The following is a 57671-nucleotide window of genomic DNA, read 5'->3' on the forward strand; positions in this document are numbered from 1 at the left end:
GGTGACCTTGCTGTCGGTTACTGTCGGAACCTGCAATGCGTTCCTGTTTGAACGTGCGCAGTTTCCGGGAAAAAATCTGCTTTATGTGGTGGCGTTGTCGCCCTTGGTTATTCCCGGGGTCATATTGGGCATATCGATTCTGGTCTTTTCCAATGCCATTGCAAACGGAATTGAAGAAGCGATTGGATGGGATCTTGATTTCCTGCGACCGGGGCTGTTTCTGGTGATTATCGGACAATTTGCCTTTATCACTACGATAACGACGCTGGTGATTTCTGCGCGTCTTCGCAAATTTGACATCAGCCTGGAAGAAGCCGCACTTAATCTTGGTGCAACACGACAGGCAGCTCTTTGGACGGTTACCATCCCATTCCTGAAACCGGCATTGATCGGGGCGGGGATCGTTGCATTCCTGATGTCGTTTGAAAATTTCAACACAACACTGATGCTAGTCGGATCTGATGCGCCGTTGACCATTGCCATGTTTGACCGCCTCAAACAGGGATCAACACCGGTTCTGAACGCGCTGTCCCTGCTGCTTATGGTGGTTTCTGGCGGCTTGGCATTGCTTTCCGTTTTTGTTCAGCGTGACAGGAATTCCACCTGAGATTACAGCGTCAAGATGCAGCGATCCATGTTCGCAAATGAACATTGAACGGGTATCCTTTGGGTACCCGTTTTGCATATGCAAATGGAGTTGTTGCAATGCGTTGTTGCAAGTGCATGACTTTGTAATATTTGTGAAAGTGCCGAAAAATCTGGGGAAATGTTAAATGTGCGCATGTGAAAGACATTAATGCCATTCATCAGGATTGAAAGCCTTTGCAAGCTGTTCGATTTATGAGATGTTCATATGAACATTTGAAGGGGTCGAATACACAATAAAAATCAAAAACTGACAGTTTTTAAGGTCATTTCGCGCATCAAAAGTAAATTTCCGAAAACTGTCACTTGAGGAAACGTCCCCCTCGAATGAAAACGAATGCGTTGTGTCGACCGATCAACAGGCGGTTGGCGCGAACGAGTTTTTATTTGGGAGATAGAAGATCATGTTTCGCAAAACCCTGATGGCAGCAGCAGCTGTGTTCGCACTGGGCGGCACAGCGAATGCTGCGACCGAGATCACCTGGTGGCATGCCATGGACGGCGCACTGGGCGATGTCGTCAATCAGATCACTGCCGACTTCAACGCCAGCCAAGACGAATATCAACTGGTTGCTGTGAACAAAGGCGGTTACGAAGACACGATGACGGCCGGTATTGCTGCTTTCCGCGCGAAAAACCAGCCGAACATCATCCAGATCTTCGATGCCGGTGCTGCAACCATCATTAACGCCAAAGGCGCTGTTAAACCGGTTCAGGACCTTATGCAGTCAAATGGTGTCAAGTTTGACATCAATGATTACATCCCGGGGGTTCGCTACTTCTATGCCGATTCCGACGGCAAGATGATTGGCATGCCGTTCAACAGCTCGACCCCGCTGCTTTATTTCAACAAAGATGCGTTGGCCAAAGCCGGTGTTGAGGTGCCGAAAACCTGGCAGGAATTCGAAGAAATCGCACCGAAGCTGAAAGAAGCCGGTTTCGAAGGCCTTGCCGAGTCACACAGCCCGTGGATCTTCTTTGAAAACTTCATGTCGCGTCACAACCTTCAGATGGCAACCGCCAACAATGGTTATGATAGCACGGATGTTGAACTTCTATACAACAATGACGCGCTCAAAGATCACTGGAAGCACGTCAAAGAATGGAAAGATGCCGGTTATTTCGGTTACTATGGCCGCGCATGGGGCGCCAACCAGGACGCCTTCCTGCAGCAGAAAGCCGCAATGTGGCTCGGTTCTTCCGGCTCGTTCGGTGGTCTGAAAAAATCTGCACAGTTTGAATTTGGCACTTCGACCCTTCCATATTGGGAAGGCGTTGGTGACGCGCCGAAATCGACCTTCATCGGTGGTGCCTCGCTGTTCGCATTCTCTGGCCACAGTGCAGAAGAAGATGCCGGCGTTGCCAAATTCTTCGAGTTCCTGACCAAACCGGAAACCCAGTTCTACTGGCACAAAGAAACCGGTTATGTTCCGATCACCACCGCGGCCTACGAACTTGCCAAGAAAGAAGGCTACTATAACGAAAGCCCGGACGCCGAAGTCGGCATTCAGCAGCTTTCCGAAGAAGGTGGAGAGTGGACCAAAGGTTATCGCCTTGGTTTCTACGTTCAGATCCGTGAAGTCATCTATCGCGAAGTCGACAAGATGATGAATGGTGAAGCAACCATCGATCAAGCTTTTGTTACGATCGAGGAAGAAGGCAATGCGCTTCTGAAACGCTTCCACGATACCTATTCGAACTAAGCATTATCTCGCTGACAGGGCGGCTTTTACCGGCCGCCCTGTTTTTCGATTCCTGGACCGGTCTTGGGGTTGCGTCAGCAATGAAACGCGTACAATTCGGGCACAGCCCGGTGCCATACTTTTTTGTGGCACCACAAATTCTGATTATTGCGATATTTTTCCTGTGGCCTGCCGCACAGGCAGTTTATCAGTCTTTCCTGCTTGAGGACGCCTTTGGCATGTCCTCGCAATTTGTTTGGTTCCGAAATTTTGAGGATGTGCTTTCGAGCAGCAGCTGGCTGAAGTCAGCCATTTTCACAGCTGTCTTTTCCTTCCTTGTGGCATTCATTTCCATCGCGATTTCGCTGTTTCTTGCCGTTCGGGCCGATGAAGTGATCCGTGGAGCCAAATCATATAAAACGCTTTTGATGTGGGGATATGCCGTTGCGCCGCCTGTGGCTGGCTTGCTGGGCAATATGTTGTTCAACCCGTTGATGGGAGATCTATACAAGCTGTTCAACAGCTTCGGGTTTGAGTTCAATCACATCCAGAACGCCAATGATGCGGCATTTGTCGTGACACTGATTGCCGTGTGGAAACAGGTCAGTGTGAATTTCATTTTCTTCCTGTCAGGTTTGCAGGGAATTCCAAAATCGGTAACTGAAGCCGCCACGCTGGATTGCAAAAGTGCGGAACGTCGTTTCTGGACGATTACCTTCCCTCTGCTGGCGCCAACCACATTCTTCCTGATGGTGATCAACCTGACCTATGCGTTCTTTGAAACGTTCGGGATCATCGATGTTTCGACCAAGGGATCACCGGGTGGTGCGACAGCAACCCTTGTTTACAAGGTTTATGTCGACGGTTTCCTTGGAGCGGATATGGGCGGTAGTTCGGCGCAATCCGTGCTGCTGATGATCATGGTCAGCGTGCTGACTGTGTTCCAGTTCCGATTTATCGAACGCAAAGTGCATTATTAGGGGGACGCGTCATGTATCAGTCAAAATGGCGTTCTATTACCAATCATGTGATCCTTATTCTTGGATCGCTCTTTATGATCCTGCCGGTATGGATTGCGTTCGTTTCATCGACCCATACGCGTGAATTTCTGTTTCAGAACGGCTTGCAGTTCTGGTTTGGCGGACATTTCCTTGAAAATTATGGCGCGATCCTGTTTGACACGGCAGCAACAAAAGGCCGTGTTACGGCGCTTGAAATGCTGTTTAACAGCATGGTTCTTGGACTTGGCTTTGCGATTGGCAAAGTCATCATTTCAATGATGGCGGCATATGCGATCGTCTATTTCCGCTTCCGGCTCGCGGTGCCGATATTCTGGGTCATTTTCTCGACCCTTTTGCTGCCTCTTGAAGTGCGAATTGTGCCATCCTACGAGGTGGTATCAAGCCTTGGGCTACTCAATACCTATACCGGCTTGATCCTACCGCTGATTGCGTCGGCAACAGGTACGTTTTTCTTCCGTCAGTTTTTCAGATCTGTTCCGGATGAGCTTTTGGAAGCCGCGCGTCTGGATGGGGCAGGGCCGCTTCGTTTCTTCATCGATATCCTGGTGCCGCTTTCGGTCACCATGATTGCTGCGATCTTTATCATCATGTTTGTGGTTGGCTGGAACCAGTATCTTTGGCCGTTGCTGATGACTACTGATGATCAGCTTTACACCATCGTGATCGGGATCAAGCAGGTTTATAATTCGCTTTATGAAGGCGGCCAGATTCCGCAGTTCCCCAAGGCATTTGCACTGACAATCATGGCAACCATCCCGCCGGTACTGGTGGTGGTGATTTTCCAGCGAATGTTCGTAAAAGGTCTGGTCGAAACCGAAAAATAGGCTCGATCAACCATTTGATATCAGTGATTTAAAGATACACAGATCCGCATACAGGATACGAAAATGGCAACTGTTACCCTTAATCGGGCTGAAAAAACCTATGACAACGGCTTCAAGGCTTTGCATGGTATCGATCTTCATATTGGTGACGGGGAATTCACCGTTCTGGTCGGCCCGTCGGGCTGTGGCAAATCAACACTTCTGCGAATGATCGCGGGCCTTGAAAGCATTACAGGTGGCGAGATCAAAATCGATGACCGGGTTGTCAACAATGTTGCGCCGGCTGATCGTGACATCGCGATGGTGTTTCAGAACTATGCGCTTTATCCGCATATGACCAACTATGCCAACATGGCGTATGGTCTTAAAAATCGCGGATACAGCAAGGTGGAAATCGACACCCGCGTTCGAGATGCCGCCAAGATTCTGCAGCTTGACGATTATCTGGAACGCAAACCGCAGCAGCTCTCGGGCGGGCAACGCCAGCGTGTGGCAATGGGGCGTGCAATTGTGCGCGAACCAAAGGTTTTTCTGTTTGATGAGCCGCTGTCGAACCTTGATGCAAAGCTTCGTGTCGATATGAGGCTTGAGATCAAGAACCTTCAGCAACGTCTTGGAATTACGTCAGTTTATGTGACGCATGATCAGGTCGAAGCCATGACACTGGCAGATCGCCTGATTGTCATGAATGCCGGCGTTGCCGAACAAATTGGTACGCCGATTGAAATATATGAAAAACCGGCCAGCCTCTTTGTCGCAAGCTTCATCGGATCGCCGTCAATGAACTTCCTGAACGGGACGGTTTCGGATGACAAAAGCCACGTCGTTATCGGCGATGGCAGCAAGATCGATCTTGATCATCAGATCGAGGCCGGTCGAGAACTGGTGGTCGGGGTCCGTCCAGAACACTTTACCCTGACTGTCGATGGCAGTGGTGCATTGAAGGCCAGGGTTCGAATGATTGAATCGCTTGGTGCGGAAACGCTGGTCTATCTTGAATTCGGTGAAAAGAATGAAAGTGTGACGTTGCGCATGCAGGGCACGCATCAGTTTGCCAAAGGACAGGAACTGGCACTTTCGACCACAACCGATCAGGTACATCTGTTTGACAGGGACAGTGGCAAGCGTCTCTGATCTTGATTTGATCTCTGGTTCGTCGCAAGCCGGTCTGCAGCGGCCCCGGTGCGTCTATCGTGCCGGGGCTGTTTTTTAGACGGAGGGAATGCGTAACCGGGTTAATTTTGTCCTTGTTTCGATACAGCCAAGCAGGTAGTTCCTTGGCCATACAACGCAGGAGCATCATGTGAACGCCGAACAGAAACAGGTTCTTTATCAGGAAGCTGAAAAAGAACTGATCAGCATCACCGAGGGTGAAACCAACGTCACCGCGCTGATGGCGACAATCAGCTGTATTCTTGCACAAAAGTTCGACTATTATTTCTGGACTGGCTTTTATATCGTTGATCCAGCGAAAGAAAATGAACTGGTCGTCGGGCCTTATCAGGGGACTTTGGGGTGCCTGCGCATTCCGTTTGGTCGCGGTGTTTGCGGCACAGCTGCTGCGACGCTCAAAACCCAGGTTGTTGAAGATGTTCACGCTTTTCCGGGGCATATCGCCTGTGACAGCCGGTCGAACTCCGAGATTGTCGTGCCGGTGCTGAATGCGCAAGGACAGTTGATTGCGGTGCTCGACGTCGATAGTGTCGAGGCTGGTTCGTTCGACGATACTGATCGCATCGCACTTGAAACTTTAATGCAGCGCATTTTTGCGCAATGATAACTCACCAGTTTCGTTCATACGAAACGGCGGACAACACAAACTTTGGAAGATAACCCATGGCTGGCAGTGTCAATAAAGTCATTCTCGTCGGGAACCTCGGCCGCGATCCTGAAATTCGTTTCACCCAGGCTGGCAAAAAGATTGCCAATTTCAGCATTGCGACCTCGGAACAGTGGCGAGACCGCCAGTCGGGCGAGCGTCGCGAGCGCACCGAATGGCATCGCATCGTCGTTTTCAACGAAGGTTTGGCCGATGTGGTTGAACGCTTTGTGAAAAAAGGCAGCAAGCTTTATATCGAAGGCCAGCTTCGCACCCGCAAATGGCAGGGGCAGGACGGCAAGGACAATTACACCACTGAAATCGTGCTTGAAGGATTCAACTCGAACCTGACCATGCTCGACAACCGCGGCGAAGGCGGCGGCATGGGTGGCGGCGGCGCAAGCTCTGGCGGCAGCTATGGATCGGACAATGGTGGCGGTTATGGCGGCGGATCGGATGCCGGTTGGGGCAATGGTAGCTCGTCGGGCGGCGGTTCTGCGCCTGCCGGAGCACCGGACCTTGATGACGAAATTCCGTTCTAAGACGCGGTTGGTTGCAAGACTTGTTGATGCCCTCGGGAACTTGCTTTTCCGGGGGCATTTTTGTTCATGCCAGAAGAGTGCATCTGAATAAGCCACCCAGCCGATCTTCCGGTTCCCAGCCTCGCATCTGTGAAAAGTAGCATTCCCATGACATCGAATGGCAAGTTGACCCTTGATTTCATAAAGCAGCAGGCAGAAGAAGAACAGCTAATGCCGACGAACTTCAAGCAGGTGAAGCTGACAAAGAAGTTTCTGTTGCCGCACATCCGGAAATTGCAAGACGACTTGCTACGTCTGAGATTGCAGTTTGATCGTGAGTTTGATCAGGCCCGGCACCCGAAAAAAGGCGAATATCCCCAAGGATACTGCTATGAAATCACCAAAGGCGTCAAAGAGCTTTTGGAGCATGAGTTGCAGGCGCCACAGACCGTGGGGATTGGCGCGTTACGAGATTTTTGTCTGAATGGTGGAATAGCCAAACGTGTTTGGGGCAATCTTCGACACGAATATTTTCAGAATGCTTTCCAGTTCGGCGATCTTTACGTCGATGTTTCCAATGATACAGTGACGATCACCAAGCCAAAGGTGGAAATCCTTCCGCTGGCCAAGGCCCGATTCTATTCGATCTCGGACTATGACACCTATGCCGGGCTCGCTGAGAAATACTGGAAGGGTAATATCTATCCAAACCGGCTTTTGCCTGAATTGGCCGTTATGTTCCCGATCTTCTTTGTTTCGGCGGACGGGAAGCCCGAAGCGCATGCGAATTACCAGACGATCCTGTATCGCAATATGCAACTCGATTTCGCGTTAGCGGAGAGGTTCCTGACCAAGGGCAGGTTTCAAGATCGGGTATTGCCTGAAAACCATGCCAAACGTCTGATATCCGAGTTCGGCGGTCTTGAAATGCCGGTATCAAATGATGACCTTAAAAGACACTTCGCCGCCGCCCGGCAAAGCGAATTACGGCTGGATGCTGTTCGTTGTCAATTGCTGCTTGATCAGGCGCGAGCAATTTGAAATTGTTGTAACTTCAAACATATAATGTGTTCGTTTGAACATTTGCGCGGTATTCAAATCCGGGAATATAAATTTGGTCGGACCGATCTTTGGTAACCCGGACATGGGTAGAAACTACATCGTGCAGGACTGTGTCTATGCCGTCATCCTCAACGATGCCGGTGAGGTTGCGGTTGCGCGCACTCCCAAAGGCGTTGTTCTCATCGGGGGCGGGGTCGAGCGTGGCGAAAGTGAGCGTGATGCCTTGCATCGCGAAGCATATGAAGAATCCGGTTACAGGATAGATATTCGCAATCGTCTTGGAATTGCTTCACAATATGTCAGCAATTTTACCAAAGGCCGGTTTCGGCTCAAGCGCGGTGTGTTCTTCCTGTGCGAGTTCACCGAACGACTTGGGCCGCCGGTTGAACCGGATCATGAACTGATCTGGCTTGCCTATGATGATGCGCATCAAAAATTGATCCGGCCATTTCATCGTTGGGCGCTTGAAGTAGGGTTTGCGGGAGAGCAGGCATCGCCTTAACCGCAACACTTTTTATATTTCTTGCCCGAACCACAAGGGCAGGGATCATTGCGGCCAATGTTGACGGAGTTAAGAACAGTTTTTAGGTTTCGTTGTTCGGGAAATTTACCATCTATATAAAGCCAGTTCCCGTTGCGGCGTTCAAATCGGGATATTTCGTGCAAGACATGATCGGTACCCCTATCGCGAAACCGGGCAACGAATTCGACAATACCATTCTGATCAAGAATGCCGCCTTTATCCGTCGCAATTATTTCCAGTCCAGTCCATTCGCATCTGTCCGACCTGATCTGATCCTGATCAAATCCTGATGCCTTTTCCGGAGCCAGTGTTGCCAGAAGGTAATCCGCGTCTCGGCAAACAAATGCGCTGTAACGAGCACGCATCAATTGTTCGGCAGTTGAGGCTTTTCGCTTTCCAGCCAGGATTGCCCCGCAGCAATTGTCGAAACTTTCGCCTTTTCCACAAGGGCAGGGGCCTATGGCTGCAGGTTTATGCATCGCACATCGCAACTGTCCATTGGTCACATAAATCATTTTCGCTCAAACGCATTGTTAATGTCGTGTCATACCAGCCCCAACAGGAGCGGGTATCGACCAGTCCCATTACCACATTTTATGGGGTGCCTTAAAACGCTGCAAAAAACAATCAGTATGCCTTCTTTTTGCCGTATATCGATTTTAGCGTGAAGATATTGGTATTGATAATTCCCGACTGCGTTTATCGGGTAAATTATGTAAAATACTGATATTGAAAGTTAAATATAGCTGAAATCCAGTCAGGTTTATCTTGACGAATTTAGTCGGATTTAGGTATATTAACTTTTGCGGGTGGGGGCCCAATGGCACCGCCGGATGATGTTCCGGCCTAATGGCGGACATGTAAATTGTCGATTTGCTTCGAGGAAGGAAGAGACACGATGAATATACGTTATCTTTGCGTCTGCTGTCCTCTCCCATAGGGCCTATGGGATGAAATTGCGACCGGACGAAACCATTTCCCCAAATGAATGCCGGTCGTCCACGTGATTTAAGTCACAACTGACAGTGTTTGCGCGTCATCTAAAGTCTGTTTGAATTCGTAGGAAGAATTGTCAGGCGTGGTGCGTAAACCTCTCTGGAGGACATGATATGAGCACGATTAAATTACCTGCAGTACCGCAGGACGACGGTTTCTCCGGTTACCTGAGACAGGTCTGGAAGTTTCCGATGCTCAGCGTAGACGAAGAATATATGCTTGCACGCCGCTATCACGAGCATGATGACACGGATGCAGCTCACAAGCTGGTCACAAGTCACTTGCGTCTTGTCGCAAAAATTGCGTTCGGCTATCGGGGCTATGGCCTTCCAATGGCTGATCTGGTGGCCGAGGGCAATACCGGCTTGATGCGGGCTGTTCAAAAATTCGATCCGGAACGTGGTTTCCGTCTGTCGACCTATGCAATGTGGTGGATCAAGGCGGCAGTGACCGAATATATCCTTCACAGCTGGTCGATGGTGAAACTTGGCACCATGGCAGCGCAGAAAAAGCTGTTTTTCAGCCTGCGTAAAGCCAAAAAGCAGCTTAACATCTATGACAATGGCGAACTGTCACCCGAACAGGCAGATGCCGTTGCCGAGAAGCTTGGCGTGACCGGTAAAGAAGCGCTTGAAATGAACCGTCGCCTTGCAGCGCGTGATTTCTCGCTTAACACACCAATGCCGAAAGACGAAGGCATGGAGTATCTTGATACTCTGTCGTCGGATGCACCAAGCCCGGAAAGCATCGTTGCAGATGCCGAGGAGCGTGTTTTACATAACGACATGCTGAAAAGCGCGATGGGTGAGTTGCCAGAGCGTGAGCGTGAGATTATCGAAGCCCGTTTCCTGAGTGATGATCCGATTACGCTTGAAAAACTTGGCGAACGCTTTGGCGTAAGTCGCGAACGTGTTCGTCAGCTTGAGGCGCGCGCATTCAAAAAAATTCAGGAATCTGTTCTGACGCAGCATGCTGCAGCGTGATCAGATTTCCACTAATCGATCAAAAGGCGGCATCTTCTGATGTCGCCTTTTTGTTTTCGTGGGGGGTGAATTTACCGACGTAAAGCGCGCGAGCGGGTAATGATGTCTTTGGTTTTGTCCCAAAGCCTGTAGTCATCAAGCTGCACGAAAGGCACCCAGCGGGCATCGGCAGCATCGCCGCCAGTCTTTAAATCGGTTTCTTGTGCTTCGGCGACGAAGTCGATCAGGGTATAGTGATATTGAACCTGCCCATTGCCATCTGGCGTGATCAGGTCGACTGTATCAATCAGAACCGGGGTTGATACGATGATACCGGCTTCCTCCAGGACTTCCCGCCGAACCGCATCACGCAATGTTTCACCAAGCTCCTGTGCGCCGCCGGGAATGCTCCAACTGCCTTTACTTGGCGCCTTGCCCCGTTTGATCAGTAAAACATTTTCGTCATTCCAAATAACAGCACCAACTCCGATGATCGGTCTGGCAAGGTAATCTCGCTTATCGTCGATATCAGACATCATCCTCATCTTCTATGTCTTCATCCGGATCAGGAACGTCATGGGCGACTTTTCCTGTCATTTCCCGCGCCCTTATGGCAGGTCGGCCAAGAAACTGATCTTCGGATTCCGGACGCAAAGACATCACGAAATCGACTGCTGGTGCGTCACCCAGGGCAAATTGCCGTGCAGTCTCATAATCGGGCGCTGTTACCTTCGCTGTGCGGATACCGACAGAGCCATTATCATCGTATATGTATTCAACAATCCAGACCTGCAAAACAACTCCTTTTCAATGGCGGTTGATGTCGCCTGTTTTGTTTGGTTGCGCCACAAACTTGAATGCTGCTATCACTCTATAAATGGGAGTTTCCCAGCTTAATAGTCGCAGCATTGCCATACTGTTAATGACAAATGGTGAATGCAAATATGTATTACAGGTCAAAAGATGTAATGCGACGTCTCTTCACAGGTGATCAATGACCGCCAATCACGATAACCAACATGATTCGGATAGCGAAAACGCCGGACATGCCCTTCCCAGTCCGGGCTTTTTTGCCCGTGTGCGTGCTTATTTTCTGACAGGTGTTCTCGTCAGTGCGCCACTTGTTATAACATTTGGTCTGGCATGGTGGTTTATAGAATTCGTCGACAGTAAGGTCATGCCGCTGATTCCGGGGCATTACAACCCGGTCTATTACCTGCCCGAAGGTTATCAGGAATACGGTATCCCGGGATTTGGTTTGTTGGTGATCCTGATTTTCATTACGGTTGTCGGCTGGTTCACCACCAACTTTGCCGGACGCGCGCTGATCAAGCTTTATGAACGTATTCTGGCGCGTATTCCTGCGGTTCGCAGCATTTATGGCGCGGTCAAACAGATACTTGAAACGGTGCTGGCCAATCAGTCCAATGCATTCCGTCAGGCTGTTTTGCTGGAATATCCGCGCCGCGGCATGTGGGCTATTGGCTTTATTACCGGCGAGACAAAGGGTGAAGTGCAGAACCTGACGGAAGATACAGTTATCAATATCTTTTTGCCAACCACACCAAACCCGACATCGGGGTTCCTTTTGTTCGTGCCACGCCGGGATATCGTGATCCTTGATATGACGGTCGAAGAGGCGATCAAAATGGTTATGTCAGGCGGGATTGTCACACCAACTGATCGTCGCAGTGCTGAACTTCAGGCCAAGCCGCGTGTTTCCGCAAAGACATACGAAGACGTCGATGTTTTGCGTGAAAAAGAAAACATACCGGTTCTGGTTTCCAAACATCCCGAACCGGGGAACGAGAATACCGATGACAAAAGCCGCGAGGATGCGTGAAGCGGTTTAATGGAAAACAAAAAACAAGGGCGCCGCAATTTGCAAGCGCCCTTGTTTTTTAGCCGGACCGGAAATAGCGAACGGCTTCGTCGCGCTCGAAAAGATACAGCAACAACCGCAATGCTTCGCCGCGCGGTTTTTGCAGATCGGGATCAAGTTCGACAATCAGTCGGGCATCATCACGTGCAATTGCAAGCAAATCCCCATGCATCTCGAGACTGGCTAGGCGATAGGCTTGCAAACCGCTTTGCCGGGTGCCCAATACTTCGCCAGCGCCTCTCAAACGAAGATCTTCTTCGGCAATGATAAAACCGTCTTCGGTTTCGCGCATGATTTTCAGACGAGCTTTTGAAATTTCGCCTAATGGTGAACCGTAAAGCAGCAGACAGGTTGATGCCGCGTCTCCACGTCCGATTCGTCCGCGTAGCTGATGCAACTGTGCCAACCCAAAGCGTTCAGCATGTTCTATGACCATGATTGTCGCTTCCGGGACGTTGACACCAACCTCAATCACGGTGGTTGCGACAAGAATTGACAGATCACCGTGGGCGAAGCGTTCCATCACGGCGTCCTTGTCCTTGGCTTTCATTTTGCCGTGGACAAGCCCGACACGACTTTCGCCAAAAAGTTCGACCAGAATGCGATAACGTTCTTCTGCTGCCTGCAGGTCAAGGATTTCGGAATCCTCGACCAATGGGCATACCCAGTAAATCTTGGTTCCGGTGCGCATGGCACGCCCGATGCCTGATATCACGTCATCCGCTTTGTCAGCGGGCAGGACACGTGTATCAACGGGCTTTCTTCCTGGTGGTTTTTCATCCAATCGCGATACTTCCATATCCCCAAAGGCCGTTAGGGTCAGGGTTCTGGGGATCGGTGTTGCCGTCATGACCAGTACGTCGACAGCCTGTCCTTTGCCAGCCAGCATCAAACGTTGATGGACGCCAAATCGATGTTGTTCATCGACAACGGCGAAAGCCAGATCGCGGAATTTCACTTCTTCCTGAAACAGTGCATGCGTACCAACGGCAATCTGAAAAGTGCCATCTGCAAAACCTTCGAGCGCAGCTTTACGACTTTTGCCTTTATCACGACCCGTCAGGATTGCGCAGGTCACACCGATCTTTTCAAGAAGCGGGGTGATCGTTTCAAAATGCTGACGGGCAAGAATTTCAGTCGGCGCCATCAAAGCAGCCTGACTGCCTGTTTCGATTGCATTCAGCATGGCCATCAGGGCGACAACCGTTTTTCCAGAGCCAACATCCCCCTGAAGCAGGCGTAGCATGCGTCCGTTGCCACCCATGTCTTCGTAAATGTCTTTCAGTGCGCGTTGCTGCGCACCTGTCATGGCAAAGGGAAGTTCTGCTTCAAGTGCCTTGCGCAAACGGCCATCACCATTTGTTGCTCGTCCGCCCAGCTTCCGCATCTTTGCTCGAATAAGCGCAAGGGCAAGCTGGTTTGCCAGCAGTTCATCATAGGCAAGTCGTTTGCGGGCAGGGTGGTCAGGTGACAGGTCGCCATCATTTTCAGGGTTATGAACCTGATGCAGGGCGGACTTCAGATCAGGCCATTTGTGCCGCGCCTGTAGGGCGGGGTCATGCCATTCCGGGAGCTCCGGTACCATCGCAAGAGCCGCACGAGTTGATTTGGTAAGAGTTTTACCCGTGACACCAGCTGACATCGGGTACACAGGCTCCACGGTTTGAATTTCATCACGCTCGGCCTCGGTACCAATTCGGTCAGGATGGGTGATCTGGTATTCACCGCGATAATGATCAATTTTGCCCGAGATGATACGCTTTTCACCAACCGGCAGAACTTCGTTCAGATATTTGGCCCTGGCATTGAAAAATGCCAAAACCAGAGGGCCACTTTGAGTTTTGCAAATGACCCGATACGGGCGGCGCCGATTTGGCGGGGCATCATGGCGTTCGATCCAGACATCCAGCGTAACAATCGATCCATCAATTGTTTCTGTTAGAGGCGGAGAAAAACGTCGATCAATCAGCCCCGATGGCAGATGCCACAGCAAATCGACCACATGTTCGCCGCCGATCAACCGCGCAAGCAAAGGCTTCAGGCGCGGGCCAATGCCAGGCAAGCTGTCGACTTCAGCAAAAAGCGGGAACAATATTTCCGGGCGCATGACGGTTTTCGTTGTGTTTTCGGGTAAGAACGTTAATAGAACAAATCGGTTTAGGTGCTGGGTATACAACAAAATTATCGTGCGACAATCGACAAGTCACGAGCCAATGCAAATTGGATGGATGACAGCATGGACCAATTGGCGAATTTACCGTACAAACCATGCCACAAAAGACAAACTGTGCCTTTGGTTTTATGCCGATGCACAGTGACCAGAAAAGACAGGAGATCGAACGTGAGTATCGACAGCAAAGAACTTGAAGTCCGACGCAAGAAATTGCTGTTTCGCGGCGGCCATCGCGGGACCAAGGAAAACGATATCCTGATCGGTCGTTTCATGGAGGCGCACCTTGCCACCCTGTCAGAAGAACAGCTCGAACGTTTTGAAATCCTGATGAATGATGTTCCCGATGCCGATTTCTTTAAGTGGGCAACGGGCAAAGAGCAGGCACCGGAGGAATATGATACCGACGTGCTGCACATGATTCAGGAACTTAGCAACGCCAGATAAAACATTGAATAAATTAAAAGAAATCATTTCAACAAAAGGTCGCAAGCGGCTGTGTGGTGTTCCCGAGGGTGCCGACGCTTTATTGTTGCGCGAATTGCTGGATGCATCGGCAAACGACGCCACAATCCTGCATATCGTGCGCGATGACAAACGCATGGCCCAGCTTGCCGAGGCACTTGCTTTCTTTGCGGGCGAGGTCGAAGTCTTGACCCTTCCGGCATGGGATTGCTTGCCTTACGACCGGGTTTCACCGATTGCCGAAGTTACGGCACGCAGGGTTGAAACATTGACGACACTGGCTGAGGATATCAAACCGGCCAGCGGGCAGGGACGTATCGTTCTGGCAACAGCAGCGGCGGTCATGCAACGCGTCCCGCGGGTAGATGTTATGCGCGATGGCAAACTGACCTTTAAATCAGGACAGGAGCATTCCCGCGCCGATCTGACCGGCTATTTTGATCGGATGGGCTATAATCGTGCCGAACAGGTTATGGAGCCCGGTGATTACGCGGTTCGTGGTGATATTGTTGATATCTTTGCGCCGGGCATGAAAGAGCCTGTGCGACTTGACTTCTTTGGTGACGAGATCGAAAGCATTCGCCGGTTTGACGTTGAAACCCAGCGCACTGTCGGACGGATCAACGAAATCGCCCTTCTGCCCGTTGGCGAAGTGTTTCTGGATCACGAAAGCATTTCCCGGTTCCGCAGCGGATATCGCGAACTTTTTGGCGTCGTATCGCAAACTGATCCACTTTATGAATCGATCAGTAACGGCTTGAAATATGGTGGCATGGAGCATTGGCTGCCGTTGTTCCACGACGGTATGGACACTGTATTTGCCTATCTTCCGGGTGTAATGGTCAGCCTTGATCATCAATATGGCGAGGTCATCGAAAACCGCCTTGAGATGATTGACGATTATTATCAGGCACGCCTGAATATAAAGGGCGGCGGGCTTTCGGAGGACAATGTTTATAAACCTGTGCCGCCCGAGCGGCTTTACCTTGATCAGGCCGAATTTGACCGGATGCTGAATGATCGCACGGTTCTAGAACTTTCACCTTACTACGAAGAAGAAAGTGCTGAGCGTGCCGTTTTTGACATGGGGGCGCGTCCCGGGCGCGACTTTGGTGATGTTCGGGCACGGGCCGATACCAATCTTTATGATGAATTGCGTGATTTCATCGTCGCCCAACGTGGAAAGAATCAACAGGTTGTTATCGCAGCTTATTCCGATGGATCACGTGACCGTATGGTTTCGGTTCTGCGCGAACATGGAGTTGCAAAGGTTGTTACGGCAGAATGCTGGGAAGATGTTACTGACGATCTGACGCCAGAACAGCTTGCTGTTGTTATTCTCGATCTTGAACACGGGTTCCGCCGTGACGGTCTTTGGATACTTTCGGAACAGGATATTCTGGGCGATCGTATGAGCCGTCCAGGCGGACGACGTCGCAAGGCTGAAAACTTCCTGCGTGAAGCATCCGAGATTTCAGAGGGGGACCTTGTCGTCCATCTTGACCACGGGATCGGTCGTTATCTTGGTCTTCGGACCGTTACGGCGGGTGGTGCGCCTCACGATTGTCTGGAACTGGAATATGATGGCGGTGACAAGCTTTTTGTTCCGGTTGAGAATATCGAAGTTCTATCGCGCTATGGCTCGGACGAGGGGCTGTCGATCCTTGATAAACTTGGCGGCGTTGCCTGGCAGGCCCGCAAGGCCAAATTGCGCGAGCGCATTCGCGATATGGCAGGCAAGCTGATAAAGGTTGCCGCCGAACGCCATCTGCGCAAAGGGGCGGCCTTGACCGCCCCCGAGGGAAGTTATGACGAATTCTGTGCAAGCTTCCCGTTTGCTGAAACCGAAGATCAGGCACGTGCCATTCGCGATACGCTTGACGATCTGGCCGCAGGAAAGCCGATGGATCGTCTTGTATGCGGGGACGTTGGCTTTGGCAAAACAGAGGTCGCATTGCGCGCAGCCTTTGCCGCCGTAATGTCGGGCAAACAGGTTGCGATTGTTGCACCGACCACATTGCTATGCCGTCAGCATTACCTGACCTTCAAGCAGCGCTTTGACGGGCTTCCGGTGCGGGTAGAGCAACTGTCGCGTCTGGTGACCGGCAAGAATGCCAAGCTGGTCAAGGACAACCTTGAAAGCGGGCATGTAGACATCGTGTGTGGGACACACGCGCTTTTGGGTAACGGTGTAAAGTTCAAAGATCTTGGGCTTCTGATCATCGATGAAGAGCAGCATTTCGGCGTCAAGCATAAGGAACGCCTGAAAGAGCTTAAAACCGATGTCCATGTGCTGACATTAACAGCGACGCCGATCCCACGCACATTGCAGCTTGCCCTGACCGGGGTAAAAGAACTTTCGATTATTGCAACCCCGCCGGTCGACCGTCTTGCTGTTCGGACTTATATCACGCCATATGATCCGGTTGTTGTGCGCGAAGCGATATTGCGTGAACGTCATCGTGGCGGGCAAATCTTCTATGTCTGCCCACGGGTCAATGAACTTGGGCGGGTTGCCAAGGAACTAGAAACACTTGTGCCTGAAATCAAGTTTGACGTTGCACATGGCCAGATGGGGCCTCGTGACCTTGAACAGGTGATGACCGATTTCACTGATCGCAAATTTGATCTGTTGCTTGCGACCAATATTATCGAGTCCGGAATCGATGTTCCGAACGCCAATACCATGATCATACATCGCGCCGACATGTTTGGTTTGGCGCAGCTTTATCAGTTGCGCGGGCGTATCGGTCGATCAAAACAGCGCGCTTATGCCTATCTGACATTGCCAAATGGCAAGAAGCTTACAGCAACTGCATTAAAGCGACTTGAAGTCATGCAGACGCTTGACAGTCTTGGTGCCGGTTTCAATCTTGCCAGCCATGACCTTGATATTCGCGGAGCAGGAAACCTGCTTGGCGAGGAACAATCAGGCCATATCAAGGAAGTCGGGATCGAACTTTATCAGCAGATGATCGAAGAAGCCGTGGCCGAGGCCAAGGGTGAGATAGAGGCCGATGACGCGGCATCATTCGTTCCGCAGATCAATGTCGGAATGCCGGTGCTGATACCGGATCGTTATGTGCCTGACCTTGGCGTACGACTTGGCCTGTATCGACGGATTTCGGAACTGCGTCCCCGCGAGGAAGTTGACCAATTTGCCGCCGAGATGATTGACCGCTTTGGCAAGCTGCCAAAAGAGGTCGAAAACCTTTTGGACGTGGTCACGATCAAACAATGGTGCCGTACATCCAATGTTGAAAAACTTGATGCCGGCCCCAAAGGGGCGCTTATCACGCTTCGGAATAATGAATTCCCGAACCCGGCCGGTCTGGTTGGTTTTATCCAGCAACAGGTTGGCGTGGCCCGTTTGCGCCCGGATCACAAGATCGTTTATGCTGCGGGGTGGGATGGTCCGACAGATCGATTGGAAGGTTTAAAGCGCCTGATGCGTCGCTTGGCCGACATTGCTGCAAAAGCATAACGAAAAAGGCAGGTACCCGTTCAGGACCTGCCTTTTTTATTCCCAGACGGAATACATGTCAGATGGGTGTTTCTTCCTGACGCGCCAGACGGATCATGCGTTGCAGGATTTCCGGTTCCTGCGCGCCCGAAAGAGCATGGCGGCCATTAAACAGGAAGCATGGGACCCCGGTTACGCCCATTTGATGGGCAACCCGGTTTTCCTGCGATACGAATTCGCGATCCATGTCACCCCCAAGGTAATCAAGGATTTCGTTTCTGTCTTCACCATGGGTGACGGCAATCTCAACCAGAACATCAAGATCACCAATGTCGCGTCCATCAAGGAAGTAAGCCGTAAACAGGTCTTCAACCAGATCATTCCCGACAGCAGGGCGTTCGGCGCAAACTTTATAGATCAGGCGATGGGAATCTGTTGAATCCGGCGTCAGACGAATGGCATCGAAATTGAAATCGATCCCGACAGCCGCACCCGCAGCCTCAATCGCCTTGTAAACCCGAGTTGCACTTTCAGTGCCGCCAAATTTGGCCGACAGATATAATTTCCGGTCTATCCCGCCCGTTGGCATATCGGGGTTCAAAAGGAATGGACGCCAGGTAATTGGCATATGGTCAAGTTTTTCCCGGACAAGCGCCTTTTCCAAACGTTTCTTGCCGATGTAACACCATGGACACACGGTATCGATTATCGCCTCGATACGGATCGGCGCCATCGGTGCTTTGCTATGACCGGGTTGCCAGTTCATGTTTTATCCATTCAGGAACGAAGTACCCGCGGCCAGCGGCGCGATGCCAAGGTGATCCGCAACGGTTTGGCCAATATCGGCAAAACTGTCACGCATGCCAATCGGCCCGGGTTGAATGGCTGGACCGAATGCCAGAATCGGCACGAATTCGCGTGTGTGATCATTGCCGCGCCAAGTTGGATCGCAGCCATGATCCGCGGTGATGATGACAAGGTCGCCCGGCTTTAAAATCGCGCGCAGTTCGGGAATGCGGGCATCGAACTCTTCAAGGGCATTGGCATAACCCGGCACATCGCGACGATGACCAAACTCCATATCAAAATCGACAAGATTGGTGAAAACGATGCTGTTATCAGGCGCCTGATCAATTTCAGTCATCATGGCATCAAAAAGGGCCATATTACCCGATGCCTTTACCTTCTTTGAAATGCCGCGCTGCGCATAGATATCGGCAATTTTGCCCACCGAGATGACCGTGCCGCCAGCCTCGCTAAACTTATCCAGTAGGGTCGGTCTATGAGGCGGGATCGCTATATCGCGACGATTTGCCGTTCGCTTGAAATCAGACGGACTGCTGCCGACAAACGGGCGGGCGATGACACGGCCAATATTATATGGTTCAACCAGTTTAAAGGCGATCTCGCAAACCTTGTACAACCGATCCAGACCAAAATGCTCTTCGTGGGCGGCAATCTGAAACACGCTATCGGCCGAAGTATAGCAAATCGGCATGCCGGTTTTGATGTGTTCTTCCCCGAGTTCGGCAATGATTGTTGTACCAGATGCATGACAATTGCCAAGAATACCGGGCAACTTTGCCTGCTTGATCAGCGTATCGGTCAATTCTCTGGGGAAGGTCGGCACTTCAAGCGGGAAATAGCCCCAATCAAAATCAACGGGCACACCCGCAATTTCCCAATGGCCGCTTGGCGTATCCTTACCGCGTGACAGTTCCTGGGCATGGCCATAGGCGCCAATCATCGCGCCACCATGTTCAAGTCCCGGTGGGACACGACCGGTTGCATCCCTGGCGGCTTCGCCAAGACCTAACGCGGTCATGTTGGGAATATTCAGTTCTCCCTTGCGAATATCATTGTCTGCCAGACCATTAGCACAGTTTTCTGCAATGTGACCCAAGGTGTCTGAGCCCTGATCACCAAACTTGGCTGCATCTGGGGCTGCGCCGATACCGAAACTGTCTGCAACAATGATTATGGCGCGGGCCATTCCGTCTTCCTTCAGCTGTATCTGCCATTTGGATTGATTGGCAGATAGTCATAATTCTCAGTAGTTGCCAGTCGTCTTTGGCGCAACAGACTGATCAATACCACAAGTTTCCAACAAGGCTGTCAAAACCCCGCTGGCACCGAAACGGAACGTGCTTGGCTCTGCCCAGCCTTCACCCATTATTTCATCCGCAATTGCAAGAAACAATGCTGCGTCATCAGCCGTTTTGACGCCGCCAGATGCCTTGAAGCCACAAGCAAGACCATCTTCCTCCCGGGCATCGCGAATGGCCGAAATCATTGCTACCGCCGCCTCGGGCGTCGCGCCAACTGGCACTTTCCCGGTCGAGGTTTTGACGAAATTCGCACCATGTTTGATCGCAAGGCGGGCGGCATCATAGACCTTGGAAAGATCGTCAAATTCGCCGCTTTCAAGAATGACCTTCATCGTGGTCATCGGACCGCAAGCCATGCGGGTTGCTTCAATAACATCAACGACAGTCTGGATATCCCCGGCTATAAAAGCCTTGTAAGGCAAAACCAGATCAACCTCGTCCGCACCCTTGGCAACGGCGTCTGCTGTTTCGTCGCCCACACGCTGCGCATTGGTGTCACCGTCCGGGAAATTGACAACAGTAGCAGTTTTAACACCGCTTTGGCCCAGCGCCCGCCATGCGGTTTCGATAAATGGGGCATACACACAAACAGCGGCGGTATTCCCGGCCGGGCTTTGTGCGCGCTCACACAGTGCTTCGATCTTTTCGACCGTGTCATCGTCATTCAGGCTGGTCAGATCAAGAACGGAAATGGTCAGGCGCGCGGTTTCCGCATCGCTTCTTGCTGCTGCTTTGGCAGATGTAATGACTTCTGAAACAGAATTCGGGTCGAACATGTCGATATCCTTAAAACGCGCGGGACGCGAAGTGTTGAATTCGGCAAGGATTATACCGAACTCTTGCTATCGCGTCCCGTAAAGAAGGTCAACGTGCGGTCAAAAGAAGCCCTTCGCGACCAGGCAATGCTTCGGGCCCTGCGACAGAGCAAAGCAAACCGCCGGGGACCACAAGACGCCCACCGACACGTGCGTACATGAAACCGTCTGTACGACTGGAAAACGGTGTTTTTTCACCTGTTTCGCAATCAAGAACATAGCCCAGTTCCTGACCTGCCTTTACATGGACACCGGCATCGACGGAAAACACGATCATCCCGCCATGGGTTGCCGTTACGCGATCAACACCTGCAAGCGGTGTGGCCGTGCATTTTGCCTGGGGCAGGGGGCCGGGATCACCTGCGATAACGCCACGACGTTGCAGGAATGCAAACAGGTTCTTTGCATCCCGACTGGCAAGGTGATCATAAACGTCCTGTTCACCGCGCAATTCGATTGTGGTTGAAAGTGTTGCCATCGGGATCGGAAACTTGTCGCCATAAACGCGGCGCAATTCGACCCAGGGGCGGCTGAAAGCTTCGTCGAACGGGTTGGCGCCGCTTTCTTCGGCAATCAGGCAGGCTTCTGCACCGATTTGAGCCGACAGATCTGCTGCATCCGGCCAGCTGGAATCGCTGGTATAAAGATGCATGGCGGCTTCCCAGTCGCAATGCAGGTCAAGAACATAGTCCGCATCAATTGCCAGTTCCGCCAGTGTCAGACGTAAATCCTCAAGATCGGTCAAGGGCCCTGCATTGCTGCGGTGTTCCTTGATCAAGCGACGAAGTTCGACACGCGCACATTCAACATTAGCATCCGGATCCTGACTAAGCTTACCATCAACAGCCGCAATCAGTTCCTTACACAGGTCGGGATAGTGACGGTTGAAGTTCTGTCCGGTGCGCATTTCAAAACGCCCGAGCGGTTTCATATCAACATACTGGGTGAAACCGATCGGATTGGCGAACGGTACAACCACGATTTCACCGTTGATCTGGCCGCTTTCTTCGGCAGCTTTCAGGAGCATTTCCAAATGGTGCAGGGCGATTACACCAGGGAGCTCGTCGGCATGAAGGGCTGCCTGCAGATAAGCTTTTGGTCCTTGCCCGACTTTGCCATAGCGACGGACGGTAAGCGCGCGGGCAGTACCCATTTGAGGGCGAATCAATTCAATGCGTTCTTGTTGCATGATATTCCTGTGGGATTTGGTGGTGGCATTATCAACAGCACTTGCAAACTACTGGGTTGCATGGCTGGCTGGGACGCGTGGCCCCGAGCGATGCTTATCTTCGCTCGGGGGCAGGCACAAAAGGCTGGATCAAATATGTCCGCCAGCTTTGGCCGGAACGGATTTGTTTTCTTTCCGGTTTTCGTTTCGGCGAAGGTGCTTCTCGATCCCCTTGAAGCCAAAGGTGAGAACGTAAACAATGATCAGGTAGATCACACCGGCCGAAATAAAGGCTTCATATGGCAATGCAGTGCGAGCAACAATTTTGCGCGCGGCTCCGGTTAGTTCCATCATTGTCACCGTTGACGCCAGTGACGTTGCCTTAAGCGTGAAAATTACATCGTTGGTGTAGGCGGGCCAGATAATCTGCCACATACGCGGGAAGATGATCCGGCGATAAATGGTGGCGGGGGCCATTCCGCACGCGCGCGCCGCCTCAATCTCGCCATTCGGAACGTTCTGGATACCGCCGCGCATGATCTCGGCCATATAGGCCGCCGTGTTAAGAACAAACGTCAACAGACAGTACCAGTAAGGATCACGCAGATACGTCCAGGACCAGTGATCCTGAATACCATCAATGCTGGCGATCAGCTGCCCGCAGCCATAATACATCATGAACAGCTGCGCAATTAGCGGCGTGCCGCGAAACACATAAATAAAGGCAAACGGAAGAGCCTGAACCCAGATCAGCTTTGACACCCGCGCAATCGCAAGCGGAATGGCAAGCAAGGTGCCAAAAACAACCGAAACGACAAGCAATTGCAGGGTCAGAAGGAAGCCCTGCCAAAGCCATGCATCGTACTTGGTAAGGACGTATATCAGATCTTCAAACATCGATCACGCCCTCGCAATGCCGCGGGAAGCCCGCTTTTCAAGTCGATTGAAGACAAATAGCGATACGGTGGTAAAGGCCAGAAACATTGCCATGGCGACCAGATAAAACGTAAAGGGCGCTTTTTCTGTACCCGCACCGACCGCGGCCTTGCGCAGAATTTCTTCGACGCCCACGACTGATATCAATGCCGTATCCTTGATCAGAACCTGAAACAGATTGTTAAGGCCGGGCAGGGCAAACCGCCAGAGCTGGGGCAACTTGATGCGAATGAATATCTGCGTGGGTGTCATACCGCATGCGGTTGCCGCTTCTATCTGGCCAAGTGGAATGGACTGCATTGCAGCCCGGAATACCTCGGATGCAAAGGCCCCCTGAACAAGCGCAAGGGCAGCAACCCCCGACCAAAATGCAGGAATGTCAACGCGAACCGCCTCACCGCCGATCAGTTCGGCGAGGTTCTGAATGGCAATAGTACCGCCAAAATAGATCAATAAAATAACCAGAAGTTCGGGAATACCGCGAATAATAACGGTATAACTTTCCCCGATGATCCGAAGGGCTTTGTAACGCGACAGCTTTGCCGATGCGCCCAGCAAACCCAGAATAATCATGAATGGTAACACGGTCAGGCAAAGCTGGACCGTCACAAGTCCACCTTCAAGCATCTGCCAACCGCGGCCGTATAAATCAAACATGGTATCTCCTGCAAACCTTCATGCCGCGCCAATATGGGGGCAATAAGGAAGGGCGGCACATTAAGTGCCGCCCTAAACTGCCTTCCGATCAATTCGGGTGCAGGTTGATTTCTTCGAAGTATTTTTTGTTGATTTCCTGATACGAACCGTTGGCAAGCATTTCTGCCAGTGCCTTGTTCAGGATCTCTTTCAGGTCCTGGTCTTCTTTACGGATACCGATACCAGTACCTTCGCCAAAGAATTCTTTAGGCGCAAAGGTATCGGAAATAAACGCATAGCCTTTGCCCGCATCTGATTTGACCCATTCAACCAGCACGCCGGAATCAGCAAGCGTCGCATCAATACGACCTGCTGTCAGATCGAGCAGCGCGTTGTCCTGCGTGTCGTACATGCGAATTTCCGCATTCGGGAAATTGTCTTCAAGGAAGGCCGAATGGGTGGTCGAACGCTGAACGCCAATGACCAGACCATCCAGCGCATCTTCAACTACAGCATCGTCTTTCCAAGCTGTGACAGACATTCCTTCCTTGCCAACAAACACAGCCGGTGTGGTGCTGTAATAGTTGGTGAAATCGATCGAACGTTTGCGCTCTTCGGTGATCGACATCTGGGCGATGATTGCATCATATTTTTTCGCCAGCAGCCCCGGAATGATCCCGTCCCAATCCTGAGCTACGATCTCGCATTCGATGCCAGCGGTTTCGCAAAGTTTTACAGCGAAATCGACATCAAATCCCTGCAGTTTGCCATCCTTGTCGACATAGTTGAACGGAGGATATGCACCCTCGGTTGCGATGACGACTTTTTCCCAGGCTGCACTTGCTGCCGATGCACTCAGTGCGACACCCACGGCTGCAGCGGTTGCAACCTTGATCCAGTTTTTCATTCATAGTCTCCCTTGTTGTTGAGAACAGGCCGTGTCGACACTGTCCTTTTCGGAAGGTTCTTTAAGGGAACCGTCCTTTCCAGATCAGAAATCTCGCTGAAGGAATTGCTTCATGCGCTCTGATTTTGGATTTTCGAAAACTTCTTTCGGGGCACCAAACTCTTCGACCAGTCCCTGATGAAGATACATAACGTGGCTTGATACGCCTTTGGCAAATCCCATCTCGTGGGTTACAACGAGCATGGTTCGGCCTTCTTCGGCAAGGCCCGTCATAACGTGCAGAACCTCACCAACCAATTCGGGGTCAAGAGCCGATGTCGGTTCGTCAAACAGCAGAACTTCGGGCTCTATCGCCAAAGCACGGGCAATGGCAGCGCGTTGTTGCTGTCCGCCGGAAATGTGGCCGGGATAATAGTCGCGGCGTTCATACATCCCTACTTTGTGAAGCAGGGCATCCGCACGTTCGATGGCCTCTTTTTTCGGAATGCCAAGAACATGCACCGGCGCTTCGATCACATTTTCCAGAATGGTAAGGTGACTCCATAGATTGAAGCTTTGAAAGACCATGGCCAATTTGGTGCGAATGCGTTGAAGCTGTTTCTTATCGGCGGGCTCCTGACTTCCGTCTTTCAGGCCGCGCATTTTGATCAGTTCCCCGTGGACATGCACGGCACCGGAATTCGGTGTTTCAAGAAGGTTGATACAACGCAAAAAGGTACTTTTGCCAGAACCGGATGAACCGATGATCGAAATCACGTCACCGGTATTCGCGGTCAGATCAATACCTTTGAGGACTTCATGCTCCCCAAAGCTTTTGAACATCCCTTCGACCTTTAGGGCGGGTATGTTTGTGCTCATATCGAGATAAAAAGTCCCCTGTTGAAAACTCTTGTTGTGTCGGACCAGTCCGATCCGCATCAAATCGATGCTTCACCCCTTTGGACAATCCCAATCACATTTTCCCCTGAATAATTGCCTGTCTGGGCACCGTAATTCTACTGATTTTTTGCAGTTATATGAAGAAAACGGTCGTCACGGCATTATATTTGGTCGGGCTTTGGAAAGCTTGGCAAATATACTGCTGTGCCAAGTGGTTTTACGCAATAAAAATTCCCGCCATTGCCAAGGGCACCGAATCACCCATGGATCTGCTGTAAATTTTTGCACCTAAATCTTGGCGATTTGATTTTCGACCATTTTTACGGCAGCCAAATGGCAAATTAAAAGCCTGCACCATGATTAACACACGATGCGGGGACCAATTATGACAAAGGGTCAATTGTCGCGAACCGTTTTAAGGAAGCCAATCACTTCCTGACGAAGCTTTCCAGCCAAAGCCTGCATTTCATTTGACGACTGCAAAAGGGCACGGGCTTCGTCACTGACCATGGTAGAAGCATCGGAAACTGCCGATACGTTACGCGAAACATCCTGCGTTCCCGATGCGGCTCGTTGCACGCTATCTGCAATTTCCTGCGTCGCAGCTCCCTGTTGCTCAACAGCCGCGGCGATCGCATTGCAGAACTCGTTAATCCGTTCGATTGTTGTGGTGATATCGCCGATCTCTGTTACCGAGCGGGTAGAAGAGGACTGTATGCCATGGACCTGCGTCTGAATGTCGCCGGTCGCCTTGTCTGTCTGATTGGCAAGAGATTTGACCTCGCCGGCGACAACGGCAAAACCTTTGCCGGCATCTCCGGCGCGAGCAGCTTCGATGGTGGCGTTCAGGGCCAAAAGGTTTGTCTGCCCTGCAATATCTTGAATTAAGCCGACAACCTTTCCAATCCGTTCTGCTGCATCGGCAAGCTCCGTAATCGTCTGGCTGGTATTATTCACACCGTCAACTGCCATGCTCGCAACCTGGATCGATTGCGTAACTTGCGCTGCGATTTCCCTGATGGCGGCAGATAATTCCTCGGTGGCGGATGCGACGGTCTGAACGCTTTCAGTCGTCTCGGCTGCGGCTTTGGAAACGGCAGCTGCCCGCGCATTGGATTCTTCGGCACTTGCTGTCAGCTGTTTGGCTACATGCTGGGTCTGCTCGGACGCATGTGCGACAGTTTCAACGATCGAAAGGACATTTTTCTCGAAATTGTCTGCCATTTGGTTGAGTGCGCGTCTGCGTTCCTCCGCCAGCCGTTTTGTGGCGGCCTCGTTCTCTTTGGCAAGGCGTTCCATTTCGATAGCATTGTCCTTGAATACAACAACAGCAGCAGCCATTGAACCGATTTCATCCTTGAGTTCGGTACCCGGTACTTCTACGCTGCGATCACCATTTGCAAGGCGTGTCATGGCATCTGTCATGCTTAGAACGGGTCTCGATACCCATTGGCGCACCAAAATCCCCAGAAGTCCCATTATGGCAAGGACCGCGATAATGGCTGTGATAACGGATGTCTGCCGGAAGTTTGTCAGTGACAGGTAAGCAAGGTCACGGTCGATGGCAAAGCCAAGGTACCAGCTTACGGCAGGCAGACCTTCAACCTTGAAGAAAGTGAAAATTTGATCACCACTTCCATTCAGGACGTCATCCATGCCTTCCTGAACAGTCGGGGTACTCTCCGGAAAGGCTTCTGCAATTGGTTTGAGGGTTAAATTGGTATCAGGATGGATCAGGATAGTTCCCTGGTCGTTAACCAGAAATCCGTACCCGATCCCGCCCAGATCAACGCTCCGCACCAGTTCCCCCAAGGTGGTGATGTCAATATCTCCCCCTACGACGCCAACGATTTTCCCATCAGAAGAAACCGGTGTAGTCGCTGTCACAATCAGCTTTCCAGTTGAGGCATCCGTATAAGGTTCGGTAAGCGTACTGCCACCTGCGGTAACTGCGTCCGAATACCATGGTCGTTTACGTGGATCGTAAGCGGCAGGCAGTTCGTCCGGTGGAAACATCAGCATTTCTCCAGATGCACTGCCAAAATACGAGAACATGAATGTATTGGCGAGGGCAGGGCGGCTGACCAGATCCTTCACACTGTCACTGTCATTCTTCCGGGCAATGTTTTGCCCAAGGCTCTCTACCAGCAACTTTCGGCCCTCAATCCAATTTGCGATCCCGGTTGTTGCCAAAGAACCCGTTTCAATCAGCTTGGATTGAAGTGAATCCTGAATTGCAGATCTTTGTTGAAGGTCGAAATACAGAATGAATGCCACAAATGTGGTCACAACAATCAGTGCCGCTGCCAAAAGAATACGGCTGCCAATATTCAGTGACATCAGGTTTTCTCCGCTGATACACTCCACCCTGTTTTATCAGGTTGGCATCATGTACCCCGGTTACAAGAGAACTTAAGCACCCCAAATATTAGTAAAAGGCGTTTGATTTTATCTGGCTTAATCGTGTGATTGAACTGAACCGACTCATGCGTGCGAATAAACGCGATGACAAACACTTGTCTTAGCGCTGTTCAAAATTCGGCTAACAATAAGGGAGGTGGCGGAGAGACAGGGATTCGAACCCTGGGTACCCGTAAAGGCACGCCGGTTTTCAAGACCGGTGCATTCAACCACTCTGCCATCTCTCCGCATTGTGGTGGCGGTTATCGCCCTGCGCGCTCTCAATAAATTGCCGGGATGCACCTGTCAATATGCCAGTGCCGGCTTTGTTAAATTTCTTAGGGGGGTAATTTACGTTCAGGCATGCTCGAGACATTTAACAAGTCTTAACGTGTAAGACGGTATCAGCATTATGAAGCGCACAAAATGAGTGCAGATACAAAGATGACAGGATCCCCTTTCAAACTGATTGGGAATTTTAAATTGAACCGGCACGAGGCGAGCAAAATGAATTATCGGACCATCGGGACTTTAGCGTCAATTATTGGCATGCTCGTGACGGCTTCACCTGTTCTTGCTCAAACCAATACCGATGAATTACCGGCCTTTACGACCGAGGGTTTTGATGTGTGGCTGGCTGATTTCAAAAAGGATGCCGCGTCAAAGGGCATTTCCCAATCTACATTGGATGTTGCCTTTGCAAACACACAGCCGATCCCGAAAGTTATCGAGTATGATCGCAGCCAGCCGGAATTCAAACTGACCTTCGAACAGTATTTACAGCGTGTGGTCCCGCAGTCTCGAATAGACGAGGGACGCCGCAAATATGCCGAGAACCGTACCGTCATTGATGCTGCTACCAAGAAATACGGTGTTCCGGGGCATTACCTGACGGCGTTCTGGGGAATTGAAACCGGGTTTGGACGTCATACTGGTGGATATTCGGTTGTTGACTCGCTCGCAACCCTGGCATTTGAAGGTCGGCGCGCAGAATATTTCCGCACTGAACTGATCAATGCGCTTAAAATCATTGATGCAGGACATATCGCGGCTGAAAAGATGGAAGGGTCCTGGGCCGGTGCCATGGGGCAGGCGCAATTTATGCCCTCTACCTTCCTGAATTATGCGCGCGATGGAAATGGCGATGGAAAGATTGATCTTTGGGGCGCCAAGGAAGACGTGTTTGCCTCTGCTGCGAATTATCTGTCGACCGTTGGCTGGAAAACGGATGAACGCTGGGGCCGCAAGGTCAGCATTCCCGAAAATCTTGATAAATCAATGACAGGGCGCGAAATTCGCAAACCGATCAGCGAATGGCAGAAGCTTGGTGTGCGGATGCCCGACGGTTCCAGCCTGCCATCAGCCGATATGGAAGCCGCAATTGTCATTGTAAATGACGGTGTCGGACCTGCTTATATGGTTTATAACAATTTCCACACCATTATGCATTGGAACCGATCTACCTATTTTGCAATTGCAGTTGGCACACTTGCTGATGCGATTGCGGGTCGCTAATTATTCTGGATTTATCAAATACAGGTTCAATATCTGGACGGGGACAACTGAATGCCGAGAAACGCGCGCAAGGCGCTTGTACAGGGCTGGAACAAAGGCCGTTGGGCTGCTGGTGCACTTGCCATGACCGTTTTATTGGCCGGTTGTGCTGAAACGCAACTTGCTGTCCATGGCGTCAAACGTATTGGAGGCTCCCAACAGCAGGCACCAGTGCAAGTTGGCTCTTACAAAATTGGCAATCCTTACGAGATAGCAGGGCAATGGTATTACCCGGCGGCCGATTACGAGTACAAGGAAACCGGTATTGCGTCCTGGTATGGCCCGAAATTCCATGGCAAGAAGACCGCGAATGGCGAAATCTTTGACCAGTACGAGGTATCTGCAGCCCACCGTACACTTCCAATGCCAAGTGTTGTGCGTGTGACCAATCTTGAAAACGGACGCTCGCTTAAGGTGCGCATCAACGATCGCGGACCGTTTGCGCATAGCCGTATCATTGATATGTCACGCCGCGCCGCCCAGCTTCTTGGCTTCGAGCAAAAAGGAACGGCCAAGGTTCTGGTTGAAGTGATCGAAGATGAAAGCCGGCAGATGGCTGCAATTGCGCAGGGTAAGGCTGCGCCTGCTGTGACAGTCGCAGAACAGCAGACTGTTTCCGCAGCCCCCCGCGATACGGTGGAGACGGTTCAGCTTGATAATGACGGGCCGATCACGGACAGCGGGGAACCAACAAAGTCGACCATCCGGTTAACGCCGCCAGTTGAGAAGAGAGCAACCACACAATCTGTTGAGCAAACCGCACTTGACGGTACGGTTGATGAGGGTGCAGTCGTCAGGGTTGAGCCTGTTTCACCGTCTTCAATCTATGTGCAGGCGGGTGCGTTTTCTGTTTATGACAATGCCCTTAACCTTCGGAACCGCCTGTATGACATGGCACCAAGCAAAATAGAGCCGGTCGACGTAAAGGGAACCACCTTTTACCGCGTTCGCCTTGGACCGTTAAATACCGTTCCGGAAGCTGACATTTTGCTCGAGCGGGTCATTGCCACGGGGCAAAATGGTGCAAAAGTTGTCGTCGAATGCGCCGATGGCGCTTTGCAAAGCAGCGTTTCAGGTTGCTAGGAATTTGTCGAAAAGTCGAAGCGGTTGCACAATTTTGCCGGATTTGCGACATAGAGACCGATCTTTGTCCGCCGCAGCAACGGCGGTACGATTTTTGAATTTAAAGAATAAGGTTAGGACGTTATGAGTTTGATGCCGCCAATTCCGTTCAAGACAAAACTGAACCGGGTAGTGGCCGGGGCCGCAATATTCGGCTCGGCCATGGCGATATCCCTGACCAGTGTGCAGGCACTCGAAACAACTGCACGCGAAGCCTATCTGATGGATTACGACACCGGTACGGTCTTGCTTGACAAGAATGGTGACGCGCTTACCGAACCGGCATCAATGACCAAAATGATGACAGTTCATATGCTGTTTGATCGCATCAAAAGTGGCAGCGTATCGCTTGATGACACGTTTCATGTTAGCGAGAAAGCGTGGCGCAAGGGCGGATCGAAAATGTTCGTCGAGGTAAACTCCGATGTTTCGGTCAACGATTTGCTGCATGGCATTATTGTTCAATCGGGAAATGATGCCGCCATTGTCGTCGCCGAAGGACTGGCTGGAACCGAAGAAGCCTTTGCTGAAGAAATGACTGCCGAAGCCCGCAAAATCGGTATGACAAAATCCGTGTTTAAAAACGCAACCGGCTGGCCAGATGCAAGCCATCTGGTCACGGTGCACGATCTGGCTATTCTTGCACGCGACACCATCCGGAATTTTCCCGAGCTTTATAAGCTCTATGCCGTCAAGGAATTCACGTATAACGGTATTCGCCAGCCAAACAGGAATCCGCTTTTGGGCACCAGTGCCGGCGTGGATGGCATGAAAACCGGTCACACTGAAACGGCTGGCTATGGCCTGACAGCGACAGCAGAACGTGATGGTCGACGCCTTATTCTTGTGGTGAATGGTCTGGGTTCCGTACGTGAACGCCGAACAGAGTCCCAAAAATTGCTCGATTGGGGCTTCCGTGAATTTGACAATTACGACCTGTTTGATTCAGGCGAAGTTGTAAGCTCAGCCAACGTCTGGCTTGGTTCTGAAGCAAAAGTCGATCTGGTCACCGATCAGGACATTCTTTTGACTCTGCCGCGCACCAATCGTGACGACATGAAAGTTTCGGTCGTTTACGAAGGCCCAATTCCGGCTCCAATTGCTGCGGGACAGCAGGTTGCAACGCTTAAGGTCGAACTTCCAGGCGGAGAGCCGCATGAATTCCCGCTTTACGCTGCAACCGAAGTTGATCGCCTTGGCTTTATTGGTCGCATCGGTGCTGCAATCAAATACCTGCTTTGGGGAGCAAACGGGTGAGTGCGGTGCCCGGTTTATTCATCAGCTTTGAAGGTGGTGAAGGCAGTGGCAAAACAACCCAGATACGTCGGCTTGAGAACTGGTTCAGTCAGCGCGGACGCGCCGTTGTCGTAACCCGAGAACCCGGTGGTTCACCGGGAGCTGAGGAAATCAGAAATCTTTTGCTCACCGGGGACACGGGACGTTGGGATGCCGTGACGGAGGCTTTGCTGATGTTTGCATCGCGTCGCGACCATGTTGAACGCACCATTCTCCCTGCACTTGGCGAAGGCAAGGTTGTGCTATGTGATCGCTTTGCCGATTCCTCAGTCGCCTATCAGGGATATGGTCATGGTCTTGGCGCAGAATATATCCGCAATCTTTGGCACGTCGCGATTGGCGATTTCAAACCTGATCTGACACTGATTTTTGATCTACCGGTTGATGTCGGTCTGAGACGGGCGGGGGCTAGATTTGCCAATGTTAGTGCGGCAGAAGACCGCTTTGAGCGTATGGGATCAGATTTCCATCAACGGCTTAGACAGGGCTTTATCGATATTGCCCGTGAAAATCCGGAACGCTGTAAAATTATCGACGCCGACAGTGACATCGATACCGTTTCCGAACGCATGATTTCGGCGGTTTCTTCCAGGTTATCCGCACAGGGGATCGGATAATGGCTGTTGATGATCAGGAAGAAAACGGTACTTTCCCAACGCCCCGCCGCAATGGCCATTTCGTAGGTCATGACGACGCTGAAAAGACCATTCTGGACGCTTGGAACAGTAAACGCATGCATCATGCATGGTTGTTATGCGGCCCCCGCGGGGTCGGCAAGGCAACACTCGCCTATCGTATGGCGCGTTTCGTTCTTTCTGGTGGTAATGAACAGGGCGGCGGGTTGTTTGGAGATGCTCCCGAAGGATTACATGTTGATCCTGAAAACCCTGTTTTCCGTCGCATTGCAGGGGGTGGGCATGGCGATCTCAAGGTTATTGAACGCCAGTATGACGAAAAGAAAAAGCGTCTGCAGGGGGAAATTACCGTTGATAGCGTTCGTACGGTTGGCAATTTCATGTCAAAAACCGCTGCCGAAGGCGGCTGGCGGATTGTCATTGTCGATGCTGCCGATGAATTGAACCGGAACGCGGCCAATGCGATTCTCAAGGTTCTTGAAGAGCCGCCTGCGAACGCAATGATGATCCTGGTTGCGCATCAACCCGGCAAGCTTTTGCCGACGATCCGATCGCGCTGTCGCCGTCTTAATCTTGGTGTTCTTGAAGACCATCAGGTGATCGATCTTCTGGGGCGCTATTGCCCGGACCTTGATCTTGATGACCGGGATGCGTTGTCTGGTCTGGCAGAAGGCAGTATTGGCCGGGCATTGCAACTGCACGATGTTGGCGGGCTTGAGTTTTATACCGAAATGGTTCGTTTGCTCGCGGCATTGCCGGATGCGGACGTGCTGGCACAGCATAAATTTGCCGAACGGTTTTCCCCGGCGGATCGTGATGCCGCCTTTGCCACGGTGACGGACCTCCTGCATTGGTGGCTCGGTCGTCTGATACGCTTTGCGGCAACGGGGCAGGCGCCGCGCGAAGTGATTACGGGGGAATTGCCCGCGATGCAGCGCATGGCCGCTGCGCAACCGCTTGATCAATGGATTGAGGTGTGGGAAAAGATCAGCGAACTGATGAGTGCCACGCGTGGTTTGCATCTTGATCGCAAACAGGCTCTACTCAATGCGTTCTTCATGCTTGAAGAAACCATGCGAAACTGAAAAAAGCACCAATCAACCGGAATTATGACCATAACGGCCCATTTCGGGCCGTTTTGTTTCACGACTTGCGCGAAGGATTTGCGATCATGACCGGGCACAAACAGCCCTATTACATCACAACACCGATCTATTATGTTAATGACAAGCCGCATATAGGACATGCCTATACCACGCTTGCCTGCGACGTTCTGGCCCGCTTCAAGCGCCTGGACGGTTATGACGTGATGTTCCTGACCGGAACCGATGAACATGGCCAGAAGGTCGACAAATCGGCTGCGGCCAAGGGGATCGATCCGCAAACCTTTACCGATCAGGTCTCGCAGAATTTCCGCGATCTTGCCGTTCATATGAATTATTCAAATGACGATTTCATTCGCACGACCGAAGAACGCCACAAAAAAGCCTGTCAGGCACTCTGGAATACATTGCTTGAAAAGGGCGAAATTTATCTTGGCTCTTATGACGGTTGGTATTCCGTTCGCGATGAGGCGTTCTACGGCGAAAAGGAACTGATTGAAAAGGATGGGGAAAAGGTTGCTCCAACCGGTGCCCCCGTCGAGTGGGTTTCCGAGCCCAGCTATTTCTTCAAGCTGTCCGCCTGGGGCGATCGCTTGCTGAAATTCTATGACGACAATCCCGATTTCATTGCGCCACAGTCACGCCGTAACGAGGTGATCAGCTTTGTAAAGGGTGGCATGCATGATTTGTCGGTATCGCGGACCAGCTTTAAATGGGGCGTTCCGGTGCCGGGCGACGAAGATCATGTCATGTATGTCTGGCTTGACGCGTTGACCAACTATCTGACCGCGATCGGTTATCCGGATGCGGATCCGGCGAAACTTGAAAAGTTCTGGCCTGCGGATTTGCATATGGTTGGCAAGGATATCCTTAGGTTCCATGCTGTTTATTGGCCTGCATTCCTTTTGGCGGCCGGGATCACGCCGCCGAAACGGGTCTTTGCGCATGGCTGGTGGACCAATGAGGGGCAGAAAATCTCTAAATCGCTGGGCAATGTGATTGATCCCTACGACCTGACAGATCGGTATGGTTTGGATCAGACACGTTATTTCCTGCTGCGCGAAGTTCCTTTCGGCAACGACGGTGACTTCTCGCATCGTTCGATGGTCAACCGCATGAATAGCGAGCTGGCCAACGATCTTGGCAATATGTGCCAGCGCGTCCTTTCGATGATCCACAAGAATTGCAACGCTTCTATCCCGACCGTAGGCGACTTTACCGAGTCTGATAAGGCCATCCTTGGCAAGGCCTATGGCATGCTTGATACCGTTCGTCCGCTATTTGATGCACAGGCATTTCATAAAGGCATCGAAGCAATTTGGGAATTGGTTGGTGACGCGAACCGCTACGTTGATGAAATGGCTCCTTGGGGCTTGAAGAAGACCGACCCGGCGCGCATGGAAACTGTCCTGTATGTCCTGGCCGAAGTCATTCGTCATGTCGGTATTCTCGTGCAGCCGCTGATGCCCGCATCAGCTGCCAAAATCCTTGATCAGCTTGTTCTGCCGACCGATCAGCGCGGATTTGAACAGCTTGGCGCCGATCACGCCCTGGTCGCAGGCACCAAACTGCCAAAGCCGGAAGGCGTATTCCCGCGCTATGTCGAAGCCGAAGACGAAGGAGAGAAGGCATGAATGTCGCACTTGTCGACAGCCACTGCCATCTGGATTATCCCCAGTTTTCCGAAGACCTTCCGGGCACAATTGAACGTGCCCGGAATGCTGGTGTCGGTATGATGGTCAGTATCGGCGTCAAGCTTTCGACTTTCGAAAATGTTCGCGCCGTCGCTGCCAAAGCTGACCACATTTACTGCACGGTCGGTGTCCATCCGCACGAGGCGGGCGAGGAGGGGCTTTCATCACCTGATCGCCTGATCGAAATGGCATCCGATCCGAAGATTATCGGTATCGGCGAAAGCGGCCTTGATTATTATTACGATCATGCCCCCCGCGAAGCACAGCGCCAAAGCTTTCGCGCCCATATTGCCGCATGTCGCGAAACCGGTCTGCCATTGATTGTCCACACACGTGACGCAGACGACGACACGATGGATATCCTTGAAGAGGAATATGAAAAGGGGCCGTTTACTGGTGTCATTCATTGCTTTTCAAGTTCGGCGACGCTGGCGCAACGCGCCTTGAAGATTGGTTTTTATATCTCGTGCTCCGGGATTATTACCTTCAATTCCGCAAAAGAAATTCAGGTAGCGGTCGCTGATGTTCCGCTTGACCGTTTGCTTGTGGAAACCGATGCGCCATATCTGGCACCAGTCCCGAAGCGCGGTAAACCAAACGAACCAAGCTATGTCGCACATACAGCGGCAAAACTTGCTCAGATCAAGGGCGTTGATGTTCATGAAATAGCCCGGATAACCAGCGATAATTTCTTCACACTATTCAAGAAAGCTGATCGCAAGAATCTTCTGTCCCCGGAGGCGGGCGAACAGTGACAAAAATCACCATTCTGGGCTGCGGATCATCAAACGGTGTCCCATCCGTTGGCTTGGGATGGGGAAAGTGCAATCCGAAAAATCCGAAAAACCGTCGTCTGAGAAGTTCAATCCTGATCGAGCAGGCAGGTAAAAAAATCCTTGTCGATGTGACACCGGATTTTCGTGAACAGGCATTGCGCCATGACATCAATCATGTTGATGCGGTGCTGTTCACACATGCACATGCTGATCATGTCCATGGCATAGATGAGCTTCGCTGGATCAATGTCGCGATGCATCGACCGATCGATATATACGCGTCTGCCGAAACCATCTCCGACATTGATCATCGTTTTGCCTATGTGTTTGAACCATTGGCCAACGGCACAGACTTTTATTACAAACCTGTGCTGATCCCGCATGTGATATCCGGGCCGTTTGAAGCGGCAGGGGTTCCGATAACCGTTTTCCATCAGGATCACGGTTACGGTGAAACACTTGGCTTCAAAGTTGGGAAATTTGCCTATTCAACGGACGTGGTCAATTTCCCGGAAGAATCTCGAGAACATCTTTACGGGCTGGATGTCTGGGTTGTTGATTGCCTTCGTCATAAACCGCATGCAACGCACGCACATCTTGAAAAAGTGTTACAGTGGGTTGAGGAATTCAAACCCAAACAAACTTACTTCACGCATATGAGCATTCTTTTTGATTACGATGAAGCAATGGCAGATACGCCGGATCACGTCGCGCCAGCGTATGATGGGCTGGTTATTGATCTGGATTGAAGGTCGGAAAGGTTACTCGCTCTCCTATATCAAAAGTTCTATAATATATATTATGACAAATTAAACGTTATCTGTTTAATGAAAAAGTTCAATCAAGCTGTTGTTATAAAACATAATATTTTTCATGATCGGCGTTGTTAAATTTCTGCTCGACTATCATCACGACACATTCCAAGCTTTTCCTTTTGCGCCTGTCGTCTGTATTTTCGTACGCGAACCTCTCTTGGCTTCAGACCAATCAATGAGCGGATCTGGGTGGTTCACCACCCTTCTCTACGATTACCTCATGATCAAGTAGTGGTGCGACGTCATAGTCGCTGGCGTCCATCATACCGGAAACACGCTGAAGGGCTGCGATGAGGAAGCTTTGCTCCCACTCGTCAAGCGCCTTGAACTTATCAGAGAACCGATCATGAAGTGCCATCGGTGCACGACCCAGAACATTTCGACCATGCTCGGTCAATTGCACAAAGACCTTTCGTTTGTCTGTATTTCCGCGCGCACGCATCACGAGGTTCATCGCCTGAAGCCTATCAACAAGCGCAGTTGCGGAAGCCTGGGCAAGATTGACCTTCCCAGCGATTTCCCCAACGGTCATTTCCCCGAATTCTTCAAGAGACTGGAGGACAATAAGTTGCGATGTCTTGAGGCCGGTGACTTTTCCAAGCTTTTTGGCGTGAATGTCGCTGGCACGTAAAATGCGTCGAATTGAAATGAGCGCTTCGTGCAACTTGTCCATGCTGCAATTTCCGGAATTTGTTGTTCTGATTTGACCAACTAATACCCTATAAAACTGATATTCTGCAACGTTTTCCGGACGCTTTACATAGATGATCGAAATATATTTCAATCGAAAGCTGTTGAATTATCTATGCAAGTTGCTTTGATTTCCCCATAAAACAAGTGAATCCACTAAAAACAAAATATCAAATAATATCAATACTTTGAGAGGTATCACGATTTCGTCACAGAGCGAATGTTGACCTTTTTGCATCGATATTCTATATATTTATCACGACATGAAAGATCGTGTATCGAAATAATAGAGCAGATAAACCGATGAAAATTGCCACCACAAACGGCAATAACGGCCGTAAAGCCAATTTGATGATCCGGAAACCCAAGGCCACAGACGGTGCAGCAGTCAATGAATTGATTGCTGAATGCAAGCCGCTGGACGAAAATTCTGTTTATTGCAACCTTTTGCAATGTTCGCATTTCGCAGATACCTGCGTGATCGCAGAACTTAACGGCGAGCCCGTAGGGTTCGTTTCCGGCTACATTGTTCCGGAAAATCCGGAACGTCTGTTTATCTGGCAGGTTGCCGTTTCACCAAAGGCGCGCGGCCTGAAGCTTGCGAAGTCCATGATTCTTGAAATCCTTGATCGCCCGATTTGCCATGACGTGACCGAGCTGCAGACGACCATCACGTCGTCGAATGCACCGTCACAGGGTGTTTTCCGTTCCGTCGCACGCGAACTGGAGACCGAGGTCAAACGCAAGGTCCTGTTCGAACGCGAAACGCATTTCGATGGCGCATCCGCAAGTGAAATACTTTGGCAGATCGGCCCGTTCGAGCGTGAGGACGTTGCGCGCGTAGCAGCCTGATCGCCAGATCATCATTTTCCTGCTTTCTGCTGTCATTTAGTTGGAACAAACCGGCCTGCCCGGACGTTTGCTATGACAGGACCATTTTTTTATTTTCCCAATCAAAAGAGGGAATTATGACTGTATTTGATCGTCTTGAATCGGAAGTCCAGAGCTATGCTCGCTCCTTTCCTGTTACCTTTGAAAAAGCGGAAGGTGCTTGGCTGACCGATACCGATGGCAAACGTTATCTCGACTTCCTTGCTGGTGCAGGCAGCCTTAACTATGGCCATAATCACCCTGTGTTGCAGGAAAAACTGATCGATTATATCAAATCGAACGGCATTACTCATGGCTTGGATATGCACACCAAGGCCAAGGCTGCTTTCCTGAATGCGATGGAAAGCAAAGTGCTGAAACCACGCAACATGGATTATAAAATCCAGTTTACCGGCCCAACCGGTACCAACGCGGTTGAGGCGGCCCTTAAGCTTGCGCGCCGTGTAAAAGGACGCGAAACCGTGATTTCATTCACCAATGGTTTCCACGGTGTAACACTTGGTGCACTGGCAATTACTGGTAACGAGCATCATCGTGGTGCTGCCGGGGTATCTCTTGATAATGCCGTGGCGGTCCCCTTCGATGGTTACATGGGTGACGGTGCCGACACGACTGAATATCTGGACCGTGTTCTGGGCGACAATTCAAGTGGTATCGCCCTGCCCGCTGCCATCATCGTTGAAACCGTTCAGGGCGAAGGTGGGCTGAACGCTGCTGATTTTGACTGGCTGAGAAAGCTGGAACAGGTCTGCCGTAAGCACGATATCCTGCTGCTCGTTGATGATATTCAGGCGGGTTGTGGCCGAACAGGCACCTTCTTCAGCTTTGAGCCAGCCGGGATCAAGCCCGATATGGTGACGCTGTCTAAATCGCTTTCGGCTTATGGTTTGCCGCTGGCGGTTGTTCTAATCAAACCGGAATATGATGTATGGCATCCGGGTGAACACAATGGCACGTTCCGCGGCAATAACCATGCATTTGTGACGGCGGCGGCTGCACTTGATCATTTCTGGTCGGATGACAAGTTCGCTAGCGATATCCGAGACAAGGCCGACTTCCTTGGCAAGCGCCTTGAACAGATTGCCGAACGCTATGGCGATGGGAAAATCTATCGCAAAGGTCGCGGCTTGATGCAGGGTATCTGCTTTGAAAGTGGCGAGGTCGCATCCAAGGTTACCAAGGAATGTTTCGCGCACAATCTGGTTATCGAAACCAGTGGCCCGGAAGACGAAGTCGTCAAATGCCTGGTGCCCTTGATCATTTCCAAAGAAGATCTGGCCCACGGCCTTGATATTTTGGAAATGGCGACCGCCAAGGCAATGGACAAGGAAATTGTTGCACCAAAGGCTGCTGCTGAATGATTTTATCTGGGCGACATCAAGGTGTCGCCCTGCCCCACGGTTCAAATTAAATCAAAGAGTTATACATGATTGTTCGTACACTGAAAGAATGTGAAGCATCCGGTCGCCGTATCGTCGCCGATAACTGGGAAAGCACTCGTCTGTCGCTTGCTGATGATGGCATGGGTTTCTCGTTCCACATCACCACGATCTATGCCGGCACCGAGACCGAAATTTGCTACGCCAACCATTTCGAGACCGTCTATTGCATTTCTGGTAATGGCGAAGTCGAAACCATCGCGGACGGCAAGAAATACAAGATCGTGCCTGGCACAGTTTACATACTCAATAAGCACGATCGTCATTATCTGCGTGGTGGCACTGAGGATATGGTGGTTGCCTGTGCGTTTAACCCGCCGCTTAACGGGCGCGAAACCCACGATGAAAACGGGGTTTACCCGCTTGATGGTGATGCACTCGCCAGCTAGGGCTTTTGCTTTGGGGCGGCCATTATGGACCGCCCCAAGCTTTGAATGAATAGACTTTTCAAGGAAACGCCCCCAAAGGAGGCAACATGCTTTCAGCCCAGAAAAAGACTGTCGCAAAAACGGACGCTGGGCATAGCGTTCACAAGATCGGCGGAACATCGATGTCGCAGGTCAATGCCGTGATGGACAACATCCTTGTCGGCAATCTTAGCGATGAAGAACTTTATAACCGCGTTTTTGTGGTTTCGGCTTATGGCGGTTTCACTGACATGCTGCTGGAAAACAAAAAGACCGGTGAAGCCGGCGTTTATCAGCTTTATGCGGGTTCGGAAACCGATTGGGCATGGGGCGATTCCCTGACCAAGGTTTCTGAAAAGATGTGTGCGATTAACGAAGAAATCTTTGGCGACGCGCCGGAGCTCAAGCTGGCAAATGCATTCGTTCAAGAGCGTATCGAAGGCACGCGCAGTTGTCTGATGGACCTGCATCGCCTGTGCAGCTTTGGGCATTTCAAACTTGAAAAGCATTTGCTGACTGTTCGCGAAATGCTTAGCGCGATTGGTGAATCGCATAGTGCCCACAACACCATGCTGTTGCTCCGTGCCAAGGGTGTTAATGCTGTTTTTGCCGACCTTTCTGGCTGGCGTGAGCCGGAAGCATCAACGCTTGATGGCCGTATCGAAAAGGTATTTTCCGATATCGACATCGCCAAACAGCTTCCGATTGCCACTGGCTATGCCCAGTGCAGCGAAGGTTTGATGAGCATCTATGGTCGCGGATACAGCGAAGTAACGTTTTCGCGTATCGCCTGCCTGACACAGGCCCGCGAAGCGATCATTCACAAGGAATTCCACCTGTCGAGTGCTGATCCTCGCATCGTCGGTGAGGATGCCGTGCGTCCGATTGGTCGCACCAGCTATGATGTCGCCGATCAGTTGTCAAATATGGGCATGGAAGCCATTCATCCGCGCGCAGCAAAGGGGCTGCGTCAGAATGATATCCCGCTTCGTATTGCCAATACGTTTGAGCCGGAACATCCGGGGACCGTCATTGACGATCATTGGGACCCGGATGACAGCCGTGTCGAAATCGTGACTGGCGTACCGACAGCATTCGAGATCGAAGTGTTCAATCAGGACATGGTTGGTGTTGCCGGCGGTGAAGAAACAATTCTGAGTGTCCTGAAACGCTTCAAGGTTCCAACCGTCACCAAGAACCTGAATGCAAACACGATCACGCATTATGTATCCGCACCGCTTAAGCAAATCCGCCGCTGTGTGGATGAGATCGAAGAGAAACAACCCGAAGCGAGTGTGAAAACCCGCAAGGTTGCAATTGTTTCTGTGATCGGTGCCAATATTGATCAGCCGGGCCTATTTGCCCGCGCGGTTGGAATTCTTGATGCCGACGGCATTGAACTGGTCGCCAGCCACTATCCAAGTCGCCGTGTTGATCTTCAGTTCGTGGTTGCCGAAGGCGACTTCAACAAGGCAATCAAGGCGTTGCATCGGGGGCTTGTCGAAGGCAAGCATAGCAAAGCTGCCGATAAAAGCGCTGCCAAACCCGAAGAACGTGCCGCAGCCTGATTAAATCAAGCGGCAATTACAAATCGAAACCCGCCAGTCATCTTCTGGCGGGTTTTGTTTTGCCTTGCTTTTCCGCGAGCTTGCCATGCAGGGTATGTCGCGTTACGACAGAATGAACAAGTCACAACGAATAAGCAGGACATTACGGACATGGCGAACCATAACAGCAAGGCAATCAATGCATTACTGGATGTCATGGCCAGATTACGTGATCCAGATGGCGGCTGCCCTTGGGACCTGGAACAGAATTTTGCGACCATCGCCCCCTACACAATCGAGGAGGCATATGAAGTTGCCGATGCGATTGCCCAGAATGATATGAGCGAACTGCGCGAGGAACTTGGCGATCTGTTGCTTCAGGTCGTTTTTCATTCGCAGATGGCCACCGAAGAAGGCCATTTCACCTTTGAAGATGTCGCAAACAGCATTGTTTCGAAAATGATTGATCGTCATCCGCATGTCTTTGGCGATGGTGATGCCATAACCACGGATGGTGTCAATCAGACATGGGAAAAGATCAAGGCCGAAGAACGTGCGCAAAAGGCTGAAACAAAAGGGCAGCAACGCCATAGCGCCCTTGACGGTGTGGCAGGCGCCCTGCCCGCGCTGATGCGAGCCGAGAAACTGACGAAACGGGCTGCGCGTGTCGGGTTTGACTGGCCATCCACGGATGAAGTTTTTGATAAACTGCATGAAGAAATCGGCGAGCTGCAGGCCGAACTGACTGAAAATCCTGATCAGGATCGGATTGAGGACGAACTCGGTGACATGCTGTTCGTCATGGCCAACCTGTCGCGCAAGCTGGGTGTTGATCCCGAAGTTGCCTTGCGTCGCGCAAACCACAAATTCACACGACGTTTTCATTTCATCGAAAACGAATTGGCACGCGACGGGCGAAGTGCAGGGCAATCCGATCTGGAAGAAATGGATGCGCTTTGGAATGCCGCCAAACAGGCGGAGCGCAATAGCGGTTGAAGGATAAAGAGCGAAAACTACTCGAACAAAGGCAGCAATAACTCGTTCATTTCCGCCCAAAGTTCAGGTGAGGATGCACACAGTAAACCTGGCGCATTGCCATTGGCGTGATATTCATTCGATCTGTCAGCGGTGATATATTTGGCAACACCACCAGCCTCCCGCACAAGCAACGTGCCGGGCGCATGATCCCAGGGTTTCAGGTTGCGATAGGCGCAGAAATCAAAAAGTCCCCGGGCAATTTCCTGATATTCGGCCCCACAACAGGAATAGTGGGCAATCTCGTCAAAGAAATCGATATGACCATAATGCTTGCGAATACGATCACGCGCGAACGAGATCAGAAATCCCTTGGCATCTTTGGCTGCCTGAATGTCTGAGCGAACCCGGACGGGGGCGGCATTATGATACGTCCCCGCCCCTTTTTCCGCGACCGTTGCCGAACCCTCAATAGGGTCAACGATCCACGCAGCAATAGTTTCGTCACCGTGATAAAGGGCAACCATGCAGCGAAACGGCTGTTTGTGGTGGGCGAAGTTTTTGGTGCCGTCTACAGGATCGATGATCCAGATCGGGGCATCTTCACCAAACACACGTTCCGGCAGTTTCGGGTCGGCATGCGCGGCCTCTTCACCCAGTGCGACACTGCCGGGCAAAAGATCGCAAAACCTCTTTGTCAGAACACGTTCTGCCTCGGTATCCGCAATCGTTACCAGATCCATTGCATGGGTTTTGGTATCGATGTCGCCTTTTTCCAGCTGCCCAAAACGCGGTGCGATCTCTTTTGCCGATACTTCGCGGATAATCTCAGTCACCTTATCCATATCGACACTAAGCACACCTTGTTCCTTTCCAGTCTGAGTTCTAACAGGCAATTCTAGACCAAATGCAGATCAAACCCGGATTTGGCGCACCAATCTTCGAAACGACCGACGCGACTGTCATCAATCCTGACCTGCACCGAAATGCCGTCCTCACCGTCAATGCGTTTTAGCACTTCGCCCTGTTCATAGAGCCGAGCCAACGCCTTGCCATCCGAATAAGGGACAAGCAGCTCGAAAACAGGCATGTCTTCGGTCAGCCTATCCTCGATCAGAGCCAGCAACGCATCACAGTTGGTGCCTTTGATCGCTGATATTGCAATCGTATTGGCATTACGTGCCGAATATTCCTGCACAGCGGTCAAATCTTCGCCTTCAAGCTGATCGCATTTGTTCAGCGCCTCGACCAGCTCTTCGCCGTCAATTGCCTTTTGCAGACCAAGCGCTTTTAGAACTTCCAGCACGTCAAGCTTCTGGGCTTCCGCCTCGTGGGAGGAGGCATCACGCACATGCACGATCAAGTCAGCTTCGAGAACTTCTTCAAGTGTCGCCCTGAACGCTGCCACAAGATCGTGCGGCAGGTCTGAAACAAATCCGACAGTATCGGACAGGATCACCTTGCGACCACTTGGCAGTTCAAGACCGCGCATGGTCGGATCGAGGGTTGCAAACAGCATATCCTCGGCAAAGACGTCCGAAACGGTCAACTGGTTGAACAGCGTTGATTTGCCAGCGTTGGTATAGCCGACAAGTGCCACAATCGGATAAGGAACACGTCGACGTGCCTCGCGATGAAGTTCGCGTGTCCGCTTGACTTCCTCAAGCTCACGGCGAAGTTTGGCCAGCTTGTCGCCAATCAAACGACGGTCAATCTCGATCTGACGTTCCCCAGGACCGGCAAGGAACCCGCGACCGCCACGCTGGCGTTCAAGGTGCGTCCATGTGCGAACCAGACGGGACTTTTGATAGCTCAGCAACGCCAGTTGAACCTGCAGGCGCCCTTCACGGGTGCGCGCACGATCAGCAAAGATTTCAAGAATAAGACCGGTCCGATCAATAACCTTGCATTTCCATTCCCGTTCCAGATTACGTTGCTGGATCGGGGAAAGCTGGCCATTGATCATGACAATGTCGGCTTCTTCGGCTTTGATCTGATTTCCAAGGCGTTCAACGACACCGGTCCCAAACAGGGTGGCCGGACGTGTCTTTGCTATGGGCACAACCTCTGCGCCCACAACTTCAAAATCCAGTGCGCCGGTCAGGCTGACGGCTTCTTCCAGTCGCGACGATGCGTCGCGCCAAGATCCAGCTTGATCCGCACGTTTCAGTTCCGGATGGAAAACGAGGACCCGGGGGCTGTCATCGTCGCCGTTAGCCCCCGCAGTCAGAGATTCATCAGCTATTTTCTTCGTCCGTCGCAGGCTGGCTCGGATCAAACAGTTTAATCGGTGTCGTCGGCATTACCGTCGAAATCGCGTGTTTGTAAACGAGCTGGGTGTGAGCATCGCGCCGCAGCAAAACAGAGAAATTGTCAAACCAGGTAATAATGCCCTGCAATTTGACTCCGTTGACCAGAAACACGGTAACCGGCGTTTTGTTTTTACGGCAATAATTCAGGAATACGTCCTGAACATTTTGTGATTTTTCCGCCATTGGTTAGACCTAGCCTTCTTTTATGAGCGTTTTTATCGTTTCGGGCGGTCAAGGAAAATGCAGAACCGACGACTTTTCTGTCAATTACGGCTCCGGCCCCATTTTTATGACCTGATTGAACTATAAGACTTTCGCAAAGCTTTTTACAAGCCTTACAAGCGCTTCGCAATCGGGGAAATGCCAATCTGGTCCAAGATTCGCGGAATTCGTGGTGTCCCCGTGGCCGGTAACTTCGTCGCCGATCAGTATCGCGGTTGCACCAACATTGCGCGCGCACTGAATATCGACCACGCTATCACCCACAAACCACAGATTCTCATATTGCGCCGCAGCAGAGTCGCCCATCGCCAGATGCACCGGATCAGCCGCCGGTTTGTCTTTTTTTGCATCTGTAGCCCCGACCACACCACCGAAAAAATGCCCCCAACCAAGATAGTCAACTTCCGAGCGCAGAAAATCACCGTTCTTGTTGCTGACCACCCCCATATAGGCACCAGTATCACGAAGCGCACCCAAAAGATCATGCGCGCCCGCGAGTGGCGTAAGGGTTTCCAAGTGTATCGCCTTGAAATGGGCATAGAAACGATCTTTGGCTTCTTCCCAGCGGTCGTCGCCAAAAAGGGTTGGGAAACTGTCCCGCAATGAACGCGCGACCCGTGTTTTTGTCTCGGCAAGGTCCCACCGATCCTTGCCAAAATCATCAAATGTCAGATTAAGAGCCGCCTGAATGGTTTCCCAGCTATCGACCAGCGTGTTGTCCCAGTCGAAAATAACGGCTTTGGGCGGCAATAGCATTTTTTCTGACATGAATATATCCGGAACGCACGTTAATCTGATTTACAATAATAATACTGCAAGCCTTTGAATTTTTAGAAATATTCCAGCCGTACGGCAAACATCTTTTCGACCTTTTTGATTTGCTCGGAGCCCGCAAAGACCACAATCCGGTCATTGGCTTCGATTACCGTATTGGCGCGTGGCATCACGACTTCGCCATCGCGCAGGATTGCACCAAACACGACGCCTGCCGGCATGGCGATATCCTTGATCGCCTTGCCGACAATTGGTGCTGTCTCAAGTGCTTCGGCTTCCAGAACTTCTCCAAATCCTTCGGAAAGACTGTGCACCGCACGAATTCGCCCACGGCGAACATGGTGCAGAATGGTCGACACCGTCGTCATGCGCGGGCTGATGACAACGTCAATCCCAAGCTCGGAAACCAAGGATGTATAGGTGCTTTTGTTAATCAGGGTCAGCGCGCGCGGGCAGCCATACCGTTTCGCCAGAAGCGATGACAGAATGTTGGTTTCATCATCGTTAGTTAGCGCGACAACCGCCTCGGCATTGCCGACATTGGCCTCTTCCAGCAGTTCAGGATCAAGCACATCCCCGCGCAGAACCACGCTTTTCTTTGGCAGTTTCTGAGCTACGAAACGGGCACGTTCCGGATCCGCCTCGATCAGGCGGGTGGTGACACCTGGGAAGTTCTGATTGATTTCCTCGGCCAGGAAAAGTGCAATATTCCCGCCCCCAAAAATAACAATGCGTCGTGCTTCCGGGTCTTCGTGACCAAAGGCCGACATCGCGCGATCCACCTGATCGCTGGATACTGCCAGATAGACCAGATCACCAGCCAGCATCTGATCATCGCCCTTGGGATAAACCGGTTTATCATTACGGATCATGCCAAGGATCGAAATATTTAGGTCCGGGAACAACTGGTGCAACTGCCGAAGTGGTGTATTGATCACCGGACAATCTTCGTTGCATCGCAGACCAAGGATTTTGACCTTGTCATCCGCAAACGGGATCATGTCGAATGCACCGGGTGCCCGCAAACGCCGTGCGACGGCGCGGGCAACTTCCATTTCAGGGGAAATCACAACGTCGATCGGCAACTTTTCACGGCCAAACAGGCTTGCCCATTCCGGTTGCAGATAGGTCTGGCTGCGAATACGGGCGATTTTCGTCGGCACATTAAACAGCGAATGCGCCACCTGACAGGCCGTCATGTTGACTTCGTCGGCAAAGGTCACCGCGATCAGCATATCTGCTTCATCGGCACCTGCCTGCTGCAAGACATCAGGATGTGATCCAAAGCCAATGATACCCTTGACTTCCAGTGTATCGGAAATCTTGCGAACCAATTCTTCCGACTGGTCGATAACCGTCACATCATTGTTTTCGGCAGCAAGATATTTGGCAATATGGAACCCCACCTGCCCGGCGCCGCAAATGATGACCTTCATTGTTTCGTCTCCCGTTCAAAAGTTCCGGATCGTATGAAGAGGCTTATTCAGCACGTTCTCCATTCACGCCCAGACTTTTGAGTTTTCGATGCAAGGCCGAACGTTCCATTCCTACAAAACTTGCGGTTTTGGAAATATTCCCGCCAAAGCGTTCCACCTGTGTCTGAAGATATTCCTTTTCGAACATCTCGCGGGCTTCACGCAGTGGCAATGCCATGATTTCACTGGTTTTATCAAAATTCAAAGATACAGGCACATCTTCAAACAGCTCGGCTGGCAGCATTTTACCGCTGATAATATCCGTACTGTCATCCGGCGCCATGATCATCAGTCGTTCAATCACATTTCGCAGCTGACGGACATTTCCCGGCCAGTCATAGGAATGCAACGCAGCCAATGCTTCCCCCGACAATTTACGCTTTGGCAGGCCGGTCGCTTCGGCGTAACGCACAAGGAACCACTCGGCAAGATCCGGGATATCATCGCGACGTTGCTGCAACGACGGCACCTGCAAGGGTACAACATTCAGCCGGTAGTATAAATCCTGACGGAAACGCTGTTCGGCAATACGCTCTTCCAGGTCGCGCGCAGTCGTCGCAACGACACGGACATCAACACTGACCGGAACAGAACCACCAACACGTTCAAAGGTTTGTTCCTGAAGCACACGAACAATTTTTCCTTGCGTTTCCAGTGGCATATCAGCCACTTCATCAAGCAAAAGCGTACCGCCATGTGCGAGTTCGAGCACCCCGGTGCGGGCTTCCCGATTGGCAGCCGCAACCGCACCAAACAGGGATTCCTCCATCGTTTCCGGCGAAATATTTGCGCAGTTCAGCACAACGAATGGTGCATCTGAACGGGCGGAATTTTTGTGGATCAGGCGTGCGACAACCTCTTTTCCCGAACCAGCAGGGCCTGAAATCAGGATACGGCTTCCTGTGCGGGCAACCCGATCAATGGCCTGGCGCAATCCGTTGATGGCACTTGAACTGCCGACAAGTTCGGTATCGCCCCCTGCCCGCATGGTTAGTTCGCGGTTTTCGCGGCGCAGGCGCGCATCATCAATGGCACGTTCAACCACCAGCAAAAGCCGATCCGTATTGAACGGTTTTTCGATGAAATCATATGCCCCGTTGCGTGAAGCTTCAAGCGCGGTTTCAATATTTCCGTGGCCGGAAATCATGACTACAGGGACTTCGCTATGCTCACGTTTGATCAGCTTCAGAGTCTCGATACCGTCGTGATCGCTTTCATCCATCCAGATATCGAGGATAACAAGGCTCGGACGGCGAGCAGCAACCTCGGAAAGCGCTTCCTGGCTGGAGCCTGCCTGACGGGTCTTGTGTCCTTCGTCTTCCAGAATTCCGGCAATCAGAGCCCGGATATCTTCTTCATCATCGACGATCAGAATATCGTGCGCCATGTCTTGACCAATATGCCCGTATTTAAATTATTGCTGATGAAACAACCAGATCAGTTGTTCAAAGAATTGCTGTCCGCAGTATCTTCTGCAGTTATGTGTTTGCCTGCGGTCGGAAACGCCAGCGTAACGGTTGCACCGCTCTCGACACCGTCGGCAAGTATAAGCTCTCCGCCATGGTCTTCCATGATTTTCTTGACGATTGCAAGACCAAGACCAGTACCTTTTGATCGTGTGGTGACGTAGGGTTCGGTAAGCCTTTCGCGGTTTTCAACCGGTAGACCTTTGCCATTATCCGAAACTGTCACATAGATACGTTGATTTTCATCAGAACGTGTCACAGAAATTTCGATACGTCCTTGCGGAAGCTCGGTAACATCACCTTCCCGCCCCTCGATCGCCTCTGCGGCGTTTTTAAGGGTGTTGGTCAGACATTGGTTAACCTGACGCGCATCACAGGATACCTCAATTTCACGACCTGCCTTTGCGTCGAAGTCATAGATGATTTTGGTGTAAGCCTGTTTTTGCAGGAACACGGCACCTTTCACCAGATCAACAATCTTTTCCGATTTCATCTTTGGCGATGGCATTCGGGCAAAGCTTGAAAATTCGTCAACCATGCGTCCAATATCTCCAACCTGACGAATAATCGTGTCGGTACAGGTTTTAAATACCTCGGTATCGCTTTGAATTTCCTTCAGATATCGACGTTTAAGACGTTCTGCTGAAAGCTGTATCGGTGTTAGCGGGTTCTTGATCTCGTGGGCGATACGGCGGGCAACATCGGCCCATGCTGCCATCCGTTGCGCGGTTTGAAGTTCAGTGACATCGTCAAAAGTTACGACATATCCGAAAATAGACCGGTCTTCCGCACGCTCGATCGTGACGCGCGCTAAAAGCATAAGGTTCAGACCATCGCGCCGTATTTCGATCTGCCGTGATTTACTGCGATCCCCTTCCTTGCTGAGATCTTCGAACAACACGGAAAATTCCGGGATAACCTCGCAGATCGACTGCCCGATAGCCCTATCCAGATCAATTCCCATCAGGTCCGATGCGCTGCGGTTTGGAAGATTGATGTGACACTCTGCATCCAGTCCGATAACGCCTGCCGTCACACCACCCAAAATGGCTTCTGTAAAGCGCCGACGTTCATCATTCAGGCGGTTGGCCGCCACAAGTTCCGTCCGCTGCGTGTCAAGCTGGGCCGTCATGCGGTTGAAGGCACGGGTTAATGCCTCAAGCTCGTCCTCCTGCCCCGCAAGCGGAACGCGGAAGGTTAAATCGCCATCGCTGACTTTTTCGGCACCGATGATCAACTGAGAAATCGGTTCAACCAATCGCGTTGCGACCATCAGCCCTAGCGTAACCGCCGCCAAAAGCAGAACAACCGCGATCAGAACAAAGATCATGACAAAGGTGATCACGATCCCTGACCGTTCGCCTTCAAGGTTTTCGTATGCGGTAACCGCTTTGCGGGCCTTATCGATACGCTCCAGCACATTGGGATCAACGAACCGGCCAACAAGAAGATACCCGTCGATGAAGCTATCAAGATGTGTCATTGCGCGGATGCGATTATCGGTATTGCCCAAAATCAGAACCACATCATTATTTCGAGCGCGATCATATACTTCCTGCGGGATTGGCGACAAAACCGGATCGTATGAGAAACTGTAATCGGATTGCGCCAGAACGGCTCCGCTTCCATCAATAATGACGGCTTCGGGCAAACCACGTGCATCTGCCTGCGCCGTCAGAATTCTGTTGATCCGCTCCCGGTCAGTTGCAAAGTTGACGCCAAGACGTTGAAGGTCATTTGCCGTTGCCAAAACATCGGCCCGGATCAGTTCCTGATGTTCTTTCAGATATGCTTCGGCAATCACCATACTTTCTTCGACGGCGGTTCGGATGCGATCACTGAACCATCCCTGAATACCGAAATGCAGGAACAACGCGGAAAATACGGCAACGATAATCGCTGGCGTTACCGCGACCAGCGAAAATAGCAGAACCATTCTTGTATGCAGTTTGGCGCCGGCCGTACCACGACGTCGCTCGGCCCATATCTGGACGAGCTTGCGGGCAACCAGCGTGGCAAGTGCAAGAACAAGAACAAGGTCAATATTCAGCAAAAGGATGATCAGACGGGGTTCTGGCCGTAGCGGCGCGGTACCGGTCATCGCGAGATAGGTCGCAAGAACAGATACAAGCGCGGCACAGACCAAACCTATCGCAAACTTTCGCGATTGGCTAAGTCGCCCCAGGAACCTGACAAACCACGACTGCATAAGACGACTGGTGACGGGTCGCCCGGCTTCGGTCATTTTGCGCCCCTGACAACTTCCAGTCCGAGATCACGAATTTTCTTGCGCAGGGTATTGCGATTAAGCCCAAGAACCTCGGCTGCCTTCACCTGATTGCCCCTGGTCGCTTCCAGTGTAACAGTCAAAAGCGGGCGTTCCATTTCACGCAGAATACGATCATAGAGACCACTTGATGGCAAATCCTCGTCATGGGCATCGTAATACTCGCGAACATGACGTTCGATCGATTCCGCAAGTGACTGGGGCTCTCCGACTGGGGCTGACTCGCTGATGTTATTTTCGGAAAACTCGGTTTCGATAACATCGACACCAATCACATCATGCGAATATAGAGCCGTCAGACGGCGCACCATGTTTTCCAGTTCGCGGATGTTGCCCGGCCAGCGATGCACCTTCAAACGCGCCATCGCATCGGAAGAAAGCGTCTTGCGAGGAAGTCCCTCTTCGCTTGCCTGCATCAGGAAGTGATTGACCAGTTCCGGGATATCTTCAAGCCGCTCCCGAAGGGATGGCAAACGGATCGGCACGACATTCAGGCGATAGAATAAATCCTCGCGGAAAGTTCCTTCGCGGATCAGTTTGCGCAGATCGCGATGTGTTGCCGCAACAATACGAACATTAACGCGGATTGGCGTGCGCCCGCCAACACGGGTATATTCGCCTTCCTGAAGGACACGAAGCAAACGGGTTTGCGCTTCAAGCGGCATATCACCGATTTCATCGAGAAACAGCGTACCGCCCTCGGCCTGCTCAAAGCGGCCAACCTTGCGCTCGTTGGCACCGGTGAAAGCACCCTTTTCATGACCGAACAACTCGCTTTCGATCAGTTCACGCGGGATTGCTGCCATGTTAATGGCAACGAACGGCCCATGACGACGACCGCCATATTCATGAAGTGCACGCGCTACCAGCTCCTTGCCGGTACCACTTTCACCAGTCACCATCACTGTCAGGTCGGTGTTCATCAACCGGGCCAGCGCACGATAGATTTCCTGCATTGCCGCAGAACGACCGATCAATGGCAGACGGTCATCACCTTCATCATCTGATGATTTGGCATTGTCGGCGGCTTGTGGTGTTTCAAGCGCACGATCAACAATACTGATCAACTCGTTTAAATCAAAAGGTTTTGGAAGATATTCAAAGGCACCGCGCTGTGCTGCTTTTACGGCTGTCATCAGGGTGTTCTGCGCGCTCATGACGATAACGCGTAAATCCGGTCGAAGCTTGCGGATGCGCGGCACCATATCAAGCCCGTTTTCATCTGGCATCATGACATCCGTAATCACCAGATCGCCGTCCCCATCGGCAATCCAGTCCCACAAGGTACGTCCGTGACCGGTACTGCGGACCTCGTGCCCCTGACGCGACAGAGCCTGCGTCAGAACAGTACGGATCGCACGGTCATCATCAGCAACAAGAATTCTGGCCGGGCTCGGGCTCATACGGTTTCTTCCTTGTTTTTCATTATATTATCCGCACTGACGTCTTCGGCCAACGTGCGGTTATAGATCGGCAGCATGATCTGAAATTCGGCACCGCCCCCCGGTGCGTCTTTCACTTCTATAACACCACCATGGTCATTGATAATTTTTGCCACCAACGCCAACCCCAGTCCGGAACCGGTTGGTTTGGTGGTCACAAACGGATCAAACAGGCTTTCGCGCATATCGGGCGCAATACCCGGTCCATTGTCGCGCACCGAAACAACCAGTGGCAAATGCACACGTGCATCGCCACCAGCCACAGCCAGACGGATACCATGCTGGTACCGCGTTGAAATCACAATATGACCGCTGTCATGATCGACAGCCTCGCCTGCATTTTTAAGAAGGTTCAGAAATACCTGAATCAGCTGATCTCGGTTGCCAAATACCGGTGGCAACGACGGGTCATAGATTTCTTCGAAGGCAAGGTGTTTGCCAAAACCGTTTTCAGCAAGCCTGCGGACATGTTCAAGTACGGTATGAATGTTAACCGCACCGCGTTCCATCGGCTTGTCGGAAAAGATTTCCATGCGGTCAACAAGGTCAACGATCCGGTCGGCCTCATCACAGATCAACCGCGTTAGTACCCGGTCGTCTTCATTCGATGTTTGTTCAAGCAACTGTGCCGCGCCACGGATACCCGATAGCGGATTTTTAATCTCGTGCGCAAGGATCGCTGCCATCGCACTTACCGAACGTGCCGAGTTCCGGCTTAACAACTGATTATCAATCTTCTGAGCGATAGAGCGCGGCTCGAACGTCAGAACAGCGCAATCAGGTTCATCTGGCATCGAGCCCACTGTCAGATTGACGGTATGTTTGCCAATCTTCGGGCTTTCGATCAGAAGATTATGATCCGCCACCAAGGTTGCTTCGTCGATAGCCTGACTGATCAGCGAGAAAACCGGGCTGTCACCGGGAATGAAGTCCTTGAGGTTGCTGCGGCACAAAACGGCGGCGCTGGTATTGAACAGCTGTTCCGTCGCCTGATTGACGAAGCGGATTTTGCCATCCCGATCAGAAACGACGACCGCACTGGCAATTGCATTAAGCACGCCAGTCGGGTCTACCCCGTTTCCTTTGCCAAATCCAAGTCTCATTCAAAGTTTCCCCGATAATATCGCTATTTAATTCTTGTTTTTCTCAGGCCGCGGCCTGTTTGTCCGCATTTTCGATCAATGGCTCGTAGAATGCCCTTATCTGATCCTTGACTTCAAATGGGTCACTTAACTCATTCACAATACGACGGAATTCAGTCGCGTTGCGTAAGCTGTTGCAATACCACGCCAAATGTTTTCTTGCGATACGGACACCTTGCTGACCGTGATGATCAATCATCGCATCATAATGACTAAGGATCGTTTGCAGTTGCACAGCAAGCGACGGCGCTGACAGTTTCTGACCGGTCTTCAAATAATGTGATACCTGTGCCAGAAACCACGGTCGTCCCTGCGCGCCACGCCCCACCATTACACCATCAGCACCGGAACGTTTCAGAAGCTCTGCCGCATCTTCCTCGCTATTGACGTCCCCATTGCCGATAACCGGGATCGATACAGCCTGTTTGACCAGTGCAATTGCGTCCCAGTCCGCATCGCCTTTATAAAACTGGCAGCGTGTCCGACCATGGATGGTCAACATCGCAATTCCCAGATCCTCGGCGATTTTTGCCAGACGCGGCGCATTACGATTGTCATCGTCCCATCCCAAACGCATCTTAAGCGTCACGGGTACGGAAACGGCATTGACGGTTGCCTCAATGATATCGGCAGCAAGATTCTCATCACGCATCAGGGCCGATCCGGCATAGCCCTTTGTGACCTTTTTGGCAGGACAGCCCATATTGATGTCAATGATCATAGCACCGCGATCTTCGTTCATCTTTGCGGCAAGCGCCATCTCATCGGGTTCAGTTCCGGCAAGCTGAACGGAAAGCGGGCTTTCGGCTGCACAATCGCCGTGCATTTTGCGCACTTCTTTTTGATGGCGCTGGATACGTGTCATGGCATCAGACGCAATCATTTCCGAGACAACCAGATGCCGGCCAAACTGGCGCACCTGTTGCCGAAAAGGAAGGTCAGTCACACCTGACATTGGTGCCAGGATGACATTCTCTGGCACATTTACAGAACCGATCTGCAAAGACATGAAGGAAATCCGATTGCCTAAAACTTGGGCAGATTAATGAAACTGGCTCGGCGTTGCAACAACTCTAAGCGAATTGGCGAATATAAGCCAACCAACACGGCCGCCACCTTTAAACAAGGCCCGGAATATTCATCAGATCAGATATCCCGAAACAAATCGAACGCCCGGGAATGCCAGGGTAAGCAGCAGCCATGCCCCCAGCACAAACCGAACAGCCATACGCCCGCGCAGAGTGGATTTTTCATGAATGAATATCAGGCCGCAAATCACTGCAAAACCAAGCAGGGTAAGAAGCATCTTGTGATCAAGATAGAGCAGCGATTGCCCCTCGACCTGGCGCAATGCAAAACCGGTAATAATTCCGATCACAAGGACCCACGCAGACCATTTGAGAAAACTGACAAGCATGTGTTCGCTGTCGCGCAATGGCGGCAGGCGACGGCTCCAGCGGTTTGGACGGCGGTTTTTAAGTGCATCTTCCTGAACAACATAGCCCATGGCCGCAATTGCAGACAGTGTCACAAGCGCGTAGGTTACAAGTGACGTTCCGATATGAACCCAAAGCCAGCCAGAATAAAGAACCGGTTCTGCAACCGACGGGTCAGCAACCGGTTCAAAGACGTTAAAAACAGCTGCAACTCCGCCGAATGCCAAAAGATATCCACCGATATAACCGGCAAGACGCCAGATTTGTTTCGGCCCGTTGCATATGACAAGCCCGCCAAAGATCAGGATCACGGAAAGTTCCGACCAATGCAAAGCCGCTGTAAATCCGCGCGATTGCAATTCCTCGCCCGTCAGGCCAAGCACGATCACCGTACCAGCCGCGGCAACAAATATGGACAAAAACAGCCATATGTCGCGCTGCGGGTCGCGCCGCATGATTTGCGTGGTTAGCGGTAGCAAACATAAGATATGTAAGGCGGCAGCAATCATGTTCGGATCCGGCCTAAAGGCGTTTACATCATAACATCAGGCAAATGGCGACTTGGCAAAGTCATCGCAGAAAGATAGCCTTCGGCGCAATTCAGACAAGTCACGGCACCACGTTTATGACCAAAAAAATCGCAGTTGTCATCGTTGCAGCAGGCAGCGGTAGCAGATTTGGTGATCCGATACCAAAACAATATCATCTGCTTGGCGCAAAGACATTGCTGCGTCACTGCATTGAGAGCTTCGCTAAGCATGTGCCGTCCGAACTGATCAGGGTCATTTATAATCCTGACCATCAGGATTTGTACGATAATTCGGTTAAAGGCCTATCCTTGGACGCCCCAGTGCCCGGCGGAGTGACAAGACAACAATCTGTCCTGAACGGATTACGTTCACTGGAAAATGAAAACCCTGACCACGTGCTTATTCATGATGCGGCAAGGCCGGGCATTTCAGACGATGTTATCGACCGCGTCATCTCAGCTCTGGCGACATATCAGGGTGCCATTCCCACCCTTCCCGTTCTCGACACCATCAAGCAGACGGAATCCACCGGGATAATTAGACGAACCATTCCACGAGAACAGCTTCATCGCGCCCAGACACCTCAGGGGTTTCATTTCAAAACGATCCTTGATGCTCACCAACGGTTTGAGGGGCACGAATTCACTGATGATGCCGCCCTGCTGGAACAACTTGGCCTGGATGTGGTGTGCGTAGAGGGGGCTGTTTCAAACGACAAGATTACGCGCCCCGACGATATCGAACGCGCCCGTGACTGGATTAACCGTGTTCCAGCCTCAGAGAAAGACAGCGATATGATCCACGAAGAGTTCCGGGCCGGTACCGGTTTTGACGTTCATCGATTTGCCCCAGGTGACCATTGTATCCTTTGCGGTGTCAAAGTCCCCCATTCCGCACGCCTTGAAGGCCATTCAGATGCGGATGTCGGCCTGCATACGTTAACAGACGCATTGTTGGGTGCCATTGGTGCCGGCGATATCGGCCAACATTTCCCGCCTTCTGACATGAAATGGAAGGGGGCAGCATCGGATCAGTTTGTTCTTCACGCAGTCAATCTGATCCGCGAACGCGGCGGACGCATCGTCAATGCGGATATCACCCTGATTTGTGAGCGGCCCAAAATAGGACCGCATACACAGGCCATGCGCGAAAAGGTTGCTGAAATTCTTGGTATTGAAGTTGATCGCGTCAATGTGAAGGCGACGACGACAGAGCGCCTGGGCTTCACCGGACGCGAGGAAGGTATCGCGGCTCAGGCTGCGGTCAGCGTCGCCCTACCCGTCAAATAGAGTGTTCTTCCATTCAATAAGAAAGGCAGGATGAAAATCCCGCCTTTCTTATTTTCGTTCAGACCTTATGCCGGAGATGAACCGTTCTCTTTTTCTGGCAATTGATGTTTCATCAGGACTGGAACCTGGGCCATGCCAAACACCATGGTCAGCGGCATAATCCCCCATACCTTGAACGCAACCCATGTATCGGTCGAAAAATTGCGCCAGACAATTTCATTGATCACGGCAAGAACGACGAAGAAAATGCTCCAGCGCCAGGTCAGGATGCGCCATCCCTCGTCCGTCGCCTTAAATGCACTTTCCAAAACCAATTTCAAAAACAGCTTTCCAGCAATCAAACCGCCAAACAGGATCGCTGCAAACAGCAGATTGACAATCGTCGGCTTGATTTTAATGAACAGATCATTGTCGAGATAAAGCGTTAAGCCGCCAAACACGATCACGAAAGCGCCGCCAATCAACGG

53 protein-coding genes and 1 tRNA gene (2 of these 54 cut by a window edge) are annotated in these 57671 nt (G+C 51.5%); 27 read left to right on the plus strand and 27 right to left on the minus strand.

Translation table 11 applies throughout. From position 1 onward, the window contains the following. The 9 genes from SMB34_RS19565 to SMB34_RS19605 all read left to right on the plus strand — a co-directional run. On the plus strand, positions 1-607 hold the 3' portion of the coding sequence (locus SMB34_RS19565) for an ABC transporter permease (RefSeq protein WP_007089599.1). It extends 254 nt beyond the left edge of the window; the window shows 607 of its 861 coding nt (coding positions 255-861); its start codon lies off the left edge, out of view; its stop codon occupies positions 605-607. Positions 608-1049: 442 nt separating this feature from the next. After that, positions 1050-2348, plus strand: a complete 1299-nt coding sequence (gene ugpB / locus SMB34_RS19570) for a sn-glycerol-3-phosphate ABC transporter substrate-binding protein UgpB (protein ID WP_037992560.1) — start codon at positions 1050-1052, stop codon at positions 2346-2348. Between the two features lie 80 nt (positions 2349-2428). Next, the gene (locus tag SMB34_RS19575; RefSeq protein WP_007089597.1) at positions 2429-3307 is read left to right on the plus strand and encodes an ABC transporter permease subunit; all 879 of its coding nucleotides are present in this window, start codon (positions 2429-2431) and stop codon (positions 3305-3307) included. 11 nt (positions 3308-3318) lie between these two features. Next, complete coding sequence (gene ugpE / locus SMB34_RS19580) at positions 3319-4173, plus strand: sn-glycerol-3-phosphate ABC transporter permease UgpE (RefSeq protein ID WP_007089596.1); 855 nt, start codon at positions 3319-3321, stop codon at positions 4171-4173. 63 nt (positions 4174-4236) lie between these two features. Beyond that, a complete protein-coding gene (locus SMB34_RS19585) occupies positions 4237-5307 on the plus strand; it encodes a sn-glycerol-3-phosphate import ATP-binding protein UgpC (protein WP_007089595.1) in 1071 nt (356 codons plus the stop codon). A 169-nt stretch (positions 5308-5476) separates the two neighbouring features. Further along, entirely contained in the window at positions 5477-5950 is a 474-nt protein-coding gene (locus SMB34_RS19590; RefSeq protein ID WP_007089594.1) for a GAF domain-containing protein, read from the plus strand. Positions 5951-6009: 59 nt separating this feature from the next. Then, positions 6010-6534 (plus strand): single-stranded DNA-binding protein, encoded by a 525-nt coding sequence (gene ssb / locus SMB34_RS19595; protein WP_007089593.1) that lies wholly within the window; start codon positions 6010-6012, stop codon positions 6532-6534. Between the two features lie 147 nt (positions 6535-6681). After that, the gene (locus SMB34_RS20815) at positions 6682-7554 is read left to right on the plus strand and encodes a hypothetical protein (protein WP_051682431.1); all 873 of its coding nucleotides are present in this window, start codon (positions 6682-6684) and stop codon (positions 7552-7554) included. Positions 7555-7657: 103 nt separating this feature from the next. Then, a complete protein-coding gene (locus SMB34_RS19605; RefSeq protein ID WP_233421867.1) occupies positions 7658-8077 on the plus strand; it encodes an NUDIX domain-containing protein in 420 nt (139 codons plus the stop codon). On the opposite strand, the gene SMB34_RS20970 is transcribed toward SMB34_RS19605, so the two are convergent. After that, positions 8074-8613, minus strand: coding sequence for a YchJ family protein (locus SMB34_RS20970; protein ID WP_233421868.1), 540 nt, complete (start codon positions 8611-8613; stop codon positions 8074-8076). The genes SMB34_RS19605 and SMB34_RS20970 overlap by 4 nt on opposite strands. Before the next feature lie 594 nt (positions 8614-9207). On the opposite strand from SMB34_RS20970, the gene rpoH reads away from it, so the two are divergent. Further along, positions 9208-10077: an RNA polymerase sigma factor RpoH gene (gene rpoH / locus SMB34_RS19615; RefSeq protein ID WP_037992565.1), complete on the plus strand. Its 870-nt coding sequence runs from the start codon at positions 9208-9210 to the stop codon at positions 10075-10077. Positions 10078-10148: 71 nt separating this feature from the next. Here rpoH and SMB34_RS19620 read toward each other — a convergent pair whose 3' ends face one another. Further along, a complete protein-coding gene (locus SMB34_RS19620) occupies positions 10149-10595 on the minus strand; it encodes an NUDIX hydrolase (RefSeq protein ID WP_007089588.1) in 447 nt (148 codons plus the stop codon). Continuing rightward, a complete protein-coding gene (locus SMB34_RS19625) occupies positions 10585-10851 on the minus strand; it encodes a hypothetical protein (protein ID WP_007089587.1) in 267 nt (88 codons plus the stop codon). The genes SMB34_RS19620 and SMB34_RS19625 overlap by 11 nt, the downstream gene beginning before the upstream one ends. Before the next feature lie 199 nt (positions 10852-11050). Here SMB34_RS19625 and SMB34_RS19630 point away from each other — a divergent pair, with 199 nt between their 5' ends. Further along, positions 11051-11899, plus strand: coding sequence for a DUF502 domain-containing protein (locus SMB34_RS19630; protein ID WP_007089586.1), 849 nt, complete (start codon positions 11051-11053; stop codon positions 11897-11899). Positions 11900-11957: 58 nt separating this feature from the next. On the opposite strand, the gene recG is transcribed toward SMB34_RS19630, so the two are convergent. Further along, complete coding sequence (recG, locus tag SMB34_RS19635) at positions 11958-14045, minus strand: ATP-dependent DNA helicase RecG (protein WP_037992567.1); 2088 nt, start codon at positions 14043-14045, stop codon at positions 11958-11960. 234 nt (positions 14046-14279) lie between these two features. Here recG and SMB34_RS19640 point away from each other — a divergent pair, with 234 nt between their 5' ends. Then, positions 14280-14555, plus strand: coding sequence for an FAD assembly factor SdhE (locus SMB34_RS19640; protein WP_007089584.1), 276 nt, complete (start codon positions 14280-14282; stop codon positions 14553-14555). A gap of 4 nt (positions 14556-14559) precedes the next feature. Next, positions 14560-18057, plus strand: a complete 3498-nt coding sequence (mfd, locus tag SMB34_RS19645; RefSeq protein WP_051682432.1) for a transcription-repair coupling factor — start codon at positions 14560-14562, stop codon at positions 18055-18057. Between the two features lie 58 nt (positions 18058-18115). Here mfd and SMB34_RS19650 read toward each other — a convergent pair whose 3' ends face one another. The 10 genes from SMB34_RS19650 to SMB34_RS19695 all read right to left on the minus strand — a co-directional run bounded on the left by SMB34_RS19650 (position 18116) and on the right by SMB34_RS19695 (position 28133). Then, on the minus strand, positions 18116-18802 hold the full coding sequence (locus SMB34_RS19650) for a DsbA family oxidoreductase (RefSeq protein ID WP_007089582.1): 687 nt from the start codon (positions 18800-18802) through the stop codon (positions 18116-18118). Positions 18803-18805: 3 nt separating this feature from the next. Continuing rightward, a complete protein-coding gene (locus SMB34_RS19655) occupies positions 18806-20029 on the minus strand; it encodes a phosphopentomutase (RefSeq protein ID WP_037992568.1) in 1224 nt (407 codons plus the stop codon). Positions 20030-20086: 57 nt separating this feature from the next. Then, positions 20087-20920: a deoxyribose-phosphate aldolase gene (gene deoC, locus SMB34_RS19660; protein WP_037992571.1), complete on the minus strand. Its 834-nt coding sequence runs from the start codon at positions 20918-20920 to the stop codon at positions 20087-20089. A gap of 88 nt (positions 20921-21008) precedes the next feature. After that, positions 21009-22112 carry a succinylglutamate desuccinylase/aspartoacylase family protein gene (locus tag SMB34_RS19665; RefSeq protein ID WP_240478881.1) on the minus strand — a complete coding sequence of 368 codons (1104 nt, stop codon included), beginning with the start codon at positions 22110-22112 and terminating at the stop codon, positions 21009-21011. 165 nt (positions 22113-22277) lie between these two features. Then, positions 22278-23024, minus strand: a complete 747-nt coding sequence (locus tag SMB34_RS19670; protein ID WP_037992574.1) for an ABC transporter permease — start codon at positions 23022-23024, stop codon at positions 22278-22280. A gap of 3 nt (positions 23025-23027) precedes the next feature. Then, positions 23028-23720 carry an ABC transporter permease gene (locus tag SMB34_RS19675; protein WP_037992577.1) on the minus strand — a complete coding sequence of 231 codons (693 nt, stop codon included), beginning with the start codon at positions 23718-23720 and terminating at the stop codon, positions 23028-23030. Between the two features lie 88 nt (positions 23721-23808). Continuing rightward, a complete protein-coding gene (locus SMB34_RS19680) occupies positions 23809-24606 on the minus strand; it encodes a lysine/arginine/ornithine ABC transporter substrate-binding protein (protein ID WP_037992579.1) in 798 nt (265 codons plus the stop codon). 84 nt (positions 24607-24690) lie between these two features. After that, positions 24691-25464 carry an ABC transporter ATP-binding protein gene (locus SMB34_RS19685; RefSeq protein WP_037992580.1) on the minus strand — a complete coding sequence of 258 codons (774 nt, stop codon included), beginning with the start codon at positions 25462-25464 and terminating at the stop codon, positions 24691-24693. Between the two features lie 417 nt (positions 25465-25881). Then, complete coding sequence (locus SMB34_RS19690) at positions 25882-27852, minus strand: methyl-accepting chemotaxis protein (RefSeq protein WP_240478882.1); 1971 nt, start codon at positions 27850-27852, stop codon at positions 25882-25884. 191 nt (positions 27853-28043) lie between these two features. Beyond that, positions 28044-28133: transfer RNA gene (locus SMB34_RS19695), tRNA-Ser, on the minus strand. 259 nt (positions 28134-28392) lie between these two features. Between SMB34_RS19695 and SMB34_RS19700 the strand changes: the two genes are divergently transcribed. The 8 genes from SMB34_RS19700 (at position 28393) to SMB34_RS19735 (ending at position 36814) form a co-directional block, all read left to right on the plus strand. Further along, on the plus strand, positions 28393-29400 hold the full coding sequence (locus SMB34_RS19700) for a lytic murein transglycosylase (RefSeq protein WP_037992648.1): 1008 nt from the start codon (positions 28393-28395) through the stop codon (positions 29398-29400). Positions 29401-29451: 51 nt separating this feature from the next. Continuing rightward, the gene (locus SMB34_RS19705; RefSeq protein WP_037992582.1) at positions 29452-30522 is read left to right on the plus strand and encodes a septal ring lytic transglycosylase RlpA family protein; all 1071 of its coding nucleotides are present in this window, start codon (positions 29452-29454) and stop codon (positions 30520-30522) included. Positions 30523-30645: 123 nt separating this feature from the next. Next, positions 30646-31818: a D-alanyl-D-alanine carboxypeptidase family protein gene (locus tag SMB34_RS19710; protein ID WP_037992583.1), complete on the plus strand. Its 1173-nt coding sequence runs from the start codon at positions 30646-30648 to the stop codon at positions 31816-31818. Further along, positions 31815-32474 carry a dTMP kinase gene (tmk, locus tag SMB34_RS19715; RefSeq protein WP_037992585.1) on the plus strand — a complete coding sequence of 220 codons (660 nt, stop codon included), beginning with the start codon at positions 31815-31817 and terminating at the stop codon, positions 32472-32474. Before SMB34_RS19710 ends, tmk begins: the two co-directional genes overlap by 4 nt. Next, positions 32474-33577 carry a DNA polymerase III subunit delta' gene (locus SMB34_RS19720; RefSeq protein ID WP_037992586.1) on the plus strand — a complete coding sequence of 368 codons (1104 nt, stop codon included), beginning with the start codon at positions 32474-32476 and terminating at the stop codon, positions 33575-33577. The genes tmk and SMB34_RS19720 overlap by 1 nt, the downstream gene beginning before the upstream one ends. A gap of 86 nt (positions 33578-33663) precedes the next feature. Then, positions 33664-35229 carry a methionine--tRNA ligase gene (gene metG, locus SMB34_RS19725; protein WP_037992649.1) on the plus strand — a complete coding sequence of 522 codons (1566 nt, stop codon included), beginning with the start codon at positions 33664-33666 and terminating at the stop codon, positions 35227-35229. Next, positions 35226-36044: a TatD family hydrolase gene (locus SMB34_RS19730; protein WP_037992587.1), complete on the plus strand. Its 819-nt coding sequence runs from the start codon at positions 35226-35228 to the stop codon at positions 36042-36044. Before metG ends, SMB34_RS19730 begins: the two co-directional genes overlap by 4 nt. Then, a complete protein-coding gene (locus SMB34_RS19735; RefSeq protein ID WP_037992588.1) occupies positions 36041-36814 on the plus strand; it encodes an MBL fold metallo-hydrolase in 774 nt (257 codons plus the stop codon). The genes SMB34_RS19730 and SMB34_RS19735 overlap by 4 nt, the downstream gene beginning before the upstream one ends. A gap of 238 nt (positions 36815-37052) precedes the next feature. On the opposite strand, the gene SMB34_RS19740 is transcribed toward SMB34_RS19735, so the two are convergent. Further along, the gene (locus SMB34_RS19740; protein WP_240478883.1) at positions 37053-37664 is read right to left on the minus strand and encodes a MarR family winged helix-turn-helix transcriptional regulator; all 612 of its coding nucleotides are present in this window, start codon (positions 37662-37664) and stop codon (positions 37053-37055) included. Positions 37665-37873: 209 nt separating this feature from the next. On the opposite strand from SMB34_RS19740, the gene ectA reads away from it, so the two are divergent. The 5 genes from ectA (at position 37874) to mazG (ending at position 42850) form a co-directional block, all read left to right on the plus strand. Next, positions 37874-38422 carry a diaminobutyrate acetyltransferase gene (gene ectA, locus SMB34_RS19745; protein ID WP_007089564.1) on the plus strand — a complete coding sequence of 183 codons (549 nt, stop codon included), beginning with the start codon at positions 37874-37876 and terminating at the stop codon, positions 38420-38422. 116 nt (positions 38423-38538) lie between these two features. Beyond that, positions 38539-39822, plus strand: coding sequence for a diaminobutyrate--2-oxoglutarate transaminase (gene ectB, locus SMB34_RS19750; RefSeq protein ID WP_037992592.1), 1284 nt, complete (start codon positions 38539-38541; stop codon positions 39820-39822). Positions 39823-39887: 65 nt separating this feature from the next. After that, positions 39888-40289 (plus strand): ectoine synthase, encoded by a 402-nt coding sequence (locus tag SMB34_RS19755; protein ID WP_007089562.1) that lies wholly within the window; start codon positions 39888-39890, stop codon positions 40287-40289. Between the two features lie 86 nt (positions 40290-40375). Next, positions 40376-41875 carry an aspartate kinase gene (locus SMB34_RS19760; protein WP_051682433.1) on the plus strand — a complete coding sequence of 500 codons (1500 nt, stop codon included), beginning with the start codon at positions 40376-40378 and terminating at the stop codon, positions 41873-41875. A 150-nt stretch (positions 41876-42025) separates the two neighbouring features. Continuing rightward, positions 42026-42850, plus strand: a complete 825-nt coding sequence (gene mazG / locus SMB34_RS19765; RefSeq protein ID WP_037992594.1) for a nucleoside triphosphate pyrophosphohydrolase — start codon at positions 42026-42028, stop codon at positions 42848-42850. A gap of 17 nt (positions 42851-42867) precedes the next feature. Here mazG and SMB34_RS19770 read toward each other — a convergent pair whose 3' ends face one another. From SMB34_RS19770 to ccsA, 11 genes are all read right to left on the minus strand, one after another. Continuing rightward, the gene (locus tag SMB34_RS19770; protein WP_240478884.1) at positions 42868-43689 is read right to left on the minus strand and encodes an inositol monophosphatase family protein; all 822 of its coding nucleotides are present in this window, start codon (positions 43687-43689) and stop codon (positions 42868-42870) included. Between the two features lie 38 nt (positions 43690-43727). Continuing rightward, positions 43728-45059, minus strand: a complete 1332-nt coding sequence (gene hflX / locus SMB34_RS19775; RefSeq protein WP_051682440.1) for a GTPase HflX — start codon at positions 45057-45059, stop codon at positions 43728-43730. Between the two features lie 7 nt (positions 45060-45066). After that, positions 45067-45324: an RNA chaperone Hfq gene (gene hfq, locus SMB34_RS19780; protein WP_007089557.1), complete on the minus strand. Its 258-nt coding sequence runs from the start codon at positions 45322-45324 to the stop codon at positions 45067-45069. Between the two features lie 120 nt (positions 45325-45444). After that, on the minus strand, positions 45445-46131 hold the full coding sequence (locus tag SMB34_RS19785) for an HAD family hydrolase (RefSeq protein ID WP_007089556.1): 687 nt from the start codon (positions 46129-46131) through the stop codon (positions 45445-45447). Positions 46132-46193: 62 nt separating this feature from the next. Next, on the minus strand, positions 46194-47573 hold the full coding sequence (gene trkA / locus SMB34_RS19790) for a Trk system potassium transporter TrkA (RefSeq protein ID WP_007089555.1): 1380 nt from the start codon (positions 47571-47573) through the stop codon (positions 46194-46196). A 43-nt stretch (positions 47574-47616) separates the two neighbouring features. Next, on the minus strand, positions 47617-48999 hold the full coding sequence (ntrX, locus tag SMB34_RS19795) for a nitrogen assimilation response regulator NtrX (RefSeq protein WP_007089554.1): 1383 nt from the start codon (positions 48997-48999) through the stop codon (positions 47617-47619). A 50-nt stretch (positions 49000-49049) separates the two neighbouring features. Then, positions 49050-51323 carry a sensor histidine kinase NtrY-like gene (locus SMB34_RS19800; protein WP_181849854.1) on the minus strand — a complete coding sequence of 758 codons (2274 nt, stop codon included), beginning with the start codon at positions 51321-51323 and terminating at the stop codon, positions 49050-49052. Next, on the minus strand, positions 51320-52768 hold the full coding sequence (ntrC, locus tag SMB34_RS19805) for a nitrogen regulation protein NR(I) (RefSeq protein WP_007089552.1): 1449 nt from the start codon (positions 52766-52768) through the stop codon (positions 51320-51322). The genes SMB34_RS19800 and ntrC overlap by 4 nt, the downstream gene beginning before the upstream one ends. After that, positions 52765-53910 carry a two-component system sensor histidine kinase NtrB gene (locus SMB34_RS19810; protein ID WP_037992596.1) on the minus strand — a complete coding sequence of 382 codons (1146 nt, stop codon included), beginning with the start codon at positions 53908-53910 and terminating at the stop codon, positions 52765-52767. The genes ntrC and SMB34_RS19810 overlap by 4 nt, the downstream gene beginning before the upstream one ends. 43 nt (positions 53911-53953) lie before the next feature. Beyond that, the gene (gene dusB, locus SMB34_RS19815; RefSeq protein WP_037992599.1) at positions 53954-54958 is read right to left on the minus strand and encodes a tRNA dihydrouridine synthase DusB; all 1005 of its coding nucleotides are present in this window, start codon (positions 54956-54958) and stop codon (positions 53954-53956) included. A 132-nt stretch (positions 54959-55090) separates the two neighbouring features. Continuing rightward, positions 55091-55840 (minus strand): cytochrome c biogenesis protein CcsA, encoded by a 750-nt coding sequence (gene ccsA, locus SMB34_RS19820; RefSeq protein ID WP_240478885.1) that lies wholly within the window; start codon positions 55838-55840, stop codon positions 55091-55093. Positions 55841-56010: 170 nt separating this feature from the next. On the opposite strand from ccsA, the gene SMB34_RS19825 reads away from it, so the two are divergent. Then, on the plus strand, positions 56011-57204 hold the full coding sequence (locus SMB34_RS19825) for a bifunctional 2-C-methyl-D-erythritol 4-phosphate cytidylyltransferase/2-C-methyl-D-erythritol 2,4-cyclodiphosphate synthase (RefSeq protein ID WP_037992601.1): 1194 nt from the start codon (positions 56011-56013) through the stop codon (positions 57202-57204). A 65-nt stretch (positions 57205-57269) separates the two neighbouring features. On the opposite strand, the gene SMB34_RS19830 is transcribed toward SMB34_RS19825, so the two are convergent. After that, positions 57270-57671, minus strand: partial view of a septation protein A gene (locus tag SMB34_RS19830; protein ID WP_037992603.1) — the 3' portion only. 162 nt of this gene lie beyond the right edge of the window; the window shows 402 of its 564 coding nt (coding positions 163-564); its start codon lies beyond the right edge, outside the window — the gene reads right to left on this strand; the stop codon is at positions 57270-57272.

The sequence above is a fragment of the Thalassospira permensis NBRC 106175 genome (assembly GCF_000714555.1).
Classification (GTDB): domain Bacteria; phylum Pseudomonadota; class Alphaproteobacteria; order Rhodospirillales; family Thalassospiraceae; genus Thalassospira; species Thalassospira xiamenensis.

Bases quoted from the DNA above. Each gene is read 5' to 3' on its own strand.
- SMB34_RS19785 (WP_007089556.1), bottom strand. From the start codon at position 46,131: ATGTCAGAAAAAATGCTATTGCCGCCCAAAGCCGTTATTTTCGACTGG.
- ugpE (WP_007089596.1), top strand. From the start codon at position 3,319: ATGTATCAGTCAAAATGGCGTTCTATTACCAATCATGTGATCCTTATT.
- SMB34_RS19710 (WP_037992583.1), top strand. From the start codon at position 30,646: ATGAGTTTGATGCCGCCAATTCCGTTCAAGACAAAACTGAACCGGGTA.
- SMB34_RS19575 (WP_007089597.1), top strand. From the start codon at position 2,429: ATGAAACGCGTACAATTCGGGCACAGCCCGGTGCCATACTTTTTTGTG.
- SMB34_RS19605 (WP_233421867.1), top strand. From the start codon at position 7,658: ATGGGTAGAAACTACATCGTGCAGGACTGTGTCTATGCCGTCATCCTC.
- SMB34_RS19800 (WP_181849854.1), bottom strand. From the start codon at position 51,323: ATGACCGAAGCCGGGCGACCCGTCACCAGTCGTCTTATGCAGTCGTGG.
- SMB34_RS19650 (WP_007089582.1), bottom strand. From the start codon at position 18,802: ATGAACTGGCAACCCGGTCATAGCAAAGCACCGATGGCGCCGATCCGT.
- SMB34_RS19670 (WP_037992574.1), bottom strand. From the start codon at position 23,024: ATGTTTGAAGATCTGATATACGTCCTTACCAAGTACGATGCATGGCTT.
- SMB34_RS20815 (WP_051682431.1), top strand. From the start codon at position 6,682: ATGACATCGAATGGCAAGTTGACCCTTGATTTCATAAAGCAGCAGGCA.
- ugpB (WP_037992560.1), top strand. From the start codon at position 1,050: ATGTTTCGCAAAACCCTGATGGCAGCAGCAGCTGTGTTCGCACTGGGC.
- SMB34_RS19755 (WP_007089562.1), top strand. From the start codon at position 39,888: ATGATTGTTCGTACACTGAAAGAATGTGAAGCATCCGGTCGCCGTATC.
- ccsA (WP_240478885.1), bottom strand. From the start codon at position 55,840: ATGCGGCGCGACCCGCAGCGCGACATATGGCTGTTTTTGTCCATATTT.
- SMB34_RS19585 (WP_007089595.1), top strand. From the start codon at position 4,237: ATGGCAACTGTTACCCTTAATCGGGCTGAAAAAACCTATGACAACGGC.
- dusB (WP_037992599.1), bottom strand. From the start codon at position 54,958: ATGTCTTTGCAGATCGGTTCTGTAAATGTGCCAGAGAATGTCATCCTG.
- SMB34_RS19675 (WP_037992577.1), bottom strand. From the start codon at position 23,720: ATGTTTGATTTATACGGCCGCGGTTGGCAGATGCTTGAAGGTGGACTT.
- ssb (WP_007089593.1), top strand. From the start codon at position 6,010: ATGGCTGGCAGTGTCAATAAAGTCATTCTCGTCGGGAACCTCGGCCGC.
- SMB34_RS19720 (WP_037992586.1), top strand. From the start codon at position 32,474: ATGGCTGTTGATGATCAGGAAGAAAACGGTACTTTCCCAACGCCCCGC.
- rpoH (WP_037992565.1), top strand. From the start codon at position 9,208: ATGAGCACGATTAAATTACCTGCAGTACCGCAGGACGACGGTTTCTCC.
- metG (WP_037992649.1), top strand. From the start codon at position 33,664: ATGACCGGGCACAAACAGCCCTATTACATCACAACACCGATCTATTAT.
- SMB34_RS19705 (WP_037992582.1), top strand. From the start codon at position 29,452: ATGCCGAGAAACGCGCGCAAGGCGCTTGTACAGGGCTGGAACAAAGGC.
- deoC (WP_037992571.1), bottom strand. From the start codon at position 20,920: ATGTTCGACCCGAATTCTGTTTCAGAAGTCATTACATCTGCCAAAGCA.
- ntrX (WP_007089554.1), bottom strand. From the start codon at position 48,999: ATGGCGCACGATATTCTGATCGTCGATGATGAAGAAGATATCCGGGCT.
- recG (WP_037992567.1), bottom strand. From the start codon at position 14,045: ATGCGCCCGGAAATATTGTTCCCGCTTTTTGCTGAAGTCGACAGCTTG.
- SMB34_RS19700 (WP_037992648.1), top strand. From the start codon at position 28,393: ATGAATTATCGGACCATCGGGACTTTAGCGTCAATTATTGGCATGCTC.
- SMB34_RS19810 (WP_037992596.1), bottom strand. From the start codon at position 53,910: ATGAGACTTGGATTTGGCAAAGGAAACGGGGTAGACCCGACTGGCGTG.
- SMB34_RS20970 (WP_233421868.1), bottom strand. From the start codon at position 8,613: ATGATTTATGTGACCAATGGACAGTTGCGATGTGCGATGCATAAACCT.
- SMB34_RS19760 (WP_051682433.1), top strand. From the start codon at position 40,376: ATGCTTTCAGCCCAGAAAAAGACTGTCGCAAAAACGGACGCTGGGCAT.
- ectA (WP_007089564.1), top strand. From the start codon at position 37,874: ATGAAAATTGCCACCACAAACGGCAATAACGGCCGTAAAGCCAATTTG.
- SMB34_RS19630 (WP_007089586.1), top strand. From the start codon at position 11,051: ATGACCGCCAATCACGATAACCAACATGATTCGGATAGCGAAAACGCC.
- SMB34_RS19685 (WP_037992580.1), bottom strand. From the start codon at position 25,464: ATGAGCACAAACATACCCGCCCTAAAGGTCGAAGGGATGTTCAAAAGC.
- SMB34_RS19665 (WP_240478881.1), bottom strand. From the start codon at position 22,112: ATGGGTACTGCCCGCGCGCTTACCGTCCGTCGCTATGGCAAAGTCGGG.
- trkA (WP_007089555.1), bottom strand. From the start codon at position 47,573: ATGAAGGTCATCATTTGCGGCGCCGGGCAGGTGGGGTTCCATATTGCC.
- SMB34_RS19620 (WP_007089588.1), bottom strand. From the start codon at position 10,595: ATGATGTCTGATATCGACGATAAGCGAGATTACCTTGCCAGACCGATC.
- hfq (WP_007089557.1), bottom strand. From the start codon at position 45,324: ATGGCGGAAAAATCACAAAATGTTCAGGACGTATTCCTGAATTATTGC.
- SMB34_RS19680 (WP_037992579.1), bottom strand. From the start codon at position 24,606: ATGAAAAACTGGATCAAGGTTGCAACCGCTGCAGCCGTGGGTGTCGCA.
- ectB (WP_037992592.1), top strand. From the start codon at position 38,539: ATGACTGTATTTGATCGTCTTGAATCGGAAGTCCAGAGCTATGCTCGC.
- SMB34_RS19655 (WP_037992568.1), bottom strand. From the start codon at position 20,029: ATGGCCCGCGCCATAATCATTGTTGCAGACAGTTTCGGTATCGGCGCA.
- ntrC (WP_007089552.1), bottom strand. From the start codon at position 52,768: ATGAGCCCGAGCCCGGCCAGAATTCTTGTTGCTGATGATGACCGTGCG.
- mazG (WP_037992594.1), top strand. From the start codon at position 42,026: ATGGCGAACCATAACAGCAAGGCAATCAATGCATTACTGGATGTCATG.
- SMB34_RS19730 (WP_037992587.1), top strand. From the start codon at position 35,226: ATGAATGTCGCACTTGTCGACAGCCACTGCCATCTGGATTATCCCCAG.
- SMB34_RS19825 (WP_037992601.1), top strand. From the start codon at position 56,011: ATGACCAAAAAAATCGCAGTTGTCATCGTTGCAGCAGGCAGCGGTAGC.